The organism is Nocardiopsis potens DSM 45234 (genome assembly GCF_000341105.1).
In the GTDB taxonomy this organism is placed as follows: domain Bacteria; phylum Actinomycetota; class Actinomycetes; order Streptosporangiales; family Streptosporangiaceae; genus Nocardiopsis_A; species Nocardiopsis_A potens.
Map to the genome: position 1 here is coordinate 1 of NZ_ANBB01000072.1, position 46,270 is coordinate 46,270.

Below are 46,270 nucleotides of genomic sequence, written 5' to 3' on the forward strand. Positions count from 1 at the left end.
AAGCTTGTCACTCTCCTCGTCGCTCCGGAGGTCCGCCGCGTCAACCCACATAACGCGCCTCAGAAGCCCGATCCGGCCCAGGATGCGCGCCCAGGAATCACCGGGGTGCTCTCGCAGCGCACAGGGCACCCCACCCCGCCATCACCCTGCGTATTGCCCCAGGTCAGGAAGGGGTAGCGGTTTCAGAGACGGCCAGCCCCGGCGCCCGGGCGGTGCGGACACAACGATCCCGCCGTCCCGGCCCGCTCTGCCGCGCCCGACCGACCAGCCGGTGCCCCTCCCCGTCTTCGCTGCCGACTTGAACCCCGGCCCCGCGGAGCGCCGCGCCCGGGCGGCCGCCTCCGCCCCGTCCCCACCACTGCCGTTGCTGCCCGTCTGGACCTTTAGCCTGTGAGGCGCTGCACTTGACCGACCGGCCAGCCCCTCTCCTGCCTTCGCTGCCCGTTTGAGCCTTCGCTTCACGAGGCGCCGCGCCCGGCCGACCGGCCGGCACGTCCCCTTCCCGCCATCGCCGCCGAGATGCGGGCGGTCCTCGGCGAGGCCCACCCCTCCGCGCTCTCCGCGCTGTACAACCTCGCCTCCGCCGCGGAGCAGGCCGGGGACGCCTCGGGGGCCGCGGAGCTGGTGGCGCACGGGCTGGCGGTGGCCGAGCGGGAGCACGGCCCCGAAGCGGAGACGACCGCCCTGTTCCGCTCGTTCGCCGCGGACCTGCGGCGCGCCGGAGGGGGCCGCGAAGAGGGCGGTGGAGAGGGCGGCGGCGCCCCCTCCTGAGCGTGCAGCGGGGCGGGCCGCTCAGCCCCCGCCCCACGGGTCGACCGGGATCGCCTCCACGCAGCGGCCGAGGTCGTCGAGGATGCGACCGTAGATTTTGTGGTTGCGCAGGACGACGCGGCGGTCGCGGACCTCGGCGGCGGGGAAGCGGCGGGCGATGCGGATCAGCACGTCCTCCAGCTCGGAGAGCTGGTGCAGGCCGATGATGAGGACGATGTTGGCGGCGCCGACCGTGCCGGCGCACAGCCGGGTCTCGCGCCAGGCGCCGAGTTCGGCGGCGGTCCGGCCGGCCTCGGTGTCGGGGACGGCGAGCTGCAGGAAGACGCCGAGCGGGAGGTCGAACAGCGGGCGGGCGACGTCGCACCGGAAGATGAGGCGGCGGGAGGCGATCAGCTCGTCGACGCGGCGGCGGACCCGGTGCTCGGGCAGGCCGGTCTCGGCGGCGATCTCCGGGGCGGTGGCGCGGCCGCGCAGGTTGAGGCAGCGGAACAGGGCGCGGTCCCCGGCGTCCAGCGGGCGGACCCGGGAGCGCGGCGGGGGCGGCGGTTTGGCCACCGCCCGGGACTCCTCGGAGGAGAGGATGCCCTGCCGCCAGTGCACGCCGCCGTAGAGCAGCCGGAACACGCTGTGCCGGATCCGCTCGGCGCCGTCGGTCAGCGCGAACTCCCCGGCCAGGGCGGACAGCAGGGAGCGCAGCTCGGCGGCGAGCAGGATCGCGAACACCTGGAAGTCGCCGGTGGTGGTCGCGGCGGTGATCACCTCGGGCCGGCGGGACAGCGCGCCCGCCACCCGGTCGGCCTGCCCGGGGGCGCAGCGCACCTCGATCACCGCGCCCATCGAGTGCTCCGGGGCGATCGCCGCGCCGACCCAGGCCAGGCCGCGCTCCTCCAGCCGGCGCCAGCGGCGGGCCGCGGTCACCGGGGAGACCCCCAGCGCGGCGCCGAGCTCGGCCCAGGTGGCCCGCGGATCGACCTGGAGCGCGTCGACCAGCTGCAGATCCGCCTCGTGCACGCGGTATGTCATGGATCCGCAATCTAGCCCGGCGGATCGCAGGTTTCCATCGTTTCCAGGGGCTGAGAGTGAGAATCGAACGCTTGGGGGACCGGACCTGGGGCGCTCCTAGAGTTGTGGCCCATCGGTGATGGGGCTCACGTTCGAGGGGAGAAGCCGTGGTCGAGGCGTCCCGCACCCCGGGCATCCGGGAGGAGTCGGCCGAGGAGGCCGCGGTCTACCGCAAGGTCGGCCGCAGGCTGCTGCCGTTCCTGCTGCTCTGCTACACCTTCGCCTACCTCGACCGGGTGAACATCGGCTTCGCCAAGCTGCACATGCAGGAGGACATCGGCCTCTCCGAGGCGGCGTTCGGCCTCGGCGCCGGGCTGTTCTTCCTGGCGTACGCGCTGCTGGAGGTCCCGAGCAACCTGCTGATGCAGCGGATCGGGGCCAAGCGGACGATCACCCGGATCATGGTGCTGTGGGGCCTGACCTCGGCCGCCATGGCGTTCGCCTGGAACGAGGCGTCGTTCTACACGCTGCGGATCCTGCTCGGCGTCTTCGAGGCCGGTTTCGCGCCGGGCATCATCCTGTACCTGACCTACTGGTACTCGACGCGGCGGATGGCCGCCGCGATGGGCGTCTACATGCTGGCCGGCCCGATCGGCTCGATCTTCGGGTCGGGGGTCTCGGCGGTGATCATCAGCGGCATGGACGGCGTCGGCGGGCTGGCCGGCTGGCAGTGGATGTTCGTCGTCGAGGGCGTCCCCTGCGCGGTCCTGGGCTACCTGTTCTGGCGGCTGATGGCGGACCGGCCGCAGGAGGCGGACTGGCTCTCCGCCCGGGAGAAGGAGGTGGTCGCGGCGGCGGTGGCGCGCGGCCGGACGCGGGCCGTGCACAGCTTCTCCGCCGCGCTGAAGGACCCCCGCATCCACGTCATGTCCGTCGCCTACTTCGGCATGATGTGCGGCATCTACGCGATCAGCTTCTGGCTGCCGACGGTGCTGCAGGAGAACGGGGTGGAGGGGACCCTGGAGATCGGGTTCCTGACCGCGGTGCCCTACATGTTCGCGGTCGCGGCCATGGTGGTGCTGGGCCGGACCTCCGACCGGACCGGGGACCGCCGCTGGCACACGATCGTGCCGACCGCGGTGGCCGGGGCGGCGCTGCTGGTCTCCGCGCTGACCGGGGACGTGTTCGCGGTGTCGTTCACCGCGATGATCGTCGCGGTGGCCGCGGTCTGGGCCGCCTACACCGTGTTCTGGGCGGTCCCCGCCGAGCACTTCGGCGGCACCGCCGCGGCCGGCGGGATCGCCTTCATCAACACCATCGGCATCCTCGGCGGGTTCGTCAGCCCCTACCTGATCGGCCTGGTCAAGGACGCCACCGGCAGCACCCAGGCCGGGCTGCTGGCGATGGTGGGGCTGCTCGCCGCCGCGGTGGCGGCGCTGTTCCTCATCCGCCACCCGGAGCGGGACTGAGGCCGCCGGCCGGGCGGCACCGGGTCCGGGAAGACACGAACGGAAGGGCGGCGATGGCGCCGAAGATCCTGATCGCCGGGTTCCTGCACGAGACGAACACCTTCGCCTCGACACCCGCCGACTACGAGAACTTCGTCAACGGCGAGGGGTTCCCGCGGATGCACCGCGGCCCGGAGGTGCTCCGGCTGGCCGGCGTCAACGTCCCGGTCGGCGGGTTCATCGCGGAGGCGCGGACCTGGGACGCCGAGCTCCTCCCGGTGCTGTGGTGCGCCGCCTCCCCCTCGGCCCCGGTCACCGACCGGGCCTTCGAGCGGATCTGCGGGGAGATCGTCGACGCCTGCCGCGAGCACCGGCCGGATGCGGTCTACCTGGACCTGCACGGCGCCATGGTGACCGCCTCGCACGACGACGGGGACGGCGAGGTGCTGCGCCGGGTCCGCGCCGCGGTCGGCCCCGGGGTGCCCGTCTCGGTCAGCCTGGACCTGCACGCCAACATGACCCCGCTGATGTTCGAGGCGGCCGACGCGATGGTCGCCTACCGCACCTACCCGCACGTGGACATGGCCGACACCGGGCGGCGCGCCGCGGCGCTGCTCCACCGGCTGCTGGACGGGGAGGAGCTGGCCGTGCACCGGGCGCGGATCCCGTTCCTCATCCCGATCAACTCCGGCAGCACCCTGCTGGAGCCGGCCGGGGAGATCTACCGGCGGGTGCAGGAGGTGCCGGACGGGGAGGCGGTGCTCACCTTCGCCGCGGGCTTCCCCGCCGCCGACTTCCCCGACTGCGGCCCGACCGCGTTCGGCTACGGCGCCGACGCCGGCGCGGTGGTGCGCGAGGTGGAGCGGCTCGCCGCCCTGGTGGAGCTGCGCGAACCGGAGTTCGCCCTGGACGTGCTGGAGGCCGCGGAGGCGGTGGAGGCCGCCGCCGAGGCGGCCGCGGCGGGCGCCGCCCCGGTGGTCGTCGCCGACACCCAGGACAACCCGGGGGCCGGTGGCGACGCGACCACCACCGGGCTGCTCCGGGCGCTGCTGAAGCGGGACCACCCGGGGTCGGTGCTGGCCGCGATGTGGGACGCCGGCGTCGTCGCCCGGGCGGTGCGGGCCGGGGTCGGTGCGGAGATCGAGGCGGAGTTCCCCGGTTCCGGGGTGCCCGGCGACGCGCCGCTGCGCGGGGTCTTCGAGGTGGCGGCGGTGACCGACGGCCGGGTCGTCTTCGAGGGCCCGATGATGCGCGGCAACGAGCTCGACGTGGGCCCGTCCTGCCTGCTGCGCTCGGGCAACGTGTCGGTGGTGGTCAATTCGCGCAAGGCGCAGATCATGGACCGCAACCAGCTGCGCGCCGCCGGGGTCGCCCCCGAGGAGCAGCAGATCGTGGCGGTGAAGAGCTCGGTGCACTTCCGCGGCGACTTCCAGCCGATCGCCGGCCGCGTCCTGGTCGCGGTGGCCCCCGGGCCGATGGCGGCGGACCCGGGCGAGCTGCCCTGGACCCGGCTGCGCCCCGGTACCCGCCTCCGCCCGGGAGGCCCGGCCTTCCACTGACCCCCCGTTCCCCTCCGCGCCCGCCCCGTCCTCGGGCGCGGAGGCACCCCGGCGGCGCCGGCCCCTCCCCCGGCGCCGCCGGGACACCCCGCCCCGCCCCGCCCGGCCCGGGAGTCCCCAGAAGCGCGGAGGCACCTCCCCGATGGCGAGCCGGACGCTTCGAGCCACTGCGACCGGAACAGGGCGGCCCCACCCGGGCACGGCGCCTCACGAGGCCGGGGTTCAAGCAGGCGGCGAAGGCGGGAGGGGGACCGGCCGGTCGGTCGGGTGCGGCGCCTCGCGGAGCGAAGGTCAAGACGGGCGGCGAAGGCGGGAGGGAGACCGGCCGGTCGGTCCGGTGCGGCGCCTCGCGGAGTGCAGGCTCAAGCAGGCGGCGACGGCAGCGGTAGGAGCGGGGCCAGGGCCTCACCCGGGCACGGCGCCTCACGAGGCCGGGGTTCAAGCAGGCGGCGAAGGCGGGAGGGGGACCGGCCGGTCGGTCGGGTGCGGCGCCTCGCGGAGTGCAGGCTCAAGCAGGCGGGGAGGGCGGCGGGCCGCCCGCCCGCGCCTGCCAGGGGACCTTATCCCCTATGCCTGGTTTGCGGCGGGGATCGGGCAGGGGTGGGGGCGCCCTGCGCACCGCGAGAGCACCCCGATTACATCTACCAGCGAGTAGTGGGCTCTGAAGCCCCCGCCACCCCCTCTCCGGTTACCCAGAGTTGTCAAACAGGGTCTTCCCAGGGGGACAAAAGCGACATCCCGCCCCCGCCTCTACCCTGCCCGGGTTCCGGCCCCCTGCTTTGCGGCCTTGCGGGCGCCTCGAACCCTGAACACCGGCCCGATCGGGGCGATTCGAGCCTCTCGGGGGCCGATCCGGGCCGGGATGCGCGCCCGGGAATCACCGGGGTGCTCTCGCGGTGCGCAGGGCGCCCCACTCCACCATCACCCTGCGTATTCGCCCAGGTCAGGGGGGGTGCGGCGGTTTCAGGGGCGGCCGGCCCCGGCGCCCGGGCGACGCGGGAACGGCGAACCCGCCACCTCGGCCCGCCCCGACCGGCCCGCCCTGCTCTGCCGCGCCTGACCGACCGGCCGGTTCCCACCGCCGCCGTCGCTGCCTGCTTGAACCCCTGCCCCGTGAGGCGCCGCGCCCGGGCGACCGCGTCCGCCCCGCCCCCACCGCCGCCTTCGCCACCGGCTTAAACCCCCGCCCCGTGAGGCGCCGCGCCCGGGCGACCGCGTCCGCCCCGCCCCCACCGCCGCCTTCGCCACCGGCTTAAACCCCCGCCCCGTGAGGCGCCGCGCCCGGGCGACCGCGTCCGCCCCGCCCCCACCGCCGCCTTCGCCACCGGCTTGAACCCCCGCCCCGTGAGGCGCCGCGCCCGGGCGACCGCCTCCGCCCCGCCCCCACCGCCGCCTTCGCCACCGGCTTGAACCCCCGCCCCGTGAGGCGCCGCGCCCGGGCGACCGCCTCCGCCCCGCCCCCACCGCCGCCTTCGCCACCGGCTTGAACCCCCGCCCCGTGAGGCGCCGCGCCCGACCGACCAGCCGGTCCCCACCGCCGCCTTCGCCGCCGGCTTGAACCCCGACCCCGCGAGGCGCCGCGCCCGACCGACCGGCCGGTCCCCGCCCGCCCTCGCCGCCGGTCTGAACCGCAACGCCGTGAGGCGCCGCGCCCGATCGGGACGCCCGGCTAGGTCGGCGCGTCCGGCGCGTCCGGCGCGTCCGGGGCGGTCAGCCGCCGCGCAGGTGGTCGCGGAGGGAGACGGCGACGCGGGCCATGAGGCTCTCGGCGCCGGGCTGGATGATCGCCGGGACCCGCGACTCGGTGAGCACCGCGACGGCGAAGGCCTGCCCGTCGGCGTGCTCCACCACGCCGACCTCGTGCCGGAGGTTGAGCAGGGTGCCGGTCTTGGAGGACCACTTGGAGGCGTCGGAGGCGAAGTCCGGGGCCAGCCGCTGGCGCATCATGTTGTCGCCCATCAGCCCGCGGACCCGCTCGGCGATGGCGGGGTCGACCGCCGAGGGGGACCACAGCTCCTGCAGCAGGTCGGTGAAGGCCCGCGCCGTCCCCGAGTTGCCCACGGTGACGTCGAGCTGGGGCATCATGTGGCCGCGCCCTGCGGTGCCCGCGCCGATCGCCAGCGAGTGCGCCAGGTAGGCGTCATCCGGGCCGAGGCGGTCCGCGGGGGTGTCGCTGAGGTCGCTCATCGGGTGCCGGACGGTGATCCCGCGGACGCCCATCCGCCGCAGCGACTCGGTGACCCGGGCGGGCGGGGCGATGGTGAACAGGGCTTCGGCCGCCACGTTGTCGCTGATCGCCATGGCGAGGTAGAGCAGGTCCTCCACGGCGACCCGGGCGGGGTGGCGGAACCTGCCGACGCCGGTCGGCGCGCCGCCGGGGCGCAGCAGCACCGGTTCGGCGCCGTCCACCTCGCCGGCGCGGACCAGTTCCAGGACCGCCACCGCCAGCGGGATCTTCACCAGCGAGGCGGTGGGGAACTCCAGGTCCGGCTCGATCCCCGCCTCCTCTCCGGTGCGCAGGTCGCGGACGAGGAAGGAGCCGCGCAGCCCGCCGTCGTCGAGTTCGGCGCGGAGCTCCCGGATGAGGGCCTCGGTGCTCATTCCGCGCCCCCGTTCCGGGGCCGGGCGCCCAGGCAGTGCGCGATCCCGCTGCCCAGCCGCTCCCGGATGCGCTCGGCCTCGTCGCCCGCGCCGCCCGCGATCCCGTAGCCGCGGGCCAGGTCGATCCCGCCGATCGGGCGCCAGTGCAGCTCCAGCTCCTCGGCCTGCTTGGCCGAGCAGAGCAGCAGGTCGGAGGAGCCGAGCACGGCGGCGACCGCGGGGGCGAGCGCGGCGGCCACCGCGACCTGGGCGGGTCGCAACCCCACCGAGTCACGCAGCCGGGTCACCCGGTCCCGGATGTGCGGGACGTCGTCCTCGGGCTGGATCCAGATGCGGCGGCCCGGGGCGTCCCGGTCGCCGCGGCCCACCCGGAGCGTCTCGGCGTGCACCACCCGGGCGCGCTGCGGGACCGCGGCGGCCAGGCCCAGCGGCACCGTCCAGGCGCTCTCGCTCACCGGGACGGCGGTGAGGGCGGCCCGGACCTGCTGGGAGCGGAGAAGCTCGGCCCGCTCGTCCGGCCGGGCCTGCTGGAAGTCCAGGTGGACGCCCTGCTCGCGGGCCTCGGCGTCGAGGCGGGCGAGGTCCAGGGTGGAGCAGACGTCCGGGACGGCGAAGCGGAGCGGGGTGAGCCGGGCGCGCTCGGCGTCGTGCTCCATCGCCTCGGCCAGCCGCACCAGGCGCCTGGCGGAGGGGAGCATCTCCCTGCCGAACGGGGTGAGCACGGCCCTGCGCGCCGAGCGGTCGATCAGCCGCCCGCCCAGGTGCTTCTCCAGGGCGGCGACGCGCCGGCTGGCGACCGGCTGCGGGATGCGCGCGGCCGCCGCGCCGAGGGTGAAGCTGCCCCGCTCGCTCACGCTGACGAACGCCTTGCAGGCACCGACGAGATCCATGACAGAGCATTATGCCGGTTCCGCATGGAAGCGCCGGTTTCCGTCTTGGACGGCATCGGTTCTCTGGGCCAGACTGCTGCGCAGGGCTTCGGCGAGGCCGCCCGCGTAGGCGGGTCGGGGCGCCGGGTGTGCGCCCGGGGGGTGTGCTCCGGACGGCTGCGGGCCCACCGCTCACCATGCATTCGAACATGTGTTCGATATCAGAAGCAGGGGGTAACGGGATGAGAATCCGCTTCACACGGGGCGCCGGCACGGCGTCGCTGGCCGCGCTGGCGCTCGCACCGCTGGCGGCCTGCACCGGCGCCGGACTCCCGGACGGCGTCGCCGCCGAGGTCCCGGCGCACGAGAGCACGGGCGCGGCCGCCGGGAGCGCCCTGCCCGCCGGAGTGGAGCAGGCGTTCGCGGAGCTGGAGGAGGAGCACGACGCCCGGCTCGGCGTCTACGCCGTGGACACCGGCTCCGAGGAGGAGATCGCCTACCAGGCCGACGAGCGGTTCGCCTACTGCTCCACCTTCAAGGCGATGGCCGTCGGCGCCCTGCTCCGCGAGCACCCGGAGGAGAAACTGGACGAGGTGGTCGCCTACTCCGAGGAGGACGTGATCGGGTACTCGCCGATCACCGAGAAGCACGTCGACACCGGCATGACGCTGCGCGACATCGGCGACGCCGCGATGCGCTACAGCGACAACACCGCGGGCAACCTGCTGTTCGAGCAGTTCGGCGGCCCGAAGGGGCTCCAGGCCGAACTGCGCGAGATCGGCGACGAGACCACCAGTATGGACCGGTACGAGACCGAGCTGAGCGAGGCCGTCCCGGGCGACGAGCGGGACACCAGCACCCCGCGCGCGCTCGCCGCGAACCTGCGCGAGTACGCCCTCGGCGACTCGCTCACCGACGGCGAGCAGGACTACTACACCGACCTGCTGGAGCGGAACCTCACCGGCGACGCGCTGATCCGGGCCGGCGTCCCGGACGGCTGGAAGGTCGGTGACAAGACCGGCAGCGGCGGCTACGGCACCCGCAACGACATCGCCGTGGTGCACCCGCCGGACGGCGACCCGATCGTCATCGCGATCATGACCAGCCGCGACGAGAAGGACGCCGAGCGGCGGGAGGCGCTGGTCGCCGACGCCGCCGAGGTGGTCGCCGACACCCTCGGCTGACCGCCCGGGCGGTGCGGCCGCGGGGAACCCGTCCCGCGCCCGGCCGCACCGCGAACGGGGACGACCGGGCGCCATGCCGGTTCCGCATGGAACGGTCCGCTTCCGTCCCGAACGGCATACCACCACCGGGCCGGCCGCCGCACCGCCGCGGCGGTCCGTCCCCGGCCCGGTGGCCCACCCCACGAAGCAGGGAGAAACCGACGATGAAGATCCCGTTCGCACGGCGCCTCGGAGTCGCCTCGCTGGCCGCGCTGGCGCTCGCCCCGGTCGCGGCCTGCACCGGGGCCGGCGCACCGGAGGGCACCGCCACCGAGGTCTCGGCCCGGCAGGACCTGCAGGCCGCCGCGGAGAAGGAGTTCAAGGAGCTGGAGAAGGAGTACGACGCCCGGCTCGGCGTCTACGCCGTGGACACCGGCTCCGAGGAGGAGATCGGCTATCGGGCCGACGAGCGGTTCGCGTTCTGCTCCACCTTCAAGGCGCTGGCGGTCGGCGCGCTGCTGGACCGCTTCCCCGACGAGAAGCTCGACGAGGTGGTCACCTACTCCGAGGAGGACCTGGTCGACCACTCGCCGATCACCGAGAAGCACGTCGACACCGGCATGACGCTGCGCGACATCAGCGACGCCGCGATGCGCTACAGCGACAACACCGCCGCCAACCTGCTGTTCGACCAGTTCGGCGGCCCGAAGGGGCTGGAGGCCCAGCTGGGCGAGATCGGCGACGAGACCACCAGCATGGACCGCTACGAGACCGAGCTGAACTCGGCGATCCCGGGCGACGAGCGGGACACCAGCACCCCGCGCGCGCTCGCCTCGGACCTGCGCGAGTACGCCCTGGGCGACACGCTCAAGGAGGAGGAGCGCGTCTTCCTCACCGACCTGCTGAAGGGCAACACCACCGGTGACGCGCTGATCCGGGCCGGCGTCCCGGACGACTGGAAGGTCGGCGACCGGACCGGCGGCGGCGACTACGGCACCCGCAACGCCATCGCGGTGCTGTGGCCCTCCGACGGCGCCGACCCGATCGTCGTCTCCATCCTGACCACCCGGGACGACAAGGACGCCGAGTGGCAGGAGGCGCTGGTCGCCGACGCCGCCGAGGTGGTCGCCGACACCCTCGGCTGACCGGGGGCGCCTCCGCGGAACCACCCGCGGGAGGGGCGACGGGCCGGTGCCCGCCGCCCCTCCCGCCTGCGGCCGCACCGCCGAAGCGGAGCCGGACCGATCCCGCCGCCCGCAGAGAGCCGCCCCGGGCGGCGGATGCTCCCCGCAGGGTCAGTACCTGCGGAACCTCCAGCCCAGCCGGAGCGCCGGTCACGCCTCCATCGCCAGCGAGGCCGCGATGGCGAACATGGTGCACGCGATCACCAGGTCCAGGACGCGCCAGGCCCGCGGGGAGCGGAACACCGGCCCCAGGTACCGGGCACCGAACCCCAACGCACTGAACCACACCAGGCTGCCCAGCACCGCCCCGCCGCCGAACCACCAGCGCTGCTCGCCGTAGCCGTTGCCGACCGACCCGGTGAGCACCATGGTGTCCAGGTAGACGTGCGGGTTCAGCCAGGTCATCGCCAGGCAGGCGGCGACCGCCGCGGCCGCCCCCGCCGGGGCGCTCCCCTCCGCCGGGCCCAGCCGGCCCGGGCGGGCCGCCCGGCGCAGCGCGAGCGCCCCGTAGACCACCAGGAACGCCACGCCGCCCCACCGGACCAGGGTGAGCAGCCAGGGCGCGAGCTCGGCGACCGTGCCGATGCCGGAGATGCCGAGCATGATCAGCACCGCGTCGGAGAGGGCGCAGATCGCCACCACCGCCGGGACGTGCTCGCGGCGCAGCCCCTGGCGGAGCACGAAGGCGTTCTGCGCGCCGATGGCGACGATGAGCGAGAGCCCGAACCCGAGCCCCGCCCCGGCCGCGGCGAGATCGGAGAGCGCCCCGGAGAGGCCGGAGGACCCGGCGGAGGCAGGAGGCGCGGAAGCGAGAAGAGAAGCGAAGATCGACACGCTCCGAAGCTAGGCCCGGTCCCTGCAGCAGTAAAGCTAATGTTTCTCGGGCTCCATTAGAATCGCTCATGATGAACCTGGACTTCGGACAGCTGCGGGCGCTGAGCGCCGCCGTGCGGTGCGGCACCTTCGACGCGGCCGCAGCCGCGCTGCACGTCACCCCTTCCGCGATCAGCCAGCGGATCAAGGCGCTGGAGACCGAGGTGGGGCGGGTGCTGCTGGTCCGCTCCCGGCCGCTGGCGGTGACCGACGCCGGGGCGTCGGTGCTGCGCACGGCCCGGCAGATCGAGGCGCTCTCGGCCGACCTCGCCCGCGACCTGAGCGGCGGAGGCGACGGGGACGGCGAGGGCGGCGGGGGCGGCCCGGTGACCGTCCCGCTGGCCGTCAACGCCGACTCGCTGTCCACCTGGGCGCTGCCCGCCTTCGCCGGCCTCGCCGGCCACCTCTTCGAGATCCACCGGGAGGACGAGGAGCACACCGTTTCGCTACTGCGCGACGGAACGGTGATGGCGGCGATCACCGCCGATTCCGCCCCGGTCCAGGGCTGCACCGTGGAGCGCCTGGGCACCATGCGCTACCTGGCCGTCGCCGCCCCGGACTTCGCCGAGCACTGGTTCCCGGACGGAGTGACCGCCGACGCACTGGCCGCCGCCCCGCACGTCGACTTCGACCACAAGGACGACCTGCAGCGCCGGTACATCCGCTCCCGCACCCGCCGCCGCCTCGCCCCGCCCCGCCACCGGGTTCCCGCCTCGGCCGACTTCGCCGAGGCGGTGGCCCTCGGCCTCGGCTGGGCGATGGTCCCCAGCATGCAGGTCGAGGCCATGGGCGACCGCCTGGTCCACATCGACCCGGACCACCCGCTGGACCGCCCGCTCTACTGGCAGCAATGGCGCCTGCGCAGCCCGGCCCTGGACACCGTCGCCGCAGCGGTCATGGAGGCGGCACGGACGACCCTCCGCTGAACGGTTCGGGACGCTTCCCCGCATGCGCGGGGCTCACCCCAGACCGAGCGCAACAGCCCACCGAGCTTCGGGTCCATCCCCGCGTACGCGGGGCTCACGCCGCGTGCGAGGTGCAAGAACAGGTCCGCTACGGTCCATCCCCGCGTACGCGGGGCTCACCGCGTCGGCGGTCAGCCAGCCAGCCGCGATGAGCGGTCCATCCCCGCGTACGCGGGGCTCACCCTTAATGACCTGCGACTTTGCGGGGCGTTATCGATAAGTTATCCGAGTCTCAGACGTCACATCCTCCACCGTAGCCGCCCTCAAGTAGCGGTCGTAGAGCTCTCGGTACGCCTCGACGTCCGAGCCCGGGTGGACCGGGGGTTCGGCGGTCGGGGGCGGGAGCGTCAGAGGTATACCGGCGGCGCGGGCCGCCAAGAGTGCGGCGCCGAGGGCCGAGGGGCTGCGGAGGGAGGAGGTCGGGCGCAGTTCGGCGTCGAGGACGTCGGCGAGGAGGCGGCGGAAGCGGGGGTCCCGGGCCCCGCCGCCGGTGAGGCGGATGGTCGCGGGGACGCCTCCGGGCAGTGCCGAGGCGGCGTGCCGGATCGACATGGCCACGCCCTCGACGGCGGCCCGCAGCATCTCCGTCCGCCCTGTTCCCAGGCTCAGCCCGGACAGGCGTCCGGCCGCCCCGCCGTCCCCCGCTCTCCCCGTCCCCGCCGTGCGCTCGCCGGTCAGGTGCGGGACGAACAGCGCCCCACCCGCGCCGGGGCCGCCGTGCTCCGCGGCGGCGTACAGCTCTTCCCAGTCGGCGCCGAGCAGGCGGCGCACCCAGTCCAGGGCGATGCCCGCGTTCTGCACCGCCGCCATCCTGTACCACCCGCCCGGTTCCGCGGTGCGGTAGACGTGCCCGCCGGGGAACGGCCGCGGGTCGCCGGTGGGGGCGACGAGCTGGGCGCCGCTGCCGACGGTGAGCCGCACCTCGCCCGCGCTCCCGCCCGCATCCGCACCCGCGGCCCCGCCCGAGCCCCCGCCTGCGTCCGCGCCCGCGCCCGCGCCGGAGGCGAGCAGGGCGGCCGGGGTGTCGCCGGCGCCCGCCGCGACCGGGACGCCCGGCGGCAGGCCCAGTTCGGCGGCGGCCTCTCCGGTGAGCACGCCGGCCGCGGAGCCGGACGGCAGGACCGGCGGGAGCAGCCGCTCCGGCAGGCTGGCCGCCGCGACGGCCGCCTGCGACCAGGTGTCGGCGGGGACGTCCCAGAGCAGGGTGGCCGAGGCGTCGGAGGGGTCGGTGGCGGCGGCGCCGGTGAGCCGCATCCGGAGCCAGTCCTTGGGGAGCAGCGCGCTGCGGGCCGCGCGGACCGCGTCCGGTTCGCTGCGGGCCGCCCAGCGCAGCAGCGGCCCGGTCATCCCGGGCACCACCGGGTTGGCCAGGCGCTCCCGCTCCGCGGCGGGCAGTCCGGTCCACGGCTCCAGGTCGCCGGCGGCGCGCCGGTCGGCCCAGAGCAGTGCCGGGCGGACCGGGGCGCCGTCGGCGGCGGTGAGGACCAGGCCGTGCATCTGCCCGTCCACTCCGACCCCCGCGATGCGCACCCCGCCCGGCCGCCGCGCCGCCGCGCGGTCCAGCGCCGCGCGGACCGCCCGGACGGTGGCCGCCCACCATTCCGCTGGGTCGCTCTCCGCCCACCCCGGTCGCGGCGACCGGACCGGGTACCCGGCCTCGGCTTCACCCAGCGGCTCCCCGTCCACCCCGATGACCAGCACTTTCACTCCGCTGGTGCCGAGGTCGGCGCCGAGCAGCGCGTCGGTTCCCACTCCCTGACCCTCCCGGCGGTCCCGGCCCGACCGCGGCCGGCCGGCCGCGTCGCCGACCTCTCTATCACGCCGCGCCGCCCGGGACGGCACCGTCACCCGGGCGCGCCCGCGCCACCGGGGAGGGGGCCGCCGGCCTCGGCGGCGATGCGGGGCGCCATGTCCTTGGCGACGGCGACCGCCAGGGCGCGGAAGATCGCGACCTCCGGGTCGGGGTCGCCGACCCGGTGGGCGAGGTGGCTGCTCTCCCACGGGGCGTCCAGGACCGGGACGAACACCGCGCCGGGCCAGGCGTAGTAGCGGGCGAAGGAGCGCAGCCCCGAACCGGCCGCCCGGTCCGCGAGGACGCCGGTGAGGACCTCCTGCGGGTTGAGCGCGCAGTGCATGCTGCGGCGCGGGTCCGGGCTGGAGAAGTAGAGGTAGTCCTGGAAGACGTCGGGGGTGCGCTCCGGGACCCGGAAGATCGGCAGGTCCTCGAGGTCGGCGACGCGCACGCCCTCCTCGCGGGCGTCGGCGAGCCGGGCGGCCTCCGGGACGACCACGATCCGCTGCTCGGTGACCATCACGTCGCCCTCGATCCGGGGGTCGTCCGGCATCGGGCGGATGAAGGCGAGGTCGACCCGCTCCTCCACCAGGGCCGAGACGTGCTCGGTGAAGTCGAGGTCGTGCAGCTCCACCCGGGTCTGCGGGCGGGCGCGGCGGTAGGCGTTGATCGCGGCGGGGGTGATCTCCGCGGAGCCGTGGCCCATGATGCCGATGCGCAGCGGCCGGGAGCCGCCCTCCTGCTCCAGCCGGACCGTCTCGCGCATGTCGTCCAGGGCGGCGTCCGCGGCCGCCAGCAGGGTGCGGGCGTGTCCGACCAGCCGGGCACCGGCGGGGGTGGGCGCGACGGGGCTGGTCCGGTGCAGCAGCTGCGCCCCGACCTCGGCCTCCAGGCGACGGATGTGCTGGGTGACCGCGGGCGGGGAGAGGAAGAGCCGCGCCGCCGCCCTGCCGAAGTGCTCCTCCTCGACCACGGCCAGGAAGGTGGCGAGCAGGCGGAGGTCCATGCCGTCGACTCTAGACGACCGCGCCCGGCCGCCCCCGGCCGCGTTCACGATCCCTGAAGACGGCTGGAGACGCAGGTCGGCGGGGCCGTACAACCGGATTCCATGAGCGACATCGAATCGGATACCGCCGTGTGCCGCGCGGAGGCCGCCGCTCCGCCCGTCCCCCGGCCCCGGTACGGGGTGCGGGCGGCGCTGATGATGACCGCGTCCGGGTGGAGCGCGAACCAGTTCTCCGCTCTGCTGGGCACCTACCGCGCCGCCGCCGGGCTGTCCGCGTCCGCGGTGACCGCGCTGCTCGCCGTGTACGTGCTCGGCCTGATCCCCGGCCTGCTGTGCGGGGCGCCGCTCGCCGACCGGCTGGGGCGGCGGCCCGTGGCGCTCGCCGCGCTCGCCGCCAACCTGGCCGCGACCCTGCTGCTGGTGCTCGGCGCGTTCTCCCCGGTGTGGCTCTGGCCCGGGCGGGCGCTGACCGGCCTGGGCGCGGGCGCGCTGCTGTCGGCCGGGGGCGCCTGGGTCAAGGAGCTCTCTTCGCCGCCGTACGCGCCGGTCGGGGAGCGGGCCCGCGGGACGGCGGCGCGGCGCGCCGGGGTGTTCGTCTCGCTGGGCTTCGCGACCGGCGGTCTGGCCGCCTCGCTGATCGCGCAGTGGGCCCCGTACCCGACGGTGTGGGCGTACCTGCCGCACGTGCTGCTGGCCGCGGCGGCGGGGGCGCTGGCCTGGGGGTGCCCGGAGACCCGTCCGCGGGCGGGCGCGGCGGTGGCGGCCCCGGCCCGGGCGTCCGGCGGGGCGGCGCCCGGGGCCTCCTCCGCTAGCGCGCCCCGCCGGGGGCCGGGGTTCGGGCGCACGGTCCTCCTGATGGCGCCGTGGGTGTTCGCCGCCCCCACCATCGGTTTCGCGACGCTGCCGGGTCTGCTGGGCGGTGCGCTGCCGGGCTGGGAGACGGTGTACGCGGGCGTCGCCACCGCCGTCGTGCCCGGCGCGGGGGTCGCGGTGCAGCCGGTGGCGCGGCGGCTGGCCGCCCGGAGCCTGGCCGGCACCGCGCTGGCGGGGCTCGGCACGGTCGCGGCGGGTCTGGTGCTGGCGGCGGTGGCGGCCGCGTCCGGGCTGCCCTCGCTCGGCCTCGCGGCGGGGGCGGTGCTCGGGGCGGGGTACGGGCTCACCCTGGCCTACGGCCTGACCCGGACCGCCGCGCTGGCGTCTCCGCTCCGCCTGGCCCGGCTCACCTCCTACTTCTGGAGCGCCGCCTACCTGGGCATGTTCGCCCCGCTGCTGCTCACCTGGGCGTCCGCGCTGCTGCCGGTGCCAGTGCTGCTGCTCGCGGCGGCGGGGGCCGCCCTGCTGACCGGCCTGCCGGTGGCCGGGCGGCGGGCGGGCCGCTGAGGCCCGCGCGGGTGCGGCGGTCGTGCCTGTCCCCGTCCCTCGCTACCCTCCCAGGGCTCCGCCCCTTTTGTCCCGGTTAGGAAAGCGACCGCCGTGGGATTCCTCTTCGACATCTTCTCCGAGATGTTCGGCGACGCCGTCACCGTCAACGCCGACAAGGCCGTGATGTCGGCGCAGAGCCGCAAGGTGCACCGGTTCGCCGCGGAGAGCGGCCTGCACTACGCCCCCCTGGCCCGCTCGGCTCCGCACGCCGCGCCCGCCCTGGGCGAGCTGGGCGCCCTGGGGGTCCCCGTCCCCGAGGCCCCGGAGCAGGCGCGCGACGTGGTCACCGGGGCCCCTCGGCGGGATCCCGGTGCTCGGCTTCGACAATCCGCACACCTGGCTCTACACCCTTGAGGGCGGGGGGCACTTCTGGTTCGCCGCGGCCCGGCTGCCGTACGCCCGCCCCGACGTCATCGCGCGCTCCTCGTGGGAGGTGCGCCACGCGAGGATCACCCCGGCGACCAAGTGGTTCCCGAGCCTGCCGCACTACGTCCCGCTGCCCGGCGCCTCCCGCGGGGAGCGCGGCGTGCTGACCGCCGACCCGCGCTTCGCCTCCCATGCCGTGGAGGCGGTGCGCGGGCGCGGGCGGTTCTACCGGATGTCCTGGGCGGTCCGCGGCCACTGGGCGGTGACCTGGGACCCCGGGCTGGTGACCCTGGGGCGGCTGCGGCAGCGCTTCGGCCTGGTGTGCGACCTCGCCGCCCGGCTCCGGTGAGCGCCCGGGCGCGCCGCACCGCGCCCCGCCGGGCGGCGGGGGCGCGGTGCGGCGGTCAGCGCTCGCTGTCCAGGTCGGCCATCATCGGTGCGGCGTAGCGGTCGCCGGCGGCGGCGCCGTCGGGGACCGCGGCCTCGATGGCGGCCAGGTCGTCGGGGGAGAGTTCGAGGTCGGCGGCGGCCAGGGCCTCGGCGAGCCGGTCCCGGCGGCGGGCGCCGACCAGCGGCACCACGTCGGCGCCGCGGGAGGCGACCCAGGCGATGGCGGCCTGGGCCGGGGTGGCCCCGTTGGCCTCGGCCACCGCGCGCAGCGCTTCGACCAGGGCGAGGTTGTGCCGCAGGTTGCCGCCCTGGAAGCGGGGGCTGATGCGGCGGAAGTCCGTGCCGCCCGGCTCCCGCTCGGCGCTCCAGTGCCCGGAGAGCAGGCCTCGGGAGAGCACCCCGTAGGCGGTCACCCCGATGCCCAACTCGCGGGCGGCGGGCAGGATCTCCTTCTCGATCCCGCGGGAGAGCAGCGAGTACTCGATCTGCAGGTCGCTGATGGGGTGCACGGCGTGCGCGCGGCGCAGCGTCCCGGCCCCGACCTCGGAGAGGCCGATGTGCCGGACGTGGCCGGCCTCGACCATCTCGGCGATGGCGCCGACCGTGTCCTCCACCGGGACCCGCGGGTCGAGCCGCGCCGGGCGGTAGACGTCGATGTGGTCGGTGCCGAGCCGGCGCAGCGAGTAGGCGAGGAAGTTCTTCACCGCCTCCGGTCGGCCGTCGTAGCCGGACCAGCCGCCCGCGGGGTCGCGCAGGGCGCCGAACTTGACGCTGATCCGCACCCGGTCCCGGTCGCGACCGCGCAGCGCCCGGGCGAGCAGCAGTTCGTTGTCGCCCATCCCGTAGAAGTCACCGGTGTCCAGCAGGGTGACGCCGGCGTCGAGGGCGGCGTGCACGGTGGCGACCGACTCGGCCTCGTCGGCCGGGCCGTACAGGTCGGACATGCCCATCAGCCCCAGCCCGAGGCCGGAGACGCGCAGGCCGGTGCGGCCGAGGGGGCGTTCCTGGAGTGCCATGGAAGGGTCCTTCACCGTCGGGGCGGGCGAGCGGCCCGCCGCACTATCACTGATAACAGTGAATCGCCATCAGCGTTAATATCGACGCTAACACAGAAGCGATAGCATTGATTCCATGACTTCCGAGAAGACGTCCGACCCGCGCCGGCGCATCCTGGAGGCGGCCGCCGGACTGCTCGCCGAGGGCGGCGCCGAGGCCGCCTCCACCCGGGCCGTCGCCGCGGCCGCCGGGGTGCAGGCACCGACCCTGTACCGGCTGTTCGGCGACAAGCAGGGGCTGCTGGACGCTCTGGCCGCCTACGGCTTCGAGCGCTACCTGGCCGACAAGCAGGAGCTCGGCGCCACCGACGACCCGGTGGCCGACCTGCGCCGCGGCTGGGACCTGCACGTCGACTTCGGCCTGGCCCGGCCCGCCCTGTACGTGCTGATGTACGGCACCCCCCGGCCCGGCCGCCGCCCGGCCGCCGCGGACGACGCCTACGCGATGCTCTGCTCGCTGCTCGAACGCGTCGCCCGCGCGGGCCGGCTGCGCCTGCCGGTACCGGCCGCCGCCCGCATGGTGCAGGCGGCCAACACCGGTGCGGTGCTCACCCTGATCGCCTCCGCCGAGCAGGACGAAGAGCTGTCCCCCCGCACCCGGGAGGCGGTGCTCGCGGCGATCACCGCTCCGTCCGGCGGGGAGTCCGGCCGCGCGGCGTCCCCGCCGGGCCTCGCCGAGGCGGCCGTCACCCTGGACGCGGTACTGGACGGCGGTACGGCCCCGCTCACCCCGCCGGAGACCGCCCTGCTCCGGGAGTGGCTCCACCGCTTGGCCGCCCCGGCGGACTGACCCTGCGGGCCCGCCCGGGCGGCCCCTTCCGGGGCGGGGCCCCGGGGCCCGGGGCCCCGCCCCGGAAGGGGCCGGCGGCGCAGGGCCCCGGAAGGCCGCGGGCGCCCCGGGACCCCCGCCCCGCACCCGGGAGGGAGCGGCCGCGGCACCGGGCCCGATGCGCGGACCCGCGCCGCTCCCCGGGCCCGCCCCGGAGCGCCCGCCGCAGGGCCGTCGCACCGGTGCGGTAGGACTGCCGCCATGACCGATCCCGCCGGCTCCGGCCCCGGCTCCTCCCCCGGCCCCGCCACCGCGCGGATCCGGGCGTCCGTCCACTACCACCTCATCGACCTGGTCTTCGGCGGGCCCGGTGACCTGCTCGATCCCCCCGATCCGCCGCTCCCCCGGGAGGACGCCGGAGTGGCCGAGGCGGTCGGCACGGCGGTGCGGCTGACCGCCGGCCCGCACACCGGCGACATCGACATGCTGGTCGTGTCGGCCGACCGCGACCCCGGCCCGGACCCGGAGTACGGCGACGTCGTATCGGTCTCGGTGTGGGCGCCGGGCGGGCCGCCGAGCCTGATCGAGTGGGCGGGCGAGGCCGTGCACCCGCTCCCCCCGCTTCCGGCGGGGCCCGGCTGGTACCGGGTCCGGTACCACATCGAGGACTACGACGCCGCGCACGAGGCCGACGTCGACGCCGAGGAACCGGTCGGCCGCCACCTGCTGCAGATCTGGCCGCAGGAGCGGACCGCCCCCGAGGCCGAGCGGATCACCAGCGCCGGGGCGGCCTACTGGCTGGAGCGGCGCCCTCCGCCCGCACCCCCGGTGCGGTAGCGCTCCGGCGCCGCCCGCGGGTCCGGTGGGCCAGGATGGACCGATGGACGCACCGATACCGATGGACACACCGACGGACACACGGTTCACCGTGATCGACGGGCACCGGGTCGCCTACCTCGACTCCGGCGGCGAGGGGCCGGCCGTGCTCGCGCTGCACGGGCACTTCTCCCGCGGGTCGGCGTTCGCGCCGCTGGCGCGGGCGCTGGCCGGGCGGTTCCGGGTCATCGCCCCCGACCAGCGCGCCCACGGGCACTCCGGGAAGGACGGCCCCCTGACCCCCGACCGCTACGTCCGCGACGCCGCACGGCTGCTGGAGGAGCTGGGCACCGGCCCCGCGGCCGTGCTCGGCCACTCCATGGGCGGGATCGTCGCCTACCGGCTGGCCGCCCGCTTCCCCGGGCTCTGCGCGGCGCTGGCGGTCGTCGACATCGGCACCGCCAACCGGGAGCCCGAGGTGCACCCGGTCCTGGACGTCACCGGGTGGCCCCGCCGCGCCCCCTCCCGGGAGGCCCTGGCCGCCGCCATCGAGGCGCAGGGCGTGCCGTCGTGGTTCTTCATGGAGAGCGCCGCGGAGTTCGACGACGGCTGGGGGCTGCTCTTCGAGTACGGCGACATGATGGAATCGCAGCGGGCCCTGGTCGGCGACCACATGGCGGCGTGGGCGGCCTCCCGCGCGCCCGCGCTGCTGCTGCGCGGCACGGAGAGCTTCATGCTGTCCGAGGCCGAGGCCGCCCGGATGGCCCGGGCCCGTCCGGACGTGGAGGTCGTCCCGTTCCCCGGGTGCGGCCACTGGCTCTACGCCGACGCCCCGGAGCGGTTCGCGGAGGCGGTGGGCGACTTCCTGGAGCGGCGCCTGCGCATTTCGCCGGGGGCGGCTGGCGGCGGGGGCGCGCGGCCGCGCTGAGAGCAGGCGCACACCCGGCGGCGGCGCCCGCTCCCCTCCCCCTGTGCTCGAATAGGAACCGGTACAGACAGAACCGAGTACTAGTGCAATACCGGTGAGGAGGGCGCCGCGCCGGCGGCGGACGGTCCCGGCCCCGCGCCCCTCCCCGCCCCGATGGAAAGCGGACCCCGCCCATGACCACCGCCCTCGCCCTGCGCCACCTCGCCTTCGAGGACCTGGGGATCCTCGGTCCGCTGCTGGAGCGGCGCGGCCACCGGATCGCCTACCGCGACGTCGGCGTCGACCCGCTGGACGAGGCGGAGCTGCTCGGCGCCGACCTGCTCGTCGTCCTCGGCGGCCCCATCGGCGTCTACGAGACCGGCGCCTACCCCTTCCTCGAAGAGGAGGCCGCGATCATCGGCCGGCGGATCGCGGCCGGAGCCCCCACCCTGGGCATCTGCCTGGGCGCTCAGCTGATCGCCCGCGCCGCCGGGGCCCCCGTCCTGGCCACCGGACGCAAGGAGATCGGCTACGCGCCGCTGGACCTGACCGCCGAGGGCGAGGCGTCCCCGCTGAGGCACCTGGCCGGCTCCCCGGTGCTGCACTGGCACGGCGACCGGTTCGAGACCCCCGCCGGGGCCGACCGGCTGGCCGCCACCCCCGGCTTCCCGGACCAGGCGTTCGCCCTGGGGCCGAACGTGCTGGGCCTCCAGTTCCACCTGGAGGCCGACCACACCCGGATCGAGCAGTGGCTCATCGGCCACGCCCACGAGCTCGCCGCCGCCGGTGCGGACCCGGCCCGGATCCGCGCCGACGCCGAGGCCCACGGCCCCGCCCTGGCCGCCGCCGCCCACCGGGTCTTCGACTCCTGGCTCGACGGCCTCCGGCCGCACCGGGCGTGACCGGTGGGGGCGGGGCCGCCTCGGGGCGGCCCCGCCCCCACTTCCCTTTTCCCTCCTCCCTCCTCCCTCCCCCTCCCCCGCCTTCCGCCGCCCGATCCCGATGAACGGCGGCCTTTTTTCTCATTTCACTCCCGAACCGCCGGTTTCCTGATTTTCCAGAGAAGCCACGAAAAGGGAAAACGGATTCCGTTGCACTCGCCCGGCCCCGTCCGGAGAATGTCCGCATGGCGACGACTACGGGGCCGATGACGCCCTTCGGGGCCGAGCTGCGGCGACTGCGGCTGGAAAAGGGCTGGACGCTGAACGACCTCTCCAAGGAGGTCCATTTCAGCAAGGGCCACTTGAGCAAGGTGGAGAACGGCCACAAGGCCGCCTCCCATGAATTCGCCCGGACCTGCGACAACGCGCTCGGCGCCGGCGGGCGGCTGGCCGCGCTCGTGCAGGGCGGGCGGGCCTCCCGGCCCGCAGCCGAGGCCGCCCCGGACGGCGTCTTCCCCGCGTCGCCCGGGGCCCAGCAGGGTTTCGCCAGGGAGGCCCTCGGCATGGGCACGGCCTCCATCCTCGGGCTGGGCCCCGGCGGGCGGCCGCGGCGGCCGGCCCTGCGCTCCCCGGACGTCCTCGCCCCGTTCCGCCTGCTCTTCGACCAGCTCCGCGCGGTGGGGCGGAGCACCGGGCCGTCCGCGGTACTGCCCACCGTGGTCGCGCAGACCCAGGCGCTCACCCGCCTCGCCGAGCGCTCCGCGGCGGAGCCGCGGAGGGCCGCCCTGCTCCTGGCCTCGCGCAACGCCGAGTACGGCGGGTGGATGGCGCAGGAGAACGGCGACGACCGCGCCGCCCTGTGGTGGACCGGCCACGCGGTCCGGCTGGCCGATGCCGCCGGGGACCCCGAGCTCCGCGGGTACGCGCTGGTCCGGCGGGCCTGCATCGCGATGTACGCGCACGACGGCACCGGCACCGTGGCCCTGGCCCGGCAGGCCCAGGCGGACCGGTCGCTGTCGCACCGGGTCCGGGCCATCGCCGCCGAGCGGGAGGCCCAGGGACACGCCCTCCTCGGGGACGAGGTCGGCTGCTTCCGCTCCCTGGAACGCGCCGCGGCATCGGGCGAGCGGGCCGACGAGGAGGACGAGCAGCCCCGACCGGGGGCGGGCGGCCGGGCCGGCGGCGCGGAGGACGAGCGGCCCCGGCTGGGGTCGGGCGTCCCCGACCGGCTCGGCGCCGTCACCGGCTGGTGCCTGTACGACCTGGGCCGCCCGGCCGACGCGGCGGCCCGGCTGGACGGGGTCCTCGCCGGCCTCCCCGGCGACGCCGGCCGCGCCCGGGCCCGGTTCGGGATGCGGCTGGCGCTGTCCCACGCCGGCGCGGGCGACACCGACCGCGCCTGCGCGCTGGCCGACGAGCTGATCGACGACGTGGAGGCCGTCGACTCCGCGACCATCGCCCAGGACGTGCGGCTGCTGGTGCGCACCCTGAAGCGGCGCCCCGGCGACCCCGCCGTCCGCAACCTGGCCCCACGCCTGGCCCAGGTCCTGCACCGCCCGACCTGACCCGCCCCGCCGCGAAAAGCCCACCCCGGGCCCCGGGCGGTGGTCTTGGTGTTGTTGCCGTCTCGCCCCGGGGCGAGACGGCAACAACACCAAGACCACCGGGGAAGAGCGAGGAACGGAAGACACCCCGGCCAGGCCCGGCGCCCCACAAAGTGAAGGCTCAAACCAGCGGCGACGACAGGGACAGGGACAGGGCTGAGGCGATCACCCGAGCGCGGCGCCTCGCGAAGCGAAGGTTCAAACCGGCAGCGACGGCGGAGGTAGGGGCGGGGCGCAGGCCTCACCCGGGCGCGGCGCCCCACGGGGCGGGGGTCCAAACAGGCAGCGAAGGCGGGAGGGGGACCGGCCGGTCGGTCGGGTGCGGCACCCCACGGAGCGAAGGTCAAGACGGGCGGCGACGGCAGAGGAAGGGGCGGGGCGGAGGCCTCACCCGGGCGCGGCGTCTCACGGGGCAGGGGTTCAGGCTGGCGGCGAGGGCGGGAAGAGGGCGTGCCGGCTGGTCGGTCGGGTGCGGTGCCTCGCGGGGTGCAGGTTCAGACGGGCGGCGAGGGCGGCGGGCCGCCCGCCCGCGCCTGCCAGGGGGCCTTATTCCTTATGTCGGGTTCGCGGCGGGGATCGGGCGGGAGCGGGAGCGCCCTGCGCACCTCTGCAGCACCCCGATTACATCTACCAGCGAGTAGTAAGCTTTGAGGCCCCCACTACCCCTTCGCCGATTACCCAGAGTGGTCAAGGTGAGGTCTCTCGGCAGGGCAAAAGCGACATCTCGCCCCCACGCCCGCCCTCCCCGGGTTCCGGCCCCCTGCTTTGCGGCCTTGCGGGCGGCTCGAACCCCCGATCACCGGCCCGGTCAGGGCGATCCGGGCCTCTCGGGGCCGATCCGGCCCAGGATGCGCGCCCGGGAATCACCGGGGTGCTCTCGCGGTGCGCAGGGCGCCCCACCCCGCCATCACCCTGCGTATTTACCCAGGTCAAAGAGGTGCAGCGGTTTCAGGAGCGGCCGGCCCCGGCGCCCGGGCGACACGGACGGCGAACCCGCCACCCCGGCTCCCCCCGACCGGCCTCACCCTGCTCTGCCGCACCCGACCGACCGGCCGGTCCCCACCGCCGCCGTCGCCGCCCGCTTGAACCCCCGCCCCGTGGGGCCCGACACCCGGGCGACCACCTGTGCCCTGCCCCTACCGCTGCCGTCGTCGCCCGTCTTGACCTCCGCTCCGCGGGGCACCGCACCCGACCGACCAGCCGGCACGCCCCCTCCCGCCGTCGCTGCCCGTTTGGGCCCCGGCCCCGCGAGGCGCCGCGCTCGGGTGAGGACCTTCGCCCTGCCCCTACCGGCGCCGTCGCTGCCCGCTTGAACCTCCGCTCTGCGAGGCGCCGCGCCCAGGCGGGGTGGGGAAGGGGCGGGATCGCCCAGGGGCGGGACTGGGGTTGGGGCTGTGCCCCGGGGCGGGGAGGCCCGTCCTGCCGCCCCGCCCCGAAGTCCTGCCGCCGCCCGTCTCGGCCGGCCGTCTCAGCCGCCCGGGCGGGCGGTGCCGTTCAGGCCGGGGGACGTCCCGCCGCCGGGGGCGGTCGGCGGCTCGGATCCGCCTGCGGGCGGCCCCGCGCCCCCGGTCGGCGGTGCGGCCCCGCCCTCAGGCGGCCCTGCGGCCCCGGGCTGCGGGATGGTGCCGCCTGTCGGGTGTCCGGTGAGGTCGGGCGACTCGTACTTCTCCCGTAGCAGGGCGGACAGGCCGCCCTGGCCGTGCTCGCGGAGCAGGCGGGCGAAGCGGTCGGTGAAGGCGTCCTGCTCTTCCGGGCCCCGGTCCGTCCCGACCTTGTCGACCAGTGCGCTGCCGCTCTGCAGCAGCGGGTCGGCGCCCTCCGGCGCGTCCGGCCGCGGTTCGGCGCCGAGCCTCCCGTTCGCGGCGTCGGAGAGCCGGGTCAGCGGGCCGATCAGCCGGACCGCCTCCTGCACCCGGCCCTGGTTGGCGAAGAGCCACCACACCACGGCGCTGGCCGGGCTGGCCAGCACGTCGTCCTGGAAGTAGCGGCGGCGGTCCCGGGCCTCGCCCCACTCGTGCTCGCGCACCTCCTTGTCCTTGCGGACGGTGGCCATCCGCATCAGGCGCCGGGCGTCCTCCTCCGCCAGGACGATCTCCACGGCCGTGGCGCGCACCTCCATGCGGTCCTGCTCCAGCCGGACCGGGCGCCCCAGCACGGAGGCGAGCCCGTACACCGCGACGCCCACCTCCTCCGGGCGCCGGCGGGAGGTGAACTCCTCCGCCCGGCTCAGCACCGACTCGCAGGCCGCGGCCATCCGCGCCTCGTCCGGCGGGCCGCCGCCGGTGACGTCGCACACCTGGACCAGCGCGGAGAACAGGCAGGGGTAGTCCTCCTTGGCGGTCGCCAGCCGGATCCCGGAGATCTGGTGCGCCCGGAGCGGCGGGGGCGGGGGCGGAGGCATCGCCTCGACCACGACGGGCTCGGCGCTCCCCCGGCCGATCGCGAGCAGCAGCGGCACCAGGGCCACCAGCAGGGCCAAGGCCAGGACCAGCAGCAGCGCCAGCGTCCACACCCCGTCCAAGGGCAGCAGGAGGACGACGGCCGCGGCCACCACCGCGGCCGCGACCGCCCAGAGAGCGCCGGCGAGGGCTCTGTTCTTGTTCATCGTCGACTCACCACTCCGTTCGGGTTCCGGTGGCCGGCTCCGCGGCCGGCCCCGCGGCCGGCAGCAACCCCTGCACCTCGTCGAGCACCCGGACCAGCTCACCTGCAGCGCTCCGCAGCGCCTCGCCCCCCTCGCCGGAGGCGGCCAGCAGCCGGCGCCGGGCGATCCCGTACAGCCGGCCCGCCGACCCGGCCCGGTGCGCACCGCGCGCCAGGAGCATCGGCAGTCCGGGCGGGGACCACTCCGCCGCGCAGGCGTCGAGCCAGCGCTCGGCCGCGGTGCCCGGGTCGGCGGCGGGGGCGAGCGGCTCTGCCCCGGCCGTCCCGGCCGCCCCGGTTGTCCCGGCCGCCCCGGCCTCCCGGATCAGCACGCCGACGATCACGGCGGCGTCCTCCCGGGCCTCCGGGTCGTGCAGCGGGTGGCGCTCGGCGCCGGCCCCCTCCAGCCGGCCCGGATCGGTGAGCAGCGCCGCCACCGCCAGGTCCCGCGGGCGCGGCCGGGACCGGTTCTCCAGCACCCAGCGCACCCGGTGGGTCAGGTGGCGGAGGCGCTCCGGGCCGTCGGCGAGGACGAGCAGCCCGTCCGCCGCGGCCCGCCGGACCCCGAGGTCGTTGTGGCGGGCCAGGCGCTGCAGGCGCACCACCGCCTCCTCCGGCCAGGTCTCGGCGACGGTGCCGGTGCAGACCGCGATGAGCACCTGGGCCAGCGGGGCGGGCAGCCCCGGGGAGCCGGCCCAGCGGTAGATCCTGCGGCGCGTCCGCCGGGCGATGGCGCCGCCGCGGTCGTGCGCCTCGGTCAGGGCGTAGGCGGCCTGCGGCGCGGTCTCCGAGCGCCTGCCCCACTCCCAGACCCGGCCGAACAGCTCTTCGGTGCGGTCGGTGCGCAGGCACTGGCGGACGAAGCGCCGGGCGAGGGCGTCGCGCTCGCTCCCGGTGGTCGCGGGGGCCGCGATCAGGCCGTCGATCCAGGTGCGGAAGTCGCCGACCAGGTCGGGGTACTCGTCCCAGAACCGGTCGCAGACCGCCTCGGCCAGTCCGAACCGCTGGAAGGCGACCGCGTGGTCCTCGCCGACGGCCACCTTCATCCGGCGCAGCAGGGTGCGGAAACCGGTCCGCTCCAGCCGGGGCCGCTCCGGCTCCGGCGCGTCCATCAGGGCGAACAGGGCGCGCGCGGCGTCGGCCACCGCCTCCGCCCGGAACCCGTCGAGCATCGCCGCGGCCAGCAGGACCGACCTCTGCCAGGTGTCGGGGAGTTCGGCGATCTGCTCTCCGGCCTCCTCTCCGCGGTCGGCCAGCGCCTCCAGGGCGGTGCGCATCCGCTCCCGGAGCGGGGCCCCGGGCTTCGCGCGCCCCACCTCCTGCACCAGCCGGGCCAGCTCGGCGATCTCGCCCATCCCGGCCGAGGCGGCCCATTCCAGGGCTCCGCCGGCCCGCGCCTCCTGCTCGGAGTAGTCGACGCCGCGCGATTTCAGGTGGCGCTGGAGGACCAGCGCCCCGTCGGGCCGCCCGAGGTCGACCAGGAAGCGGGCGAACTCCTGCCCCAGCGCGTTCTTCTCCTCCGGCCGGATGACCAGGGCGAGGTAGGCGCCGTGCTCCTGGACCGCGTGCCGGTAGCTCTCCAGGCCCGCTCTGACCTCGCCGAACAGTCCGCGGTCGTCCCCGGTCAGGTCGACCAGGACCCGGTCGCCCGGCTGCAGGTCCCGCTCGTTCAGGACCGGCGGGGCGTCCGCTTCCCCGGGGTCGCCCTCGGGGAGTTCGCGCAGCCGGCCGTGCCCGTCGCCCATCGCGTCGAGCAGCATGAGCGCGGTGCTGCGCCGCCCGCACCCGGCCTCGGCGTAGAGGATCGCGGTGCGCCCGGCGGAGCCCAGCAGCCGCTTCGCCTCCTGGTAGCCGGGGCCGGCGACGAACTGCCGGGAGAGGGCCGCCGCCTGGTCGTCGGTGATCAGGCGGGGCGAGCGGCGGGTCAGCCGTCCGCTGCCGTCCAGGTGGAAGGCGCTGTCCGCGACGAGCGGGGACGAGACCAGCGGGGAGGCGATGAGCGGGGAGTAGAAGGTGTTCACCTGGGTGCCGCTGCCGTGGTGCGCGGGCCCGGTGGAGGTGCCGACCTCGGTCGCCGGGGGCGGCGGCGAGGCCGGAGGCGGTTCCGGGGCCGGGGAAGGCGGGGCGGGCGGGGCGGGGGGCTCCGGGTCCGCGGCGGCGGGTCCGGCCTCCGCGAACTCCTCGACCGCGCTCATTCGCCCTGCTCCCGGGCGCCCTTCCGGCCGTGCACGTCCACGCTGAGCCGGCCGCCGTCCTTGTTGTCGCCGGCCACGTAGTTCACCCCGTCACCGTTGAACTGCGGACCGTTGGCCTGCGGCCCGTTCACCTGGTCGCCCTGGATCTGAGTGCCGATCTTGGGCCCGTGCACCTGGTCTCCGTCGATCCGGGTGCCGACCTGGTCGCCCTGGATCTGAGTACCGATCCGGTCCCCTTGAACCCGGGTACCGATCTGGTCGCCCTGCACCTGGGTGCCGATCCGGGTGCCGTTGACCTGATCGCCGGTTCCGGTGTGCACCGGGCCGTGGGCGCTGCCGATGACCGTCCCCCCCGTCGGCGGTCGCCTGGCCGATGCCGCCCTGCCGGTGCTCGTTGACGGTGTGCGCCTGGCTGACGGCGTGCGCCCGCCCGCCGACCGTGTTCCGCGCCCCGGCGCCGTCCGCCCTCTCCTCCCCGGCGGGCGCCCGGCGCGCCAGGCCGGGCACCAGCTCGGCGACGGTCTCCACGAGCCGCTCGATGCCGGCTTCGGCATTGCGGTGGTCGAGCCTGCGGTACTGGCAGCGCTCCAGGGCGGAGATGTCCTCGGGGAGCGACCCCGCGGGCAGCCGCCCGGCGCTGCCGACGAGCACCGGGACCACGGTGATCCCGTAGGCGAAGGCCTCGGCGATCTCCCGGCGCGTCCAGTCGTCCGGGTCGTCCAGCGCCCTGCCGCCCTCCCTGCCGGGGGCGTCCAGCCAGCGCGGGCCGATGATCGCGAGGAGCAGGTCGCAGCGGTGTACGGCGCGCAGCAGGGCCCGCTCGAAGTCCTCTCCCGGGCGGATCGACTTGCCGGCGCGGAAGATCTCGTCCGGCCCGAATCGGGCGGAGAGCTCGCGTTCGATCAGTGTCGCGCTCGCCTCCTCATCACTGGAGCGATAATTGACGAAAACGCTGTTCAAACCGTTTTCTCCTCGTCTGTCGTCTCGGGGGGGGGAAGAGGGGTGGTTCCGGAGGAACGGTGAGGCCGTTCGGACCGGCCCGATTGAATTCTTCCTCGGACGGCAGGAGGAGGCAGTGAAAACGGAGGATTTTCCCGATCCCTCCGCGACAGGAAACGGGAAACCCTCCGGAAACACCGTTGATCTCGGGCTCATCGACCGGTCGATGAGCCCGAGATCAACGGAAGGCGGACGGCAGGCGGGCGGCAGCGGGCGGCGGTCAGCCGCCGAGGTAGGCCGCGAGATGCCGCCCGGTGAGGGTGGTGCGGTCCGCGGCGAGGGCGGCGGGGGTGCCCTCGAAGACCACCCGGCCGCCGTCGTGGCCGGCGCCGGGGCCGAGGTCGATGATCCAGTCTGCGTGCGCCATGACCGCCTGGTGGTGCTCGATGACGATGACCGACTTGCCGGAGTCGACGAGCCGGTCGAGCAGGGCGAGGAGCTGCTCGACGTCGGCCAGGTGCAGGCCGGTGGTGGGCTCGTCGAGGACATAGACGCCGCCCTCCTCGGCCATGTGCACGGCCAGCTTGAGCCGCTGCCGCTCGCCGCCGGAGAGCGTGGTGAGCGGCTGGCCGAGGCGGAGGTAGCCGAGCCCGACGTCGGACAGGCGGGTGAGGACGGCGTGCGCCGCCGGGGTGCGCGCCTCGCCGGAGCCGAAGAACTCCTCCGCCTCGGCCACCGACATCGCCAGCACCTCGCTGATGTCGCGGCCGCCGAGCCGGTGTTCGAGCACCGACGCCTGGTAGCGCCTGCCCTCGCACTCCTCGCAGGTGCTGGCGGCGCTCACCATCACCGCCAGGTCGGTGTAGACCACGCCGACGCCGTTGCAGACCGGGCAGGCGCCCTCGGAGTTGGCGCTGAACAGCGCCGGCTTCACCCCGTTGGCCTTCGCGAACGCCTTGCGGACCGGGTCGAGCAGCCCGGTGTAGGTCGCCGGGTTGCTCCGCCGCGAGCCGCGGATCGGGCTCTGGTCGATCGAGACGACGTCCGTACCGCCCCCCGCCGTGCGGCGCAGCGACTCGTGCACCAGCGAGCTCTTGCCGGAGCCGGCCACCCCGGTGACGACGGTGAGCACCCCCAGCGGGAGGTCCACGTCGACGTCGCGCAGGTTGTGCGCGTTCGCGCCGCGGATCTCCAGGGCCCCGGTGGGCGTGCGCACCTTCTCCTTGACGGCGGTCCGGTCGTCGAGGTGGCGGCCGGTGACGGTGCCGGAGGCCCGCAGCCCCTCGACGGTGCCCTCGTAGCAGACGGTGCCGCCCTCCGTCCCGGCGCCGGGGCCGAGGTCGACCACGTGGTCGGCGATGGCGATCGTCTCCGGCTCGTGCTCCACCACGAGCACCGTGTTGCCCTTGTCCCGCAGCCGCAGCAGCAGGTCGTTCATCCGCTGGATGTCGTGCGGGTGCAGGCCGGTGGTGGGCTCGTCGAAGACGTAGGTGGCGTCGGTGAGCGAGGAACCGAGGTGGCGGATCATCTTGGTGCGCTGCGCCTCCCCGCCGGAGAGCGTGCCCGCCGACCGGTCGAGCGAGAGGTAGCCCAGCCCGATCTCGGTGAACGAGTCGAGGGTCCGCTGCAGGTTGGCCAGGAGCGGCGCCACGGAGGGCTCGTCCAGGCCCCGGACCCACTCGGCCAGGTCGCTGATCTGCATCGCGCACGCGTCCGCGATGCTCTTCCCCGCGATCTTGGAGGACCGGGCCGCCTCGCTGAGCCGGGTCCCCTCGCACGCCGGGCAGTCGGTGAAGGTCACAGCCTGGTCCACGAAGGCCCGGATGTGCGGCTGCATCGCCTCCCGGTCCTTGGACAGGAACGACTTCCGGAGCCTGGGGATCAGCCCCTCGTAGGTGAGGGTGGAGCCCTCCACCTTCACCTTGATCGGCTCGTGGTGGAGGAAGTCGCGCATCTCCTGCTCGGTGAAGTCGCGGATCGGCTTGTCCGGGTCGAGGAGGCCCGACGCGGCGTAGGTACGCACCGTCCACCAGCTGTCCGACTTCCAGCCGGGGATGGTGAACGCGCCCCCGCTGATCGACTTGGAGTCGTCGTAGAGCCGGGTGAGGTCGAAGTCGGTGACGGCGCCCCGGCCCTCGCACTCGGTGCACATGCCGCCGGTGCGGCTGAAGGTCTGCTTGACCGCCTTCTTGGCGCCGCGCTCGACGGTGATCGCGCCGCTCGCCCGGACCGAGGCGGTGTTGAAGGAGAACGCGTGCGGCGGGCCGATGTGCGGGTCGCCGAGCCGGCTGAACAGGATCCGCAGCATCGCGTTGACGTCGGTGGCGGTTCCGACCGTGGACCGGGGGTCGGCGCCCATCCGCTGCTGGTCCACGATGATCGCGGTGGTCAGCCCGTCCAGGACGTCGACCTCGGGCCGCGCCATCGACGGCATGAAGCCCTGCACGAAGGCGCTGTAGGTCTCGTTGATCAGCCGCTGGGACTCGGCGGCGATCGTGTTGAACACCAGCGAGGTCTTCCCCGAACCGGACACGCCGGTGAACACCGTCAGCCGGCGCTTCGGGAGCTCGATCCCGATGTCCTTGAGGTTGTTCTCCCGCGCGCCGTGCACGCGGATCATGTCGTGGCTGTCGGCGACGTGCGGCGCGGGCGCCTGCCCGTCGGTCCTGTCGGCCATGTTCTCCGTCTCTCCATCCGTGGGGCGGGCCGCCTGCGCGGCCCCTGGTCCGGTCCGCCCCGGGCTGCCGGGGCGGGGCGTCAGACCGACCAGCGGCCGTCGCGCATCAGCTCGCGCCCGGCCATCTCGTTCACCTCGCGCCAGGCCTGGATGCGGCGCGGGGTGATGCGGAACCACAGGTAGGCCCCTTCCCCGGCGCGCGGGTCGAAGCCGGCCCGCTCGGCGAACCGGTCGGCCCGCTCCTTCGGCAGCTCCTCCATCCCGATGACCTCGACGCCGCCCTCGACCATGGTCACGTCGCGGGTGTGGCCCAGCCCCACCCGGGCCGCCCGGGTGGCGGCCATGTTCCTTCCGGTCGGGCTGTCCGCCGGGGTGGACACCAGCAGCGCCTCCCCGTCCCAGTCGAAGGAGAGCGGCACCAGGTGCGGCACGCCCTCGGGGGAGGCGGTGGCCACCCAGGCGTCGGTGTCGCCGCCGAGCCGGTGCTCGGTGTCGCGGCGGCGCCGGGCGCGGGGGCGGGGCGCGGGCAGGGGCTGGGGGTCGGCCGTCATCGGCGCGGTTCTCCTCGGGGGCGGTGTCGGGCGGGGGGCGGCGGGCGATCCGCCGTCGTGCGCGGGCCGTGCCGGGGCGCGGCCCGCGCGGGTCGCGGGCGGCGGCTCAGCGGCGCTCCTGGATCCGGATCAGGTTGCCCGCGGGGTCGCGGAAGGCGCAGTCGCGGACGCCGTAGGGCTGGTCGATCGGCTCCTGGACGACCTCGGCGCCGGTGGCCTGCACCCGGTCGAAGGTCCGGTCCAGGTCCGGGGTGGCCAGCAGCAGGCTCGCGTAGGTGCCCTTGGCCATCATCTCGGCGACGGTGTGCCGCTCGTCCTCGGTGAGGCCGGGGTTGGCCGACGGCGGGTCCAGGACGACGGAGGTGCCGGGCTGGCCAGGGGGGCCGACCGTGATCCAGCGCTTCTTGCCCTTGCCGACGTCGCCGCGGACCTCGAAGCCGAGGGCGTCCCGGTAGAAGGCCAGCGAGGCCTCCGGGTCGTCGTGCGGAAGGAAACTGGCGTGAATGCTGATGTCCATGCGGGTCAGACTAGTTTCGCGCCGGTGCCGCGCGCTTCTCGATTCCTGACCGGTCTGGTCACCTGCTTCGCCACGCAGGCCGGCATCCCCTCGGTGGCGGCCGCCTCCTCCCGCCGGTAGGTGCTGGGCGGCACGCCGACCAGCTCGGTGAAGCGGGTGCTGAAGGTGCCCAGCGACGAGCAGCCGACCGCGAAGCAGACCTCGGTGACGCTCATATCGCCGCGGCGCAGCAGCGCCATCGCGCGCTCGATCCGCCGCGTCATCAGGTAGGAGTAGGGCGATTCGCCGTAGGCGCGCTTGAACCGACGGCTGAGGTGGCCGGCCGACATGTTCACGCCGCGGGCGAGCGCCTCGACGTCCAGCGGCTGCGCGTACTCCCGGTCGATCCGGTCGCGCACCCGCCGCAGCAGGGCGAGGTCGCGCAGGTGTCGTTCCCTGTCGGTTTCACTGCTCACCCGCATGATCGTGCCACGTCCCGCCGACATGGCCCAGCGCCGACCCCGGCGCCGTCACCGCCTCGAAGCCGGTCGAGACGGCGGCGGCGCCGGGGTCGGCGCCTTGCGGGGGCGGCCGGGGTCAGACGATCTCGCCGCGGCGGGCGACCACCCGGCCGGCCTTCACCACCAGGTCGCGGGGCGGGCAGGCGGCGACCGCCTCGGCGGCGTTGCGCACGTCGATCACCACCAGGTCGGCGCGGTCGCCCTCGGCCAGGCCCAGGCCTTCGAAGCCGACCACCCGGGCGCCGCCGTAGGTGGCGGCGTGCAGTGCGAGCTCGATGTCCTCGTCGCGCACCGCGCCGCCGCCCTGCGCCTGGCGCAGCGCGCGCTCCAGCACGTCGCCGGTGCCGTAGGGGCTCCACAGGTCGCGCACGCCGTCGTTGCCCAGCGCCACCGGGACCCCGGCGGCGCGCAGGTCGGCCAGGGGCAGCAGCCGCCCGGCGGGGGCGATGGTGGCCAGGCCGATCCCGGCGCCGGCCAGCCCGTCGATGAGCCGGGCCCGCACCTCCGGTTCGGCATCGGAGAGCGCGAAGCCGTGGCTGATGGTGACCCGCCCGGCCAGCCCGGTCACCCGGGCCCGCTCGATGATCAGCTCGTACTCCCAGGCCCCCAGCGTGCCCCGGTCGTGCAGGTGCACGTCGACGCCGGCGCCGTGCCGCTCGGCCATGCCGAAGACGGTGTCGAGGTGGCGCACCGGGTCGCGGTCCAGCCCCGCCGGGTCGATGCCGCCGACGGTCTCCACCCCTTCCCTGAGCGCCTGCTCCATCAGCCGCTCGGTGCCGGGGCTGGTCAGCAGCCCGGTCTGCGGGAAGGCCACCAGGTCGGCGGTGATCCGGCCGTCCAGGCGGCGCAGCGCCTCGCGCACCGCCTCCACCCCGTCCAGCCCCAGCCCGGGGTCGACGTCCACGTGCGAGCGGGTGTGCACGGTGCCCAGCGCCACCATGTTGCTCAGCAGCGCGGCGATCTTGTCCGGGTCGGGCACGCCGGCCTCGGCGCGCCTGCCGCGGCCGTGCGCGATCCGCCCGGCCAGCCCGGGGGCGGCCGCGTTGGGCACCCACGGCCCGCCCCACAGCGTCTTGTCCACGTGGGCGTGGCCGTCGACGAAACCGGGGACCACCAGCCGGCCGGCGATGTCCTCGGTGTGCGCGGCGGCCTCCGCGTCCTCTCCCGTGTCGGAGACGCGGGCGATCCGCCCGTCGCGGACCAGCACGTCGGCGAGGCCGTCGCGCCCCCACAGGTGGGCGCGGCGGAGCAGCAGGTCGTTCATCGCTTCCTTCCGTGAATCGGCGTCGGTCTCGGCGCCGCCGCCGTCTCGAGGCCGGTCGGGACGGCGGCGCCGAGGTCGACGCCTTGGGGGTGGGTCCTCACTTCGCGCCGGCGTCGCGGAGGATCCGGGCGATCTCGTCGGCCCCGGAGGACTCGGCGTGGTCCAGCGGGGTCGTCCCGTCCCGGTCGGCCAGGTCGGGGTCGGCTCCGGCGTCCAGCAGCACCCGCACCACCTCCTGGTGGTCGGGGCCGCCGTCGCCGAGGATCACCGCCTCCAGCAGGCCGGTCCAGCCGAGGTCGTTGACGTGGTCCACGTCGACGTCGGTGCGGCGCAGCACCTCCCGGACGTAGTCGGCGTGGCCGCGCTCGCAGGCCGGGATGACGGCGGTGCCGCCGAACCGGTTGGTCAGCGCGGTGTCGGGGCCGGGGTCGGCCTCCAGCAGCACGTCCAGCATCTCCGTGCTCCCGGTGACCCCGGTGACCAGGAACGGGGTGTCGCTGCGCCGGTCCACCGCGTTCACGTCCGCGCCCGCCCCGACCAGCGTCCGGGCCGCCTCGACGCGGTCGCCGTCGGCGGCCAGCAGCAGCGCGGTGCGCTCCTCGCCGTCCCGCGCCTCGATCCGGGCGCCGTCGGCGAGCGCGTCCGCGACCGCCTCCGCGTCGCCGTCCCGCGCCGCGCCGAGCAGCGCCTCGTCCGCCGTGCTCAGGTCCATGCCCCCGCCTTCCCCTTCGCGCTCGGTTCCCCGTCCGGCACCGCATCCGGCCGCGATCAGGCCGGCGGCGAGCAGCAGCAGGCTACGCCGCCGGACCGCCCGGGCCTCACCCCGCCCCATCCGGTCCCCCTTCCCTCCTCGGTTCCGCTCCGCACCGCGCCGGTCAGCCCTCGAAGTTCTCCAGCGCCTCCAGCGCGGCGTTGGCGATCTCCTCGTCGATCGACCCGTCCGGGGCGCCGCCCACGCCGATGCCGGCGATCGGGGCGCCGCCGGAGGCCACCGGCACGCCGCCCGGCAGGAACAGGGTGCCGGGCAGGTCGGCGATGGTGGGGCCGTCGCCGGTGGCGCCCTCGGTGAGCTTGCTGGTGGGCTGCCCCATCGAGACGGCGGTGTAAGCCTTCTGCTCGGCCGACTCCTGGGTCTGCGGCCCGGCGTTCTCGGTCTTGAGCACCATCCGCACCGAGCCCGAGCGGTCCACGATGGCGATGCTGACCTGCTGCTCCTGCTCACGCGCCTCGGCCAGGCCCGCCTCGGCGGCCGCGGACAGCGCCTCGCCGGTCAGCACGTCGCGCTGCTCCACGGCCTGCGCGGCGGCGTCGGCCACGGCGGCGGCGGGGGCGCCCGGTGCGCCCTCGGGCAGCGCGGTGGCGACGATCCCGCCGACGACGGCCAGGCCGGCGGCGCCGCCCGCGACGCTCGCGATGAGGTGGTTGCGCTTCATGTCGTTTCTCCGTTCCGGTCGTCCTTGCGACGTCCACAAGACTCCCGCCGGAGCGGCCCCGCGGCAGCGGGCGAACGGAGCAACCCGCCGCCCCGAACGGAGGAGTCCGCTCGTCATCCGATCGGACGACGCCGATACTGGGAGGCGTGGGCAGGATGGGGAGGGTGTCTCCGAAGGATTCCGCGCCCGGGGCGGGCGCCTCCCCGGCCGACCGGGGCGACCGCGGCGCCGAGCGCGACCGGGTGGGCAGCCCGTGGCTCAACGCCGCCATGCACATCGGGTTCTTCACCGTGATGGCGGCCTCCGCGGCCCGCCTGGTGGTCCGGCACGAGCTCGACGCGCACACCCTGGCCTCGCTGGAGCTGGCCGGGCTGGTCGCGCTGCTGTACGCGGCGGGGGTGCTGCTGTGGGGCACGGTGCACCGGGCGGTGCTGATCGGCTGGTATGCCGCGCTGCTGGTGTGCTGGATCGCCCTGGTGCTGATGGCCCCCTCGTTCGGGTTCGCCGCCATCCCGCTGCTCTTCCTGGCGCTGCGGCTGCTGCCCACCCCCGCGGCGGTCGCGGTGGCGGCGCTGCTCGCCGCGGGCGCCGGCGGCGCCTGGGCGATGCTGACCGACGTCCGCGACCCCAGCGTCTTCCTGGTGCCGCCGGCGGTCGCCGGGATGGTCACCGCCACCGTCGTCGAGCTGCGCCGGGAGAGCGAGCGGCGCCGCCGCACCATCGACGACCTGCTGCGCACCCGCGGCGAGCTGGCCGAGTCCAACCGCCGCACCGGGGTGCTGGAGGAGCGGGAGCGGCTGGCCCGGGAGATCCACGACACCGTCGCCCAGGGGCTGTCCAGCACCGGCATGCTGCTGCGCGCCGCCGACCGGGCGTGGGAGTCCGACCCGGAGCGGGCCCGCACCCTGGTCCGGCGGGCCGCCGAGGGGGTCCGGGACAACCTGGCCGAGGCGCGGGCGTTCGTGCAGGGCAGGGGGCCGGCCCCGCTGGAGCGCGATTCGCTGGAGGGGGCGCTGGCCGGGCTCTGCTCCGCGCTGTCCGCGGAGACCGGCATCGACGCCCGGTTCCACTGCGAGGAGGACGTCGGCGGGATCCCGCAGCGGGTCCGCGCGGCCCTGCTGCGGATCGCCCAGGGGGCGCTGGCCAACGTGCGCGAGCACTCCGGGGCGGGCAGGGTGGTGGTCACCCTGGCCCGGATCGGCGACCGGGTGGTGCTGGACGTCATCGACGACGGGGCGGGCTTCGCCCCGGACGCCCCGGCGCCCGGCCCCGGCCGGGGCCACGGCCTGGCGTCGTCCCGCGCCCGCGCCGAGGAGCTGGGCGGCGAGCTGACCGTGGAGAGCGCCCCCGGCGAGGGCACCGGCGTCTCGGCGTCCCTCCCGGTGCAGGAGGACGGATGAAGCGGCACCCGAAGGACCAGTGCGGGGGCGAGGAAGCGTGAAGCTGTTCCTGGTGGACGACCACCCGATCGTGCGGTCCGGCCTGACCGCGCTCTTCGCCGACGAGGAGGACATCGAGATCGTCGGCGAGGCCGCCAACGGCGCGGACGCGGTCCGGCTGATCGCGCTGCGCCGCCCCGACGTGGTCCTGATGGACCTGCGGCTCACCGGCGACATGGACGGCGTGGGGACCACCCGGCGGGTGCGCGCCCTGCCCGGCCCGCCCCGGGTGCTGGTGCTGACCACCTACGAGAGCGACACCGACATCATCCGCGCGATCGACGCCGGCGCCTCCGGCTACCTGCTCAAGGACAGCCCGCCGGAACGCCTCTTCGACGCGGTGCGCGAGGTGGGCCGCGGCGAGACGGTCCTCTCCCCACCGGTCGCCGCCCGCCTGATGCACCGCGTCCGCGACCCGCTGCCCGCTCTGACCCCGCGCGAACTGGAGATCGTCCGCCTCCTCGCAGAGGGCGCGGGCAACAAGGAGATCGCCAAACGCCTCTTCGTCACCGAGGCCACGGTCAAGACCCATCTCCGCCGCATCTACACCAAGCTGGACGTGGACACCCGCACGGCAGCGGTCCGAGCGGCGGTGGACCGGTCCCTGATCCGACTGGATTGACCCGCGCCCTCCCCTCGATGATCGTGACGATGATCTTGACGTCACGGCCCCGCCAGAGCCTGGGCCGAGCCACCCCGACCGGGCGCGGCACTCGCGGAGCGAACGCCCAGACCAGCGGCGACGGCAGCGGTGGGGGCGGGGCGAAGGTGGTCGCCCGGGCGCAGTGCCCCACGGGGTGAAGGTCAAGGCGGGCGGCGAGGGCGGGAGGGGGACCGGCCGGTCGGTCGGGCGCGGCGCCCCGCGGGGCGAAGGTCCAAGCAGGCGGCGACGGCAGCGGTGGGGGCGGGGCGGAGGTGGTCGCCCGGGCGCAGTGCCCCACGGGGCCGGGGCCCAAGCGGGCGGCGAGGGCGGGAGGGGGACCGGCCGGTCGGTCGGGTGCGGCGTCTCGCGGAGCGGAGGTTCGAGCGGGCGGCGACGGCGGCGGTGGGGACCGGCCGGTCGGTCGGGTGCGGCAGAACGGGGTGGGGCGGTCGGGGCGGGCTTGGGGGCGGGATCGCGGTGCCCGCGTCGCCCGGGCGTCGTGGTCGGCTGCCTCTGAAACCGCTGCCCCTCTCTGACCTGGATGAATACGTAGGGTGATGGCGGGGAGGGGCGCCCTGCGCACCGCGAGAGCACCCCTGTGATTCCCGGGCGCGCATCCCGGGCCGGATCGGGCCCCGAGAGGCTCGAATGGCCCCGGCCGGGCCGGTGTTCGGGGGTTCGAGCGGCCCGGAAGGCCGGGATGAGGGGGGCCGGAACCCGGGCAGGGGCGGCGCGGGGGCGGGATGTCGCTTTTGCCCTGCAGAGAGGGTCTGCCTTGGCCACTCTGGGTAATCGAAGAGGGGGTGGTGGGGGCCTCAAGGCTTACTACTCGCTGGTAGATGTAATCGGGGTGCTGCGGAGATGCGCAGGGCGCTCCCGCCCCCGCCCGATTCCCGCCGCAAACCCGGCATATAGGGATAAGGCCACCTAGCGGGCGGGGCACGGGCAGGCCCACCCCCACCTTCGCCGGGGCGCCGCCCCTTCCCGCCGGGAGCACGCGCTGGGCCGGGCGGGTGAACGCGGCGCCCAACCCGTTCCCGCCCTCGCCGCCCGCTTGAACCCCGGCCCCGTAAGGCGCCGCGCCCGGGCGACCGCCTCCACCCGGCCCCGCCTCTGCCGTCGCCGCTGGTCTTGACCTTCGCTCCGTGGGGCGCCGCACCCGACCGACCAGCCGGTCCTCGCTGCCGCCTTCGCTGCCCGCTTGAACCCTCACCCCGTGGGGCGCCGCGCCCGGGCGACCACCCTCGCCCCGCCCCACCGCCGCCTTCGCTGCCCGCTTGAACCCTCACCCCGTGAGGCGCCGCACCTGACCGACCAGCCGGTCCCCCTCCCGCCGTCGCCGCCGGTTTGAACCTCAGCCCTATGAGGCGCCGCGCCTGGGTGAGGCCTGTTCAGCGGCTTTCTCCCAGTGCTGCGCCCCCGCCTGTTCTCCCAATGCCCTGGCTTGGCGGTAGTGGTCCGCCGCCCTTTCCGTATCTCCCAGGGCAGCGGCCAAATCGCCCAGGTAGTAGGCGACCGGGCGAAGGCTGAGCATCCCCGTCCCCGCCCCCGCGAGTTCTTCGGCGGCCGGGAGCAGGCGGGCATAGGCGCGCTCCATCACCGCCCGCTCCCCCAGCTCGACCGCGACGACGGCCTCCAAACAGGTGAGCGCCTCCAGCAGCAGGTCGGCGGGCGGCTGCTCCGGCAGTGAGCGGAGCCGGCCGCGGGCCGCCTCCCGCTCTCCCCTCCCCAGTTCCGCCAAGGGCTCGACCCACGCGCGGTACGGCCCCCAGTCCTCCGCCAGGTCGACCGACGCGGCACCGGCGCCGCCCGTCTGCAGGCGCAGGCAGAGCAGGGCCAGCGGAAGCAGTCCCTTCTCCACGCCCGTCATCCCGCTTCCGGCGAGCCGGGCGGAGGCCGCGCGGTAGCCCGCTTCCGCCTCCCCCGCCCGTCCGGCGACGGCCAGGCGCAGCACCCAGTACCAGTCCGTGAAGACGCCCACCAGCGGCAGCCCGTGCTCGGCGGCCAGCCGGTCGGCGGCCGCGGCGTGCTCATCCGCCGCCGCGAAGTCCGCGCGGGCCGAGCGGGACTGGACCAGCACCAGTCGGCCCAGCACCTCGAAAGGGACCAGTCCCCCGTCGCTCCGGGCGGCGAGGTCCACCAGCTCCTCGCCGATCCGCGCCCGCTCCGGCGCCAGACCCGCCCGGTGGAAGGACTGCATGAACCGGCCGTTGAGGGCGAGCGCGAGCAGCCCGGGGTCGCCGCACGCGCGGGCGAGCCGCTCCGCTTCCCTCGCCGCCTCCCGGACGGCGCCCCGGTCCCGGGCCGCGTCCCGCCCGCCACCGCCGGCCGTGCCGCGCGACTCCATGGCGATGGCGCTGAGCAGCCGGCTCCGGGCCGCCCGCTCCCCCTCCGGCAGCGCGGCGGCGCTCCGCTCGGCCGCCGCCACGACCTGGCGGGACAACTCCTCGTCGTCGTTGCGCGGCCAGTTCGCCGGGACCTCGAACGCACCCACGACCTCGGCGGTCAGCCTCGGGTCGCCGATCCGCTCGGCGGCGGCGATCGCCCGCCCCCGCTGGGCGCGGGCCCGCTCCAGGTCGCCGGTGACCGCCAGCGCCCGGACCGCCCCCATCGCCGCCTCCAGCCGGTCCCGGGCCGGCCCGTCCGAGCGCTCCAATGCCTGTTCGGCGCCCTGCCAGAGCCGGGCCGCCTCGTGCGGGGCGAACCTCCGCTCGGCCTGCTCGGCGGCGGCGCGGGCGTAGCGCGCGGCGCGCGGGGCGGCGTCCCGTCCGGCGGCGCGGAGGAAGTGGTGCGCCAGGGCGGCGGGGTCGCCGGGGCGCAGCCGCTCCAGCGCCTCCCCGGCCCGGAGGTGCAGGCGGGCCCTGCGCACCGCGGAGATGTCCTCGTAGAGCGCCTCGCGCACCAGGTCATGGGCGAAGCGGAACCGGTCGGGTCCCTCCTCGACGGCGAAGCCCGCCCGCGCCGCGTCCTCGGCCGCGCGGAGCGCCGGTTCCTCGCCGGCCAGGGCGGCGAGCAGGTCGATGTCGACCTCCCGGCCGATCACCGCGGCGCGGCCGAGCACCGCGCGGACCTCCTCGGGGAGGGCGGCCATCCGGTGCCGGACCACGTCGCGGACGCCGGCGGGGACGGCGGCGAGCGCGCCGGGGCCGGCTTCGCCGAGCAGGCGGGCGAGTTCGCCGGCGAAGAACGGGTTGCCGCCGCTGCGCCGGGCGACGGCCCGGACCTGCTCGGGTCCGGCGTCCGCGCCCGCCTCGGCGCGGACCAGGTCGGCGACGGCCCCCTCGGAGAGCCCGCCGAGGTGCACGCGGACCGGTTCGGCGCGGGCCAGCCGGCCCAGGGCGGCGGTCAGCGCGGCGGGGATGCCGGTGGAGCGGTGCGCGGCCAGCAGCAGGACGGGGCCCGGCGGCGGGTCCTCGACCAGGGCGGTCAGCGCTTCCAAGGTCTCCTCGCCGGCCCATTGGAGGTCGTCCAGGACGACCAGCACCGGACGCCGGGCGGCGGCCTCCGCCAGCCGCGCGGCGACCGCCCGGCCGAGCCGGAAGGGGGAGCCCGCCGCACCCGGTACCGGTCCGCCGAGGCCGGCCGGGGCGGCCGCGGATTCCCGCCGGGCGCCTTCCTGCGCGGCCCCGTTCCCGCCCGGATCGCCGCCGACGGCGCTCTCCCAGGGCGATGATCTCGGCGTTGAGACAGCGACAGCGTCGAGATCACCGTGGGAGGGGCCGGGGAGCGCGGCGAGGATCCTGGACCACGGCCAGGCCGGGGGCACGCCGGTGTTCTCCGGGCTGGGGCCGAACGCGGACGCCCAGCCTCGGTCCGCGAGGCGGGCGGCCAGCGCCTCGGTGAGCGCGGTCTTGCCCGCCCCGGCCTCCCCGCTGACCAGGACCGGAACGAGGCGGTTCCGGTCCCGGGCGCGCCGGGCGGCCTCCTCCAGGCGGCGCAGTTCGCGGTCGCGGCCGTAGAGCGCCGGGGCGTCCGTCCCGGGCCCCGCCGCGGACGCCTCGGCCGCCTCGTCCGAACCCGCCGCGCCGACCGGTTCCGGAGGGGCCTCCGAAGGGGCCTCCGGAGACTCCGCGGACTCCGTCCGCCGCTCCTCCCCCGGCCCCGCCCCCGGGAGCAGGGCCGGGTCCTGGGCCAGGATGTCCGCCTCCAGCCTGCGCAGCCGCGGCCCGGGGTCCAGCCCCAGCCCGTCGGCGAGGGACGCGCGGGCCCGGCGCAGCGCGGCGAGCGCCTCGCCCTGCCCGGCGGTCCGGTAGAGCGCCAGGGCCAGCAGCCGCCAGCCGTCCTCGCGGTGCGGATGCTCGGCGGTGTGCTGCTGGAGGACGGGCACCGCCTCCTCGGCGCGGCCCAGCTCCAGCGCGGCGCGGGCGCGCAGCTCCACCGCGATCAGCCGGCGCCCCTCCAGGCGGGCGGCCTCTCCGCGCGCCCAGTCCCGGTCGGCGAACTCGGCGTAGGCGGGGCCGCGCCAGAGCCGGAGTGCGCCGTCGAGCAGCGCGAACGCCCGCTCGGCGCCGTCCGCTCCGGGTGCGAGCAGGCCCCGGGCCTCGTCGACGGCGGACTCGAAGCGGCGGGCGTCGACGTCGCGCGCCTGCGCGCGCAGCGCGTACCCGGGCGGGACGGTGACCAGCAGCCGGGCGGGGGCCCGCGGCGGCCGGTCGGGCTCCAGGGCGCGGCGCAGGTCGGCGACGAAGGTCCGGACGGCGCCGGTCGCGTTCCGGGGCGGGTCGCCCTCCCACAGGTCGGCGATGAGCCGGTCGAGCGGGACCACCCGGCCGCGGGCGGCCAGCAGGCGGGCCAGCACCGCGCGGTGCACCGGGCCCTTGAGCGCGACCGGGGCGCCCCCGTCCGAGGCCCGCACCGGTCCGAGGACGCCGAACTCCACTGCTTCCGTCCCCCGTTCGGTCCTTTCCGCCCTGGTCAATCTATCCCTGCGGGCCGGGCGGCCGCGCCCGCTGATCCGCTGCTGACCGGCCGCTGATCGGGCGGGCCGAGACTCACCGCATGACCTCGAACGACGACGAGAGGACCGGGATGAGGACCGAGGCGAAGAGCGAGGCGGAACCGCGGATCGACGGGTTCGACTACCAGCGGGTGCCGGTGGCCGACGGCGTGGCGCTGAACGCGGCGGTGGGCGGCTCGGGGAGCCCGGTCGTACTGCTGCACGGCTTCCCGCAGACGCACCTGATGTGGCGGCACGTGGCCGCCGACCTCGCGGCCGACCACACGGTTATCGTCCCCGACCTGCGCGGATACGGGGCGAGCGACAAGCCCGCGGAGGCCGGGGAGAACTACTCCAAGCGGACGATGGCGGCCGACGCGGTGGCGCTGGCGCGGGCGTTCGGGCACGAGCGGTTCGCGCTGGCCGGGCACGACCGGGGCGCGCTGGTCGCCTTCCGCGCGGGGCTGGACCACCCGGACCGGATCAGCGGGCTGGCGATCCTGGACGTGCTGCCGACCCTGGACATGTGGGAGGTGATGCAGGGCGCCTCGGCTGCGGTCGGGTTCCACCTGTACCTGATGGCCCAGCCGCCCGGCCTGCCGGAGCGGATGATCTCGGCCGCGCCGGACGACTTCTTCGGGCACTTCCTGGACGTCTGGTCCCGCGACCCGGGCGCCCTGCCGAAGGAGGTGCGGGCCGCCTACCTGAAGGCGTCCCGGGAGGCGGTCGACTCGATCGTGGCCGACTACCGCGCCTCGGCCGGGGCGGACATCGCCCATGACGAGGAGGACCGCCGCACCAGGAACCGGCTGCGGATGCCGGTCACCGTCCTCCAGCAGGACTGGGGCGCGGCCCTGGGGTACGACGCGGCGGCGGTCTGGCGCAAGTGGGCCGACGACCTGGACCACCGCACCGTCACCTGCGGGCATTTCATGCCGGAGGAGGCCCCGGCGGAGATCACCGCGGCCCTGCGCGACCTGCTGGCCCGGCCAGGGGTGACTTCGTGACCGTGTGATCGCGGTGGTGAAGGCCCGCTCTGTTTCCGGAGCGGGTCTGACCGGGGGTGGGCCGGGCGCTGTAGGGTCGGTCCCGATGGGGCTGAATTCTGCCGGCCGATTCATCAGCGTTGATCAGTGCCCCTCTGCCATGATCTTCAGCGTGTGGCTCAATCGGGCGCACATGCAGGGCGTTCACCACCAGAGCGCCTGAAAGCGGGCCCAAGAAGGCGAGGCGGCCATGCCGGTGGTCGAAGACGCCGGCGGGCCGGTTTCCCTGGAGACAAGCCGCCCACGGCCGAGGCCGCCTCCGAAGCCGGTCCGGACCGCATCGAGGCTTTACTGTCAGTGCCGGACCGTAGTCTGCGGGTCATGGGCGAAGGCGAGCCGGAAGAGGACCCGGTGCATGACATGACCGATGCAGTGGCATCGATCTGCACCCGCCTGCACGGCAGGCGGGCCCGTGACCGGGCCGTGAAGGCCCTCGCGGCGGCGGAGAACGTCGAGTGAGCCACAAGCAGGGGGTGCGCTTCGAGCCGGCGCCCACCGGTGAGCAGGCGGTCGCCATGGGCCGCCACTGCGGGTTGTCGCGGGTGGTGGAGAACTTCTGCCTGGAGACGGTGCGGAAGAAGTACGCCCAGCGCAAGGCCGAGGAGAGCTACGGCATCACCGGCGAGGACCTGACCAAGGTCCCCTGGTCGGCCCCGGCGCTGGAACGCGAGTGGCGCGCCGCCCACCCCGAGCGCTACCCCTGGTTCTCCCAGGGCGGGCTGTCCTCCCGCATCCCCAAGGAGGCGTGCCGGGTGCGGGCGGCCGGTCTGAAGAACTACTTCGCCTCCCGGGACGGCAAACGCAAAGGAACCCGGCTGGGCTGGCCCAGGTGGCGCAAACGCAAGCACGGCTCCCGGTTCCGCTACGACGCCGACCGCGCCAAGCCGCTCGATGCCCGCACGGTGCGCCTGCCCGCCATCGGCGACGTCGCCACCCGCGAGGACATGTCCTGGCTGACCGACCGGACGGCCACCGGAAAGGCGCGCATCCTCGGCGCCACCGTCCGCGAGCAGGCCGGACGCTGGTGGGTCTCCTTCCAGATCGAAGTGGACCGCGATGAGGTCAACAAACGCCGCCGCGTGGAGGCAGGCGCCCCGGCCTGCGGGGTCGACCTGGGTTTGAAGACCTTCGCGGTCATTGCCAACAGCGACGGCACCACCGAGGAGATCCACGCCCCCAGACCGCTCAAGGCCGCCCAGCGGGCACTGAAGCGCGCCGGCCGCAGACTGGCCCGGAGCGCGGAGGGCTCCAAGAACAGGGCCAAGGCCCGCAAGCGCGTCGGCCTCCTCCACCTGCGGGTGGCCGACCGGCGGCGGGACTTCCTGCACAAGACCACCACCAGGCTGACGAGAACCAAGTCGGCCATCGCCGTGGAGACCCTCAACATCAAGGGCATGGCCAAGAACCGCAGGCTCGCCCGCGCCATCTCCGACGCCGGGTTCGCAGAGTTCATCCGCCAACTGGACTACAAGGCCGACTGGTACGGCTCCCGCATCTGGAAGGCCGACCGCTGGTTCCCCTCCTCCAGGACCTGCGGGGACTGCGGGCGGGTCAACCGCGCCTTGGCCCTGGCCGACCGCACCTGGGCCTGCCCCGGCTGCGGCACCGTCCACGACCGCGACGCCAACGCGGCCGGGAACCTCCTGGACGCGATGCTCAAGCACTCTGAGAAACAGCTCGCCGGGAAGTTGCCCGGAGAGGAAAAATGCCTCGTGGAGACCGCGTGAGACCTCGCTCTTCGGAGCCGGCGGCGGTCGATGAAGCAGGAAGAAGACCAGCGAGAGGAACGCTGAGATTCAATCAACGGCCGGCCACCACCACGACCTGGTGGGGTCGCCATCCCCACCTTTATCACCGGTACGCGCAAATCGCCCAAGATCCAGACAATTTACCCGACTTGCACCTGACACCAACGTCAGCTCTTAGCGTATGGATGTCGGCACTCGCCGAGCATTCCCCCACCCCTCTCGCACCCGGCCCTCTCAGGCGCGTTATGTGGGTTTGTTGGCCGGTCTGAGCAGGACCAACCGGATCGTGTGCGCGC

Annotated in this window: 37 protein-coding genes and 1 pseudogene; 19 read left to right on the forward strand and 19 right to left on the reverse strand. The window is 75.6% G+C overall.

The genetic code is table 11. The annotated features are described in order from the left end of the window. Window positions 1-519: 519 nt before the first annotated feature. Entirely contained in the window at window positions 520-771 is a 252-nt protein-coding gene (locus D459_RS0127225) for a hypothetical protein (protein ID WP_017596158.1), read from the forward strand. Window positions 772-792: 21 nt separating this feature from the next. Here D459_RS0127225 and D459_RS0127230 read toward each other — a convergent pair whose 3' ends face one another. Then, window positions 793-1,794 carry an Lrp/AsnC family transcriptional regulator gene (locus D459_RS0127230; protein WP_017596159.1) on the reverse strand — a complete coding sequence of 334 codons (1,002 nt, stop codon included), beginning with the start codon at window positions 1,792-1,794 and terminating at the stop codon, window positions 793-795. Between the two features lie 146 nt (window positions 1,795-1,940). Between D459_RS0127230 and D459_RS0127235 the strand changes: the two genes are divergently transcribed. Further along, entirely contained in the window at window positions 1,941-3,242 is a 1,302-nt protein-coding gene (locus D459_RS0127235) for an MFS transporter (RefSeq protein ID WP_017596160.1), read from the forward strand. 53 nt (window positions 3,243-3,295) lie between these two features. Next, on the forward strand, window positions 3,296-4,780 hold the full coding sequence (locus D459_RS0127240; protein WP_017596161.1) for a M81 family metallopeptidase: 1,485 nt from the start codon (window positions 3,296-3,298) through the stop codon (window positions 4,778-4,780). Between the two features lie 1,710 nt (window positions 4,781-6,490). Here D459_RS0127240 and D459_RS0127245 read toward each other — a convergent pair. Together D459_RS0127245 and D459_RS0127250 are read right to left on the reverse strand one after the other, a co-directional pair. Then, window positions 6,491-7,381 (reverse strand): serine hydrolase, encoded by an 891-nt coding sequence (locus tag D459_RS0127245; protein ID WP_017596162.1) that lies wholly within the window; start codon window positions 7,379-7,381, stop codon window positions 6,491-6,493. Further along, window positions 7,378-8,271, reverse strand: coding sequence for a LysR family transcriptional regulator (locus D459_RS0127250; protein WP_017596163.1), 894 nt, complete (start codon window positions 8,269-8,271; stop codon window positions 7,378-7,380). Before D459_RS0127250 ends, D459_RS0127245 begins: the two co-directional genes overlap by 4 nt. A gap of 221 nt (window positions 8,272-8,492) precedes the next feature. Between D459_RS0127250 and bla (D459_RS0127255) the strand changes: the two genes are divergently transcribed. Both bla (D459_RS0127255) and bla (D459_RS0127260) read left to right on the forward strand, forming a co-directional pair. Beyond that, window positions 8,493-9,434 (forward strand): class A beta-lactamase, encoded by a 942-nt coding sequence (gene bla / locus D459_RS0127255; RefSeq protein ID WP_017596164.1) that lies wholly within the window; start codon window positions 8,493-8,495, stop codon window positions 9,432-9,434. 203 nt (window positions 9,435-9,637) lie between these two features. After that, a complete protein-coding gene (gene bla / locus D459_RS0127260; RefSeq protein WP_017596165.1) occupies window positions 9,638-10,558 on the forward strand; it encodes a class A beta-lactamase in 921 nt (306 codons plus the stop codon). A gap of 189 nt (window positions 10,559-10,747) precedes the next feature. Here the strand turns inward: bla (D459_RS0127260) and D459_RS0127265 are convergent, their stop codons facing one another. Then, a complete protein-coding gene (locus tag D459_RS0127265; RefSeq protein ID WP_017596166.1) occupies window positions 10,748-11,431 on the reverse strand; it encodes a LysE/ArgO family amino acid transporter in 684 nt (227 codons plus the stop codon). A 71-nt stretch (window positions 11,432-11,502) separates the two neighbouring features. Here D459_RS0127265 and D459_RS0127270 point away from each other — a divergent pair, with 71 nt between their 5' ends. Next, window positions 11,503-12,396 carry a LysR family transcriptional regulator ArgP gene (locus D459_RS0127270; protein WP_026120806.1) on the forward strand — a complete coding sequence of 298 codons (894 nt, stop codon included), beginning with the start codon at window positions 11,503-11,505 and terminating at the stop codon, window positions 12,394-12,396. A gap of 249 nt (window positions 12,397-12,645) precedes the next feature. On the opposite strand, the gene D459_RS0127275 is transcribed toward D459_RS0127270, so the two are convergent. Both D459_RS0127275 and D459_RS0127280 read right to left on the reverse strand, forming a co-directional pair. Next, window positions 12,646-14,187, reverse strand: a complete 1,542-nt coding sequence (locus tag D459_RS0127275) for a xylulokinase (RefSeq protein WP_017596168.1) — start codon at window positions 14,185-14,187, stop codon at window positions 12,646-12,648. Between the two features lie 92 nt (window positions 14,188-14,279). Continuing rightward, window positions 14,280-15,233 (reverse strand): LysR family transcriptional regulator, encoded by a 954-nt coding sequence (locus D459_RS0127280; protein WP_017596169.1) that lies wholly within the window; start codon window positions 15,231-15,233, stop codon window positions 14,280-14,282. A 102-nt stretch (window positions 15,234-15,335) separates the two neighbouring features. Here D459_RS0127280 and D459_RS0127285 point away from each other — a divergent pair, with 102 nt between their 5' ends. The 3 genes from D459_RS0127285 to D459_RS0127295 all read left to right on the forward strand — a co-directional run bounded on the left by D459_RS0127285 (window position 15,336) and on the right by D459_RS0127295 (window position 17,370). After that, window positions 15,336-16,613, forward strand: a complete 1,278-nt coding sequence (locus D459_RS0127285; protein ID WP_017596170.1) for an MFS transporter — start codon at window positions 15,336-15,338, stop codon at window positions 16,611-16,613. A 93-nt stretch (window positions 16,614-16,706) separates the two neighbouring features. Beyond that, on the forward strand, window positions 16,707-17,009 hold the full coding sequence (locus tag D459_RS35985; RefSeq protein ID WP_017596171.1) for a hypothetical protein: 303 nt from the start codon (window positions 16,707-16,709) through the stop codon (window positions 17,007-17,009). Further along, window positions 16,966-17,370: a hypothetical protein gene (locus tag D459_RS0127295; protein ID WP_017596172.1), complete on the forward strand. Its 405-nt coding sequence runs from the start codon at window positions 16,966-16,968 to the stop codon at window positions 17,368-17,370. The genes D459_RS35985 and D459_RS0127295 overlap by 44 nt, the downstream gene beginning before the upstream one ends. 55 nt (window positions 17,371-17,425) lie before the next feature. Here the strand turns inward: D459_RS0127295 and D459_RS0127300 are convergent, their stop codons facing one another. Then, window positions 17,426-18,427: an aldo/keto reductase gene (locus D459_RS0127300; RefSeq protein ID WP_017596173.1), complete on the reverse strand. Its 1,002-nt coding sequence runs from the start codon at window positions 18,425-18,427 to the stop codon at window positions 17,426-17,428. A 115-nt stretch (window positions 18,428-18,542) separates the two neighbouring features. On the opposite strand from D459_RS0127300, the gene D459_RS0127305 reads away from it, so the two are divergent. The 5 genes from D459_RS0127305 (at window position 18,543) to D459_RS0127325 (ending at window position 23,404) form a co-directional block, all read left to right on the forward strand. After that, window positions 18,543-19,256, forward strand: a complete 714-nt coding sequence (locus tag D459_RS0127305; RefSeq protein ID WP_017596174.1) for a TetR/AcrR family transcriptional regulator — start codon at window positions 18,543-18,545, stop codon at window positions 19,254-19,256. A 240-nt stretch (window positions 19,257-19,496) separates the two neighbouring features. Beyond that, window positions 19,497-20,072 carry a hypothetical protein gene (locus D459_RS0127310; protein ID WP_017596175.1) on the forward strand — a complete coding sequence of 192 codons (576 nt, stop codon included), beginning with the start codon at window positions 19,497-19,499 and terminating at the stop codon, window positions 20,070-20,072. Between the two features lie 43 nt (window positions 20,073-20,115). Then, window positions 20,116-20,979 carry an alpha/beta fold hydrolase gene (locus D459_RS33035; RefSeq protein WP_241485137.1) on the forward strand — a complete coding sequence of 288 codons (864 nt, stop codon included), beginning with the start codon at window positions 20,116-20,118 and terminating at the stop codon, window positions 20,977-20,979. A 173-nt stretch (window positions 20,980-21,152) separates the two neighbouring features. Then, a complete protein-coding gene (locus tag D459_RS0127320) occupies window positions 21,153-21,860 on the forward strand; it encodes a glutamine amidotransferase (RefSeq protein ID WP_017596177.1) in 708 nt (235 codons plus the stop codon). Window positions 21,861-22,084: 224 nt separating this feature from the next. Next, complete coding sequence (locus tag D459_RS0127325; RefSeq protein ID WP_241485138.1) at window positions 22,085-23,404, forward strand: helix-turn-helix domain-containing protein; 1,320 nt, start codon at window positions 22,085-22,087, stop codon at window positions 23,402-23,404. A 1,507-nt stretch (window positions 23,405-24,911) separates the two neighbouring features. Here D459_RS0127325 and D459_RS33940 read toward each other — a convergent pair. From D459_RS33940 to D459_RS0127380, 11 genes and pseudogenes are all read right to left on the reverse strand, one after another. Continuing rightward, window positions 24,912-26,048 (reverse strand): hypothetical protein, encoded by a 1,137-nt coding sequence (locus D459_RS33940; protein ID WP_017596179.1) that lies wholly within the window; start codon window positions 26,046-26,048, stop codon window positions 24,912-24,914. Window positions 26,049-26,055: 7 nt separating this feature from the next. Continuing rightward, window positions 26,056-28,281: a hypothetical protein gene (locus D459_RS0127335; protein ID WP_017596180.1), complete on the reverse strand. Its 2,226-nt coding sequence runs from the start codon at window positions 28,279-28,281 to the stop codon at window positions 26,056-26,058. Further along, a complete protein-coding gene (locus D459_RS37185) occupies window positions 28,278-28,601 on the reverse strand; it encodes a hypothetical protein (protein ID WP_017596181.1) in 324 nt (107 codons plus the stop codon). The genes D459_RS0127335 and D459_RS37185 overlap by 4 nt, the downstream gene beginning before the upstream one ends. A 265-nt stretch (window positions 28,602-28,866) precedes the next feature. Beyond that, window positions 28,867-29,436, reverse strand: a pseudogene (locus D459_RS37600) (toll/interleukin-1 receptor domain-containing protein); the annotation flags it as partial. 64 nt (window positions 29,437-29,500) lie between these two features. Beyond that, a complete protein-coding gene (locus tag D459_RS0127350; RefSeq protein ID WP_017596183.1) occupies window positions 29,501-31,897 on the reverse strand; it encodes an ATP-binding cassette domain-containing protein in 2,397 nt (798 codons plus the stop codon). An 80-nt stretch (window positions 31,898-31,977) separates the two neighbouring features. Continuing rightward, window positions 31,978-32,448, reverse strand: coding sequence for a pyridoxamine 5'-phosphate oxidase family protein (locus tag D459_RS0127355; protein ID WP_017596184.1), 471 nt, complete (start codon window positions 32,446-32,448; stop codon window positions 31,978-31,980). A 106-nt stretch (window positions 32,449-32,554) separates the two neighbouring features. Next, window positions 32,555-32,965, reverse strand: coding sequence for a VOC family protein (locus D459_RS0127360; RefSeq protein WP_017596185.1), 411 nt, complete (start codon window positions 32,963-32,965; stop codon window positions 32,555-32,557). 5 nt (window positions 32,966-32,970) lie between these two features. Beyond that, window positions 32,971-33,426, reverse strand: a complete 456-nt coding sequence (locus D459_RS0127365) for a helix-turn-helix transcriptional regulator (protein ID WP_017596186.1) — start codon at window positions 33,424-33,426, stop codon at window positions 32,971-32,973. A gap of 115 nt (window positions 33,427-33,541) precedes the next feature. Beyond that, window positions 33,542-34,729 (reverse strand): amidohydrolase, encoded by a 1,188-nt coding sequence (locus D459_RS0127370; RefSeq protein WP_017596187.1) that lies wholly within the window; start codon window positions 34,727-34,729, stop codon window positions 33,542-33,544. 97 nt (window positions 34,730-34,826) lie between these two features. After that, a complete protein-coding gene (locus D459_RS0127375) occupies window positions 34,827-35,441 on the reverse strand; it encodes an ankyrin repeat domain-containing protein (protein ID WP_241485139.1) in 615 nt (204 codons plus the stop codon). Between the two features lie 163 nt (window positions 35,442-35,604). After that, window positions 35,605-36,162, reverse strand: coding sequence for a GlcG/HbpS family heme-binding protein (locus D459_RS0127380; protein WP_017596189.1), 558 nt, complete (start codon window positions 36,160-36,162; stop codon window positions 35,605-35,607). Between the two features lie 155 nt (window positions 36,163-36,317). On the opposite strand from D459_RS0127380, the gene D459_RS0127385 reads away from it, so the two are divergent. Next, complete coding sequence (locus D459_RS0127385; RefSeq protein ID WP_017596190.1) at window positions 36,318-37,562, forward strand: sensor histidine kinase; 1,245 nt, start codon at window positions 36,318-36,320, stop codon at window positions 37,560-37,562. Window positions 37,563-37,599: 37 nt separating this feature from the next. Next, the gene (locus D459_RS0127390) at window positions 37,600-38,223 is read left to right on the forward strand and encodes a response regulator (RefSeq protein WP_017596191.1); all 624 of its coding nucleotides are present in this window, start codon (window positions 37,600-37,602) and stop codon (window positions 38,221-38,223) included. 1,381 nt (window positions 38,224-39,604) lie between these two features. On the opposite strand, the gene D459_RS0127395 is transcribed toward D459_RS0127390, so the two are convergent. Then, entirely contained in the window at window positions 39,605-43,123 is a 3,519-nt protein-coding gene (locus D459_RS0127395; RefSeq protein ID WP_017596192.1) for a BTAD domain-containing putative transcriptional regulator, read from the reverse strand. Window positions 43,124-43,242: 119 nt separating this feature from the next. Between D459_RS0127395 and D459_RS0127400 the strand changes: the two genes are divergently transcribed. From D459_RS0127400 to D459_RS0127410, 3 genes are all read left to right on the forward strand, one after another. Next, window positions 43,243-44,187, forward strand: a complete 945-nt coding sequence (locus D459_RS0127400; RefSeq protein WP_017596193.1) for an alpha/beta fold hydrolase — start codon at window positions 43,243-43,245, stop codon at window positions 44,185-44,187. A gap of 360 nt (window positions 44,188-44,547) precedes the next feature. After that, complete coding sequence (locus D459_RS36310) at window positions 44,548-44,685, forward strand: hypothetical protein (protein WP_017596194.1); 138 nt, start codon at window positions 44,548-44,550, stop codon at window positions 44,683-44,685. Further along, window positions 44,682-45,953: an RNA-guided endonuclease InsQ/TnpB family protein gene (locus D459_RS0127410; protein ID WP_017596195.1), complete on the forward strand. Its 1,272-nt coding sequence runs from the start codon at window positions 44,682-44,684 to the stop codon at window positions 45,951-45,953. The genes D459_RS36310 and D459_RS0127410 overlap by 4 nt, the downstream gene beginning before the upstream one ends. The last annotated feature ends 317 nt before the right edge of the window (window positions 45,954-46,270 follow it).

Bases quoted from the DNA above. Each gene is read 5' to 3' on its own strand.
- D459_RS0127225 (WP_017596158.1), top strand. From the start codon at position 520: ATGCGGGCGGTCCTCGGCGAGGCCCACCCCTCCGCGCTCTCCGCGCTG.
- D459_RS0127230 (WP_017596159.1), bottom strand. From the start codon at position 1,794: ATGACATACCGCGTGCACGAGGCGGATCTGCAGCTGGTCGACGCGCTC.
- D459_RS0127240 (WP_017596161.1), top strand. From the start codon at position 3,296: ATGGCGCCGAAGATCCTGATCGCCGGGTTCCTGCACGAGACGAACACC.
- D459_RS0127245 (WP_017596162.1), bottom strand. From the start codon at position 7,381: ATGAGCACCGAGGCCCTCATCCGGGAGCTCCGCGCCGAACTCGACGAC.
- D459_RS0127250 (WP_017596163.1), bottom strand. From the start codon at position 8,271: ATGGATCTCGTCGGTGCCTGCAAGGCGTTCGTCAGCGTGAGCGAGCGG.
- bla (WP_017596164.1), top strand. From the start codon at position 8,493: ATGAGAATCCGCTTCACACGGGGCGCCGGCACGGCGTCGCTGGCCGCG.
- bla (WP_017596165.1), top strand. From the start codon at position 9,638: ATGAAGATCCCGTTCGCACGGCGCCTCGGAGTCGCCTCGCTGGCCGCG.
- D459_RS0127270 (WP_026120806.1), top strand. From the start codon at position 11,503: ATGAACCTGGACTTCGGACAGCTGCGGGCGCTGAGCGCCGCCGTGCGG.
- D459_RS0127280 (WP_017596169.1), bottom strand. From the start codon at position 15,233: ATGGACCTCCGCCTGCTCGCCACCTTCCTGGCCGTGGTCGAGGAGGAG.
- D459_RS0127285 (WP_017596170.1), top strand. From the start codon at position 15,336: ATGAGCGACATCGAATCGGATACCGCCGTGTGCCGCGCGGAGGCCGCC.
- D459_RS0127300 (WP_017596173.1), bottom strand. From the start codon at position 18,427: ATGGCACTCCAGGAACGCCCCCTCGGCCGCACCGGCCTGCGCGTCTCC.
- D459_RS0127305 (WP_017596174.1), top strand. From the start codon at position 18,543: ATGACTTCCGAGAAGACGTCCGACCCGCGCCGGCGCATCCTGGAGGCG.
- D459_RS0127310 (WP_017596175.1), top strand. From the start codon at position 19,497: ATGACCGATCCCGCCGGCTCCGGCCCCGGCTCCTCCCCCGGCCCCGCC.
- D459_RS33035 (WP_241485137.1), top strand. From the start codon at position 20,116: ATGGACGCACCGATACCGATGGACACACCGACGGACACACGGTTCACC.
- D459_RS0127320 (WP_017596177.1), top strand. From the start codon at position 21,153: ATGACCACCGCCCTCGCCCTGCGCCACCTCGCCTTCGAGGACCTGGGG.
- D459_RS0127325 (WP_241485138.1), top strand. From the start codon at position 22,085: ATGGCGACGACTACGGGGCCGATGACGCCCTTCGGGGCCGAGCTGCGG.
- D459_RS33940 (WP_017596179.1), bottom strand. From the start codon at position 26,048: ATGAACAAGAACAGAGCCCTCGCCGGCGCTCTCTGGGCGGTCGCGGCC.
- D459_RS0127335 (WP_017596180.1), bottom strand. From the start codon at position 28,281: ATGAGCGCGGTCGAGGAGTTCGCGGAGGCCGGACCCGCCGCCGCGGAC.
- D459_RS0127350 (WP_017596183.1), bottom strand. From the start codon at position 31,897: ATGGCCGACAGGACCGACGGGCAGGCGCCCGCGCCGCACGTCGCCGAC.
- D459_RS0127355 (WP_017596184.1), bottom strand. From the start codon at position 32,448: ATGACGGCCGACCCCCAGCCCCTGCCCGCGCCCCGCCCCCGCGCCCGG.
- D459_RS0127360 (WP_017596185.1), bottom strand. From the start codon at position 32,965: ATGGACATCAGCATTCACGCCAGTTTCCTTCCGCACGACGACCCGGAG.
- D459_RS0127365 (WP_017596186.1), bottom strand. From the start codon at position 33,426: ATGCGGGTGAGCAGTGAAACCGACAGGGAACGACACCTGCGCGACCTC.
- D459_RS0127370 (WP_017596187.1), bottom strand. From the start codon at position 34,729: ATGAACGACCTGCTGCTCCGCCGCGCCCACCTGTGGGGGCGCGACGGC.
- D459_RS0127375 (WP_241485139.1), bottom strand. From the start codon at position 35,441: ATGGACCTGAGCACGGCGGACGAGGCGCTGCTCGGCGCGGCGCGGGAC.
- D459_RS0127380 (WP_017596189.1), bottom strand. From the start codon at position 36,162: ATGAAGCGCAACCACCTCATCGCGAGCGTCGCGGGCGGCGCCGCCGGC.
- D459_RS0127385 (WP_017596190.1), top strand. From the start codon at position 36,318: ATGGGGAGGGTGTCTCCGAAGGATTCCGCGCCCGGGGCGGGCGCCTCC.
- D459_RS0127400 (WP_017596193.1), top strand. From the start codon at position 43,243: ATGACCTCGAACGACGACGAGAGGACCGGGATGAGGACCGAGGCGAAG.
- D459_RS36310 (WP_017596194.1), top strand. From the start codon at position 44,548: ATGGGCGAAGGCGAGCCGGAAGAGGACCCGGTGCATGACATGACCGAT.